This window comes from Flavobacterium sp. ZT3R18, assembly GCF_007097385.1.
Lineage (GTDB): Bacteria > Bacteroidota > Bacteroidia > Flavobacteriales > Flavobacteriaceae > Flavobacterium.
The window spans coordinates 212,507-270,177 of the sequence record NZ_VJZS01000002.1 but is presented as its reverse complement, the minus strand read 5'-3'; the positions used below and the strand labels follow the sequence as shown (position 1 = coordinate 270,177).

Here is a 57,671-nt window from a genome sequence, read left to right as displayed (position 1 = left end):
CTCCAATAAGGCAGTATTGTTGATGGCAAAAAGGGGATGTATTTTTCCCAATTATATACAATTTCACCAACACTTTCTTTGGGCAATAAAGCAGCATAGCCATTTGCCCAACCATACAAAATAAAAAATAAGGGTGCTAATACTAGCAACCAAAGAAACCCGTTACGCCATTGTATTTTGTTCTGTTGTGTCATATACTTAAGGTCTAATTTATGGTATCTAAAAATTGTTTGGATTGTCTTTTTTTTGAATGTCATATTATTATAACATTTCAAAAGTCTGTAATCATGTGATAAATCATAAATAGTTTTTCATTGTTTTAAATATTAAGGAAATTCTGCTCCTGAAGCAAATGCAAGAGCCAATAAAATCAAAACAAAAAGCAAAAACAAAATTGGCACGGCTAAAGCAAAAGTTATGACTGAATACTTTTTGTCGTATTTCGATTTAAAAATTCTCTTTATTAAATTGTCAATTCCATACCATACAAGCACGAAAAGAGGAATTGATAAGATTGGAAAAAACATTAACATAGATTTTTTATGAATTGGAGAAAAAAAATAATTATAATTATTGGAGGGATAAGAATTGCAGTCAGCAGTTTTATCCACAGTTTTTGGCTTGACATGAGAACTAAAATGATTCCAATTAGTGCCATAAGGAAAATTAGAGAATCTAAAACAATTCCACCTAAACAACCGAAAATGATTAGCAAAAATCCAAAAACGTAAAAATACTTTTTCATTTTAAATATAGTTTTATATGACATTTCATAAAGCTTATTCTGACGTTTTGGAACGAGGTAAAAGAAAATATTACTGGGATTATAGAACATTTGCCAAAAACATTGAAAATAATATAAAATGATGCGGTTAGTTATGAATGTCAACAGGCAAATTCAAGACATATAATCGAAAATCATTAAATTTTAGGAAAATAAGTATATTCGATCTTAACATTAGAATTTTCTTTGTTTTCTATTAATTCATAGGAACTTAATAAATTCTGATCATTCAAATGAAAAACACTAAACAATTTAAAATCGTCTTTTACATTTTCTTGTTCTGTAGTAGAGTAATATTTTTCAAATAACTTATCTCCTTTTTTTACCAATTTAGTTTTTCTGTAATCCATCACTTCACCATTTTGAAAAGAGGTGTTTTTGGTTACAAAAGGAAAGATGTCTTTATTACTACTGCATTCTGTAGACCAAATACTATTGTTAAGATATTTGGTAATACAATTGTTTTCAATTTTTTCTTCTCCGAAAAGATTTAAAAAGGGATAAGTATCTTCTGTTCTTAAAAGATATTGCTTTTTAAGAAGTGAATTGTTTTCAAGCCAAAATATTATTACTTCAGTAGCATTTTCTAGATTTCTGAAAAAAATCATTTTATTATCATCATAATTAACATCTCTACATAAATCTCCATTTATAGTTTTTATAAGAATTCCGTTTTTATAAATATAATTAGTACCTTCCCGTTCAATCCCTTCACTATCGTAATTTTTACTTAAAATGGGTTGTTGGTTTTTGTTGAAAACAGTATTTTTTAAAAATATTTTTTTTCCACTTTTTTCTATGAAATAAACTTCAATACTTTTCAAATTTTCAACACTTTTCAAATTTTTAATACATTGTTTGGATAGAGATGAATCTTTATCTTCACTGTATGGCATAGGCACTATTAAATCATTTAGAAAGGCATACATTATTTCTTTTGACTTTTCAGTAATGTTATCTGCCTTAATCAAAGAAGCAATTTCCTTTTTATATTTAGGAGTATTTACAACGTAAGATGATTCTTTATCTACACCCATTTGTTTCGCTACAAATTCAGTAGCATAATAAGCTGTCTCCTTAGATTGCACTTTGTGTTTTAGATTTCCACTCCAATAAACAAATCCCTGATAGGAATTTCCAGAACCACTCACATCTAATGTTTGCTTATTTCCAAAAATGATATAACTTAATCTATTTAATTTTACTATTCGCATGGCATCTTTTCCAAAGTTTTGGATTATTTCTTTCTCTTCATTAAAACAATAACTTTCATCTGAAGCAGATTGGCTAGCATCAATTATAATTAAGCAGGGTTTTCCTGCCGGTATATATATGGTATCAATCTCAACTTGATTCACTGGTTGAACAATATATACATCTTCGTCATCTGTAGTTCCCTTAATAGTTTCTTGTTCGACTTTTTTTATTGTTCTTTTGTATTTTTGGGTTTTTGCTTTTTGTGAAAATCCTGAAAAAGTAATTATCAGGATAAACATAAAGCTTAATAATTGTTTCATTTAATGTGTTTATTGTTAATCAATTCTGATTGCTTTCTAGTAAATGCTCTAGCACAGTATTTGTTTCCCATTACGTGTAAATTGTATCAGTCAAATTCTCCATATTCACCTTTGTTTTTTATGGCACAAGCCTGTAAACTAATACCAAAGTAGATAAGTCATTTATTCAATCTGCATATATGGGTTTGTATATTCATCCTCGGGCTTATAGTTAATTCCTTTATAAACAACAGTTTCATTTTTTAGTGTTTTGTCGAGTTTATATAAAACTCCATCCTTACGCAAATAATAATAAAAATCATTGGTAACTTTTATTCCTCCAATGATTTCGTTGGTAAAAAAAAACTTTTTCCTCTTTATAGTTCCATCATTTGAATTATATACCACTATGCATGAAGAGGAGTTTGCGACAACTTCCTCATCTAGTATTTGCAATGATTTTAACACGTGAACATTTTCATTCATTATACTATCGAAATCCTCAATGTTTTTTATATTCTTTTTTACCTCAGCCACATCATCTGGTGAATTCAAATCAAGAGTTGGTATAGTTGTTAACCATTTCATTTCTCCATTTTTTTTATCAATACCAATAATATGTTTCGCATCTCCCGAAACAATCAATTTTTTTCCCGCTGTAAGGTTCGCTAGTATTTGAATATTAGCATCTATTGTCTTATTAACTTTAGCATACTCATCATATTCCGTGTCGCTTATATATTTGTTTACTTCGAATTGCCACTTAATGTTTAATTCTTCATCAAAACAAAATGCATTCCCTTTTTCATCCACAACAAAAATTTCACCATCACTTACAACTGGCTCCTGTGGTAGTGGCTGCACAAACTCTAACCTTGTAATCCATTCTCCATTTTTTGCATTTATGGCACAGAGATTGTAGCCGGCGTTGACAATTATTCTATCTTTAATAATAGCAGGTGAAACAAATACATTGGTTTTTATACCATCATATACCCAGTTTGGTTGCATTGTATTTAAATTAACGGACTTTACTTTTCCATTTAAATTACAAAAGATAAAAGCATTCTCATATACAAGGGGGTATTGAGCAAACATAAAAAGTGATGAATTCTCATTCATAGGCTCATTCTCTTGATATTGTTTTATGATATCACCTGTCTGTTTATTAAATATAATTATTTGTCCATTTTCATACGATTTTATTATTGTGTTGTTATTAATTTTAAAGTATGAATCACTTCTTGTATCTTCTATATTTTTTATGTTTTGCCAATTGCACTTTCCTGTTAATAAATCTATGCTATAAAGGTTTCCGTTATTTGTTGTGAGAAATAATGTAGATTTTTTGGGAATGTCTTTTTTTGGAATGTCTTTTTTATTGCAAGAAAATACAGATATGGAAAGAATTATAATTATTATTTTTAATAATGATTTGTTCATGATGGTTAGAGGATAAAAATGATATTAAGTGTTTATATAAACTTTTTCTATAGCTGACAAAATTTGGACATCAATATTTTGGCATTGGTATTTTTTACCAATGCAAATATTAAAAAGGGCAGTAAAAATTTAGTTTCCATTTTGCATTGATTTTATTTTCATAATAATATTCTAATTAATACCTGACATCCCTTTAAATATTTATTCGTTTTAAGTTTTCATATTCATTATGCAGATTATCCCTCTGATATTAGGATTTAACAAATCCGTACTGTTATTACGAGCGGGCATTGACACTTATTTTAAATATCCTTCGATTCCATCCTTGTCATTGTTGCTCTGCAACAAAATAAATTATAATTGGTCTTTTGTCCTTTCTGTATAATAAACAGTGAGCATTAAAGTTGTTGATTTTACTTTTGGCATTAATTGTAATTTTTTTCTGTTTTCAATTTCAACATTCAATTTTTTTTTTTTGTACAAAAAAAGGCTTTATTCCCGATTTTTCAAAATATCAGTCAGAAGAAAATATTTACAATTTTGTTCAGCAAATATAGATAAATAATCACAAGGAAAGGATTTTCTTATTTTAAAGACCAAAGAAAATGCAGGGACTCCCCGATCAAATGTGTTTTTCTAGTTTAGAAGACGCCATAAGCCCAATCTTATCAAACATCTATATACAGGTTTAATAATCGAGAATTTCGTAGTATTGTATCAATTGTAGTGCTCTGGATTTTACTATTTCAGTTTTTTGATTTTCGGCAATAGAATACCACATTGTTCCTTCCTTTACTTCATAATAAAACTTTGAAATAAATGAAAATTCTTTGTCCCGATAAGTAATCCATTGTTTTTGAGACTCTCTGAGTATTTCAAATTTCTCTTTAGCAAGTTTGGCTTTTAAAAGATTGTAATATTTATTCAATTCTTTATCCCAAGCTTCGCACGCTTTAATTGAACAATTACACATTTCGGCATTTGAAATATTTTCTTTTTTAAGACACTTTGATTCCTGCACATCAATTGAATGTTCTTTTTTATTTTTTGTTTGTGAAAAAACAGCAAATGACAAACAGCTGAAAATTATTAAAAAAGTTTTTTTCATATGTAGATAATATTTGTTTTTAAAGGAATATGGTATCGCCAGATCTTCATTGGTGTTTGCGACAGCTTCTGTCATGGCGATTTCATATGTAGATAATATTGTTTTTGTTGGAATATGGTATCACCAGATCTTCATTGGTCTTTGCGACAGCTTTTGTCATGGCAATTTCATAGTTTCGAATTTAAGGTTGGAATAAACAATAAGCCTCGGTTAAGCACTAACTTTTCAAGCTTAAAACCATCTTTAAATGATGCCTGAATCCCCAATCTTGCCAAACTGTGGCTATAGGCGGTAGTTATTTCATAACATATTATTCTTCTGAAACATCAAGCTCGTCAAAATCTTTAATTTCAGATAATTTGGTTAGTTTACTTGCGTTAATTCTTGCCACGGTTTCCTTAAAAACTTCATCGCCTCCTTCTTCTATATTTTCGTTAGTGTTTTCTTTAAATATCTTCTTTTTGGTCAAATAATTAATGCTTGTTTCACTATTAACTATTGGGCCGGTAGTACTGCTGTCATCATAACCTATAAGTTCAAAATCTGCATTTTTAAATCTAAATGTATAACACCAATAGCCATATCTACCGTGAGAATAACGTACGTATAAATTCCCCTTGCTGACTTCAATATCTAGTTCTGGAGCATAATAAGCACCACCATCCTCATTTTCAGACGAAAAACAATCATAATTTTTGATTGCCAATTCATAATTTCCATTTATTCTAAACAAAACAATAATACCTCTTCGATTACGGTCTAACTCACCACGATATTCGTCATTAATGATGTTGTTTCTATCTGTGCCTTTAATAACTAGAATGCAATCTTCTATACCGTCTTTATTCAGATCTCCATAAATTTTATCAAATATGATGTAGCCTTTAGGCAAAAATGAGGTTATATTTTTGTGTCTTTCTCTTATAGCAGTAACTTTTTCAGGTTCTTTCTTTTCGCCTTCTGAAATTTCTTTCGTTGAACTTGCTACTTTATTGTTTTTTGGGCCATTACAACTATAATTCCCTGATAATATCATAATTACTCCTATAAAAAACAGATATTTATTCATGATTTTTTTTTATTTAATGTTCTGGTGCGATTGGCAAAAATTATTTTAATTCCTTGTATTTTGTTTCTTCGTCAAATCTATTTTGATTTGCTATAATTGAATTTTCTAAGTTGTCTTTGAAGCTTGATTTTAAATTATACGAACCATAACCTTCCTGATAGCTTACTTTTATTCCCAATATGAGAGAATCATTGATTACTTTCACATTATAGATTTTCTCGAACGAACCGTCATCGTGTACAAGATTTGCAAACTTTATTGTTGAATTGTTTTCCTGATTTTTAGGGGCTGTTATAGTTGAATATTTTTCATTCTTTTTGTCTAATAGGATTAAATAGCTAAAATCATCACAACCTGTTAAGCCATTATCATCGGAGGCACCCATCTCAAAATTAGTAATTGGAAAGATTGAAAACGCTTTATTTTTTTCATTTTGAAAATCTATTTTTTCTGCTTTATTTATTTCGTACACATCTTGGCCAAAAAGTATATATTCCTTTTGCTTATAACCAATCTTTAAGAAATTAGACTTTAAACAATAATCTTTACTTTTATCGATATTAAAAAGCGTAATACTTTTTTCTGAAATTTGAACTTTTGAAATTTCGTCAATTTCAAGTTTTCCGATTTCTTTAAAATTTTCATCAAAAAATTTTATGCTTCCAATCAATAATATTCCCTCTTTTGAGTATTTTTCAAAATTAGTTTTAGCAACTTCTTTTTTCTCTTGGAGATTGTTTGATGTGTCTGTTTTAATTTGAGAAATTTTATCTGAATTTGATTCTGTTTTACTTCCGCAACTCATTATAAATAAGGCTGGTAAAAGGAGTAATGTTTTTTTCATTTTATCGATTTAGTTTTTGTGGTGACACGAATATAAATGCGGAAACTTATCATCGTCCCACCTGATGCGAAACCCTAGCTGTTTGCTGCTGTTCTTATTCTAACTTTGTTTTGAAGTATTTATACATCTTTATCAATTTCCCTTCTTCATGTATTTCTTCAGACCCTTTCAGATATATTATATAGTCTCCAACCCATTTGATTTCTTCAATCGCAAAATCATTAGAATGATAACTTGCAAATTCTCTTAAAAAATGTTGTGGATCCGATTTTGTACTAACTTTCAAAATTCCAATATCACAATTTTTGTTTTCATAGGGAGAGTTATAATAATAAATTAAGAATTCCGTGTTTTTTGAAGGTATAGGTAATTCAACACTTCCATCGCCAAATGAATTAATATTATACTTGAAATCGGTTTGATTGTTTAATAACATTAATTCTCCAAATCCTGAATACTCAGAAGTAGAATTGTTGGTTATTGCATAACAATCTAAATTTGAACAAAATCCTAAGAACTCACTCCCATTCCAACTTTCCACTCCGCCATAATCTTTATATATCTTTAATTTATGATTTTGTTTCTGTGTTTTCAAATAAAAGTAATTGCCGATTTTTTTGACCTTTGTCTTCTTCCAAACTTCTATAGTTGAGTATTTTAAATATTCATTTTCAGAAATTGTATCAAACTTTAATTTTGGAAGGTTGTCGAAAGAACCAATATTAATTATTTTGTTATCATTTCTTATTGTGTCTGCGGACTGAGCTATGTTACTTTCAGAAGTATCATTTTTCATTAAAACTGATTCCCTTTGATTCTTTGCTTTTGGCTTATTTGATTTTTCTTTGCAAGAAAGCATAGAAAACGTAATTAATATGCATAATACTTTTTTCATAATTGATAGTTTATCAGTATAGTAACCAACTGATCTGTTGGCTGTTGTTGTATTGTTTGTCTAAAAGTCCCTGTTGACAAATTGACTCACAACAATATTGTTCTTAATTGTCCAAACTACATTATAAGCACCTGCCGCATCTCCATTTGACATTACTAGAAACATTGTGTTGTAATCACTAAGCGCAACAAGCATGTTGTTTGACGAAGGACTAAACAGACCTACTAATGAGTTTACAGGAAACTGGTATTCTTTATCTTTGTACGCTATTATTATTGATTTTATTTCTTCTAAATCTTCGGGAAGGATTCCATCAATTCCAAATGGTTCTTCATTATTTATTTTTGAAATAAAACCACCTTTGTCTTTACTAATCTTATTTTCTTTTGGTATAAATTTCCCTGTTTTAATTAAAATATTGATTGTATCATTTTTAAATTCAATCCTATTTTTTACTACTGTTTTTTTTAATTGAGCTAATTTATCCAAATACAGGATCCTACTTTGATGAATATATCCTGTCGCTTCATCTATCATTTTGTTTGTCAATCCCTTTTTATGTTTTCGATCTCCATACGATACATAAATCCACTCTTTTGCATCAGTAACTCCAAATTGATTTTCATCTTCAAAAACCTGATTACTGACCAGTTTATCAATTACTTTTCCTTTTGGGGTACCATTGTCTCTCACATTTACAAATCCATCTTTGTCTTTAATAATTGCAAATGGAGCAATATATTGCGCATTGGAAACAGACCAAATAAATGAAAAAACAAGCCCGAGACTTAATTGTAAATTTAATTTCATGATACTGTTGTGCTAAACCGTTGTTTTATTTTTCTTTTATTTTCCAAATTATACTTTCCAGTGTGAATCTTTTCAATTCAGGAATAAGTTTATAGTTTAATGTGCATCCTTTGAAGCAATTTTCATTTAATTCATTTCTGTCTCCAACAATATCATCAGTAATTACGATATAGTTGTTCAGCGAAATTTTATAAATAGACATCACCAAAAACCATAAATAACTCCCCACTCTCCGAAATCTTCTAGAAGATAAAATAGTATTAGAAGTACACGCTGTGCGAAGTCTCCCGAATTGGCACCAGTTCTACTATGCTTTTTATTACTTTTAAACCTTTTACTTTTATGTCTGTTTTACCTATAGTTTCACTACGAGGTCGGGAAACTTAGCAAAGCGGGGAGTTTTTTTATCCTCCCACATACTGCATAAAATATCCTCCGAAAACTATCACGAGTAACAAAATTGAAAAAATAAATACAAAACTTCTATTTCGTTCTTTTATTTTACTTTGCTTGTTGAACTTGTATAATTCATAAGAAAAAACACCTATACTGGCAATTGCCAATAACAATATCAATCTGAAAAAACAAACATCACCTTCATTACAGAATCCTCTGCCTTCTGCTCTTGCTTTTTCCAGTGAGTAAACGCTGATATAATAAATTATAACTACACCTAAAATAAGTATTGTTATTCTTGTAAATATATATTTCATAGTTTGAATTTTAATTTTCTTGAATAAAGAATTCCTCTAAACTTTGCTCGCCTGACGCAAAACCTGCGTTTTAATATCCATCGTCATTTTCAAGTTTATGGTAAATGATTTTTTTCATGCTGTGCGAAATCTCCCGACTTCGTGCCTGTTCTACAATGTTTTTACAACTTTAAACGCTTTTATTTTATACCTGATTTGGTTTTTGCCGCGAAGTCTCCCGACTTCGCAAAGCAAGGCTATATTTGTTCCCAAATTATAGGAAGACAAAAAAAATTATTTATTACAATTGTATATAAAAATTGCATCCTCTTCAATGTTGAATTTTTTATCAAATTTAATCAATGAATCAATCCTTTTGTATTGATTTAAAATACTGGTATTATTATACTCATAATCAGGGCTTTTTTCTTCATTTTCAGTGTAATTAAATTTATCTATAAAAGAATTTTTGCTTTCTATAAAAGAATATTGCTCATTAAATAATTCTTTATCTTCAATTACATAATTCTTATATAGAGGTGTAAGTAGTATTTCTTCGGGGTTAAAAATCGTTTGTGAAATAGCCGAAAAATTAGACTCTTTTAAATGTTCTTTCAAATCTTCTTTTTTCCCACCATGATCACCATAATACAAGATATTATCTTTAAAAAGATATGAGAAAGGTTCATATTTATAATCTTGTTTATAATGAATTATAACAAAGTCATTGTAATGATTAGTGTTGTAAAAAGTATATATAGTTGGTGTGAGTTTTTCCTCCTGATAGCCATAAGGAATTGAAGATACAGAAATTGTATCTGTTTTTTGTTTTGTACTATATACTTCGGGGTATTTAAAACAATGATTGCCCTTTTGAAAAATTCGCTTTAATTGAGGTGTTTTGCCATCTAAAGTTCCCATTTTTATAAAAGTTTCTTCTTCACCTAGACCATTTGAAAGCATAAATTTTGATTCATTTTTCAGGTTTTTGTCATGTCTCCCATAAATATAAAATGATTTGTCGGGGTGATCTGGGGTAAATATAACTTCGCCTCCCTCTTTTATAAGCCATTTACCCGTTATTAAAGTTGCATATCCAATAATTACAAAAGTACTATCTGCCTTTAAATAATGGGAACCGCCACGCAATTGATAAAATCCAACTATGTCTTGTTGTGCTTGTGCAAATGCTTGATGCATACTTATCGAAAATAGTATAAATAAAAAAGTTAGTTTTAAAACAAATGAATTCAATTGATTTGTTGCCATATTTGATTTTAGTTTCGGGTTATAATTAAAATATTGATTGTATCATTCTTAAATTCAATTCTGTTTTTTGTTATTGTTTTTTAATTGAGCTAGTTTATCCAAATACTGGATTCTGTTGTGATGAATTGCGCATGGAAAACAGGCTAGATAAATAAAAAAAAGCCCTAGAATTAATTGTAAATTTAATTTCATGATACTGTTGTGCTAAACCGGTTTTTTATTTTTCTTTTATTTTCCAAATTATACTTTCCAATGTGAATTTTTTCAATTCAGGAATGAATTTGTAATTTAATGTGTTTCCTTTGAAGCAATTTTTATAGTGTCCGCAGATTGAACTTTTTGATTTGATCCCTGACTCTTTACTTCAATTTTAAGAGAGTCATTTTTTCTTTTTAAAGCATTAGTTTCTTCTTTTTTATTGTTGCAAGAAATTAAAAGTATTAGGAATAATATGTTGAATTTACTCATTGGCTTTTTTGCTTTTTTGATAGAGTGGTACATTTATGCTAAGTATTGTTTAGTAATTATCTCTTCTGGTTTTTCAGATTCTAAAGGTTCATTAAAATGCAAATCAAATTTGATACGTATTGATTTTAGAACGCTTCTATTTTCCTATTAAAGAAAAATCTTTGTGGTCGTAATTTCTAGACTTTCGAAGCCTACAAATTATCGAATAGGTCATCACTTTAAAAAACTCATGCATTTGTCGAGACGATTATTTCGTTAAAATTTCTGTAGAAGCTAATTTCTTTATTGAAATTCCGCCAATTAGCACATCTTTTAATACCGCATCGCCATCTTTAATACTTACCAATGCGTATGTTACGCGAACAGTGTCTCTTTGTGATTCTCTGTATGCTAATTCGGCATCGTATGCTTTTGATTCTTCCATATAAAATCTATCAAAAGGATAATTAATTATAAGCATATTGCCATCTATATAGGATACTTCAGCCTTCACAAAGGTTTTGTTGTCGATTGGTTCTTCTTTTGAAACCGATTTTATTTTGACAAATCCAGTGCTGTCTGTAGAGAGCGAAACATAAATTTTTTCACGTTCTCTCCAAATCTGATTCTTCGGAATTTTAATACTGTTTTCTGTATAATCAAGTGTAATGTATTTCCCTCTAAATGGGTCATTTGGATCTACAGGAGCTGTCCTGAATTTGTATTCTGTCCCGGTTTGTATCACATTCTCTCTGTCCAAAATCATTTTGGCGGGCAAATACATTTGCACCAATGCAATAAGAGCAAAAGCGATGAGTATTATTTTCTTGTTATTCATTTTTTTTTCTTTTTTTAAGTAACCAATAATTTGACGCAAAAAATCCGATCCCCAAGCTCATAAATAAAAGGCCTCTTATTACAAAACTCAGATCACCATCAAAGAATCGATATGCAACCTGTGCCGTAATGATCAATAATCCAAAATTCAAGATGCTTAAATTATTTTGCTTTGCACCGTCACTAATTGTTAGGATACCAATTGCCAAAACAAAAATATTGATAAGTATAACGGCAATTGGTGAAAACAGTCCGATGATAAATGTTATGATAAACAAAATGAAGACAACAGATAATGGTTTTATATCTGTAAGATTTTTGTTTTTATGTTGGATGTAAAAAAGTCCTCCAGCTAATAATGAAGTAATTACTGAGGCATAAAATTCTGATGCTGCAATTACCTCATTGAAGGATAATTTTTCTATTTTCAAATCTTCCCAAAACCAATCAAAGCTTAAAAAAAGCAATAATGAAATTGTACCAAGAGAACCCAAAATTGTATATCCGTTATTTCTCAATTTTTTTCTGGCAAAAAAATCTAAATTTCCCACCAAATAAAAAAATCCGAAAAGGCTCATGTATGCAATAAACATTAGCTCTTCCGTTTCTTTTATAACTGTTATCAAAACAATTGATACAGAAATAGGAATTAGCCAATTATGAAAAATCATGAAATTGCTTTCAGGTCTTTTTTTGTACAAATTATAATAATGTGGAAAAACACCTGATATTAACACCCAATATTGATATGGAATTATTGAATATAATCCCCAACCTGTATAAAATGCATAATAGGTGATTCCGACTATATAAAGTAAGGAAGTGATAGAGGAATTCATTAGATAAACCAACGGTAAACAAAGTAACATCCAAGTGAGTAGAAAAGTTGATATGTCTCCAGGGATATTATAAATTTGACCAATAAGTGCCATAATTGCTCCAACAGCAAAAAACAAAAAAGAAGAACTGCTTTCTCTCCAAGCAACGCTGTCTTGTTTCTTGAGTAGTGTGTAACCACAAAATACTTGTCCTGAGAGAAGAGGTAAAAAAGCAATTATTGTTTTTGTTTCTTTTGAAAGTTCGTCCCAGTTGTGAGCCAAAATTAAGATAATGCCAAGCCCAAGCAATAGTGAACCCAATATTCCAAAAACAATAAAAAGCCTATTGGTAAATGAACCAGCTTTGCTCTTGTAATAATCTTGTATTCTATCCGCAGTTTCTTGGGTTATTACACCAGCCGTTATAAGATCGGGTATATCTTTAAGTATGTTCATTATCTTGGTTTGGTATTTATTAATGTTCTCATCTTTTGCGTTTGTATATTTATATCGCATATTGTTTATTAATTCTCTCTTCTGGTTTTTTACAAAACAGGTATAAACAAATTAGAAATATCCATTCTAAAGGTTTCATCAAAATATAAGTCAAATTAGACATTTGTTCGGTGTTGATTTTCCTCGATAAATTATAACCATATTTATCATAATTACTACGTATTAATCGATGTGATTTAGGAGAAAGGTTCTCTATCATTTCCTCAAATGCGTTTGCAATAAGCAATTGACGGTTAACTATTATTGTTTTCCCATGTCTTTTTCCTAATCGAATAGGTTTAACAATTTTGGGATTTCCTGATACTGCAACCGTACATAGATAATGTCCTTTATGGTCTAAAAAAGAAGGATGTATTTGTTGGGATAATCTCCAGGTTGCAGTATCTGTAAATACTTTTACCAGTGAATTTGAATCTTGGCCAAATAAAATTAGAATTATGGTGATAACCAGCAATAGAGGAATTAGAAGGATAATGCTCCATAATGGTAAATTGTTTCTTTGAGCTAAAAACAGATTTATTTTATTGAGAAATTTATTTGAATAAGTCTTCTCATTAGCCATCATCATTTTGTTTTTAACAATATGGATAGTAAGAAATATCGAAATCAATATACTCATAATTGGCGCAGGTAAGAAAAAATATAAATCGTCTGATTTCCCATAAGCATCAAAACCATCTAGGTCATCTACGTTATGTTTTGATAATTGTAACAAAACAAAAAAATTGACTATTATTCCAATCAAAAAAACACTGAGCAATAACACTTTGGCTAATGGCGGTAATTTATGACCTCTTGACCAAATCATTAGAATTGAAACATTGAAAGCTATATAATAAAAAATTAAAGTAATAATATGTTTTCCTCCAAATGGAGTGTAACATTCCACATCAATGGGGTCAATAGCGATATAATATTGATTATTATGAATTTGCAATCCGACAAATAGTAAAACGTGTACACTTACATAAATAATTCCTATAATAATTTCTAAAATTGAAGTGCTTTTTTTTATTCTTTTTAAAACGAAAGCAGTAATGATAATTATTCCTAAAAGGCATAATAAAATGTAAATCATAGAGAAGAGGGGTTATTTTTTTAATTTTCAATTAAAATGCAAGCCGATGACACTCAATCGCAAGGTAATTTAACTAGCATCCAACGCTTGTAAACATTCCAATTGGTTTAATAATTTTTCCATGTTCAGCAGGCTTAGATAAATACATTGTTAGTCTAGAAACATTGTAATGATTTGAAGTATCAATAATTAGATCGAGTTTATTATCTCCGTCAATGTCTCCAGCAAAAATTATTTGAATCATTTTATCATCAAAGTTTGATTGGGCAACAATAAGTTCAGTCTGTTCTTTTCCATTTTTATTTGCTGTTAAATATAGTTTGTAATTGGAAACTACAAATGAATCTGAATTTTCATCCTCCCTTTTTTTCTCTCCTGTCGCAAACAGAGTATAGTTAATACCTGAAAAGGAAAAATTTAATTTTTCTCCCAGATGAATAGTTTCAGGAATTTTAATAGTTGCAATTTCTCTTTCCGTTAAGTAAGGAAGTTTTTCGATTAAAATTAAGCAAGTGTCATTTATCGTTGTGTTCACTTCCCAACCTGTTTCATCATTTTCGTTTTCATCAACTACAGGGTCATTTACCCGTTTTGTTATTAATTCGGTTTCATAAAGTTTATACCCGTTTAAGGTTTTAAAAAGACCAAACCATTTTTTTTCATTTGTCTTTTCATTTACTTCATCTTCGTGAAAATTTCCAGTTGCAAGAATTTCAACTTTTAGAATACTATCAACAGGAAACGAATAGTTATCCGTGGAGTCAATTTTAGTATTTGTGGTTGTAACTTTAGAATTGCTAATAATTTCATTTACTGGTTTTTTTTCAACAATTTTTTCTTTATTCGATTTTTTACAGCTAAATAGTTGAAAAATCAGAATTAAAAAAAGTAATGTTTTAAAAGTTATTTTCATATTGTCAATTATTTGGTTAAACTATTTACAATGAATTCATTGCACACGATTATTAAGTCACTTTTTAGAATAGCTTTGCGAAGATTTAAGTTTTGAGCAGAACCATTTATTTTCAAAAAAGAATCAATAAAGTAATTAATGTTTTCATTTTGATTATTTATTTTTTAACGTTTATGCGTTAGTCTTAGTTGTTTATTATGTTGGGAATGAAAAAAAGTTTCGCGCTATCGTCCCCGTCCCAGTGCTTTGAGTCCTCTTAGCCACCTTATTTATTGTAAGTTTTTATTATTTGTCCTTTTTGGTTGAGTAAAAAATGTTTTTTATCTTTTGTCCAAGCTTCTCTTTTGTTATTTTTTAATTCTGTCACCTTTTCAAATTGTTGTCCATATTTATTTAAGTATCCACTTTCTCTGACATCTCCACTCCAAGTCCAATGTTTGTCAACTAATCCTTCATATCCGCTTTCCTGAATTATTTGTTTTTTGGATTTTCCATTTTCATAAATTTCTTCTCCACCAATTGAATATTCGGAAATTCCATCAGAAAAAGGTGTTACAAAATCATATTTAGCTCTTATTATTTTTTGTCCCTCTAAATTTGCAAAACCTATTTTACCGTTTTCTACAAATCTAAATAACCCTTCCTCTAAATAATCTGGTCCGTTGTCATAAGTGTAAGGTTTTAGTATTATACTATCATTTCTGTTTATTCCTACAAACCCAAATTCGGAATTCAATACAATTGCCATTCCGCATAATGTGTCAGAACCATTTAGATATTTTGCTTTAATTATGATTTCACCGTTCAAAGATTTATAACCTGTTAATTCTTTTCCAGAAGTTGTGTCGATATAAGCAATTAAACAGTCTTTGCTAACTTTTTTTTGTCCAAAAGTCAGCATCGAAATAAATACTAATAGTAATGTAAGTATAGTTTTCATAATTATGGTAGTAAACTTTGTTTACGTGCGAGCCGGGGTTTGTTGTTGTTTTATTGTTTGTTTAAAAGTCCCTATTTACAACTTGACTTTCAACTATTGCAATTTGTCTAAATTCGAGACATCGGTGTAGTTTTTTATGTTTTTTTCATTCTGTTATTAACTTCCAATATCGTTGGAGTATAAATTTTTGGGGTTATCATTAGGTCTTTCAAATGTCTGTTGATTATTCGGGAAAATGTTCTTTCCAAAATAAAATTTAATTTTAACTTATTTGATAATCCTTTTAATGAATAATAATAAAATGCTTCACCCTCTTTTCCATGAGGCTCCCTATAAGTATTAGTTATTTTTATTTTATTTATTTTTTCAAAATTTGCTGCAAATTCATCCCGACTTGGTCTATTATCCCATTGTTCATCTCTTGGACAACAGACAGAACCGTAACTTTCACTAAAATAAACTTCCACCTTATTGGTTTCAGGTTTGCTTTTATTCGCAAATTCCATTTTTGGAAAACTCCCCATTAATACTAAACTGTCCTTCTTTACTCTATTATTTTCTCTCTTAAACTCATAAATTATGGAACTAGCCATAGGTTCACACGCCAAACCTTCACCTAATTTTTGATTAGACATCTCTTGATAATATTTCCAATTTGGTGAAACAACAATTATTCTGGAAAATTCAGGATAGATGTGAGGCAACAGATTTAATGGCACTTGAGCTTGAACAAAAACAACAGGTACCTTTATTGTTTTAGAGATTGAAATATCAAATAGATAATCTTTTCCATTTGTTGCAACATTATTATCTGTTATTTCAATAACATCTTTAAAAACAGTATCATTAATATTACTTACGTTAAAGTGCTTTTCAAAAGTAACTTTGTATTTTTCATTTTTCTCTTTGAAATCCTGTAATGTATCTATTTTAATTTCAGGGATTTTATCTGAATTTGATTCAGCTTTATTTCCACAATTCATAATAACGATGGCCAGTGAAAGCAATAATGTTTTTTTCATTTGATACTTTTTTAGCGATAATTCCTGGAAAAGCTTCTCACTAATTTTATCCGCGATTTTTCAACGTATTCCATTTCTTTCAATTTCCACAACATTTCGTTTTCTTCCTTTAATTTGGGCGGTATTCAACAACTTCTGGTTAAGCCATTTCTTCACGCATTATAATACTGTTGACAAAAAACATCTTGAAGCTGGAACGATTTCCTTAATTCAAAACTTACATTAATTTTAACAGAGGCTCTACATTCAAAAAATCCATACACCCCAACCCAAAGAGTTTGTTACCAGAAATGACCTTGAATAGGATTAAGTTTTATTATAGGTATTAATATAGTATTGCTTTTTGGGAATTTTTAATTTAAATGGAATTTCGATATCGTTTGCAGATTTTTTTTCTCTTATAATTATATGAGATGGAGTCATTTTGAATTTGTATACAATTTGATTGCTGTTCGACTCTAGATAAATAGGAATTGTTTTTTTTGAATTTAAATTTTCAAATCCATATATCTCATTCTCATAATAATACATTTCATATTCAATTTCTAAAGTATTATTTTCCTTATTATAAATAAACCCATTAGGTAAATTATTAATTGTAAATTTTTTATCTTCATAAACAGGCCTATTTATTCCAACTTTTCCACTAACATAAGTATATTTAGGATCAACACTTTCTATAGTTATTCCTTTATTATTTGTACTTTCAAAATTTCCTATTCTATTTATAATAGATGTCTTTTCATAATCGGTAATTTTAATTGAATCATTTTTATCTGTTTTTAAATACATATCATCAAATGAAAATCCAAGTGATTCAGAATACTTTAACGGCAATGAAGCATAAAGCAAATGAGAATTTGTTTGGACTAAGGCAGCAATATCTATTTTTAACAGCTTCTTTACAATCGAATCATTTAAATTTGTATAAGTTTTATATTGCGAAAAATCTTGAGTTTCATTATCTTCTTTTTCTTTATTTTTTTGAAGAAAAATTTCTCCAAAATCAATTACCTCAATATGACCTTTGTTGGAACGTAAGAAAAAATCGAGTTTCTTTATTTTCCCCAACCCTCGTACATTTACAACACTAATTCCATTATATCTATGATTAGGATTTTTATCTCCTTCTTTATAACGACGTTGTAAATCTAAATAGGAACTTTTCATTTCAGGATAAGGCATATCATGATTTCGATACCATAAATAATGTCTAAAATCAATAATCCTTCCTTCGGATTGTATGGTTCTCCCATCATGATCAACTAAGCTCATATTTAATCTGCTAAAGTCAAATTGCAAAACATCATTATTATTTTCATTTCTGCGCTTACTTTGTAAATTAGGTTTTTCAATCCACTCTTCACTAAAAAGGCAATTAGAATAAGCTATCGGCGCTCCTTTTGCAATATTGTTATCTTCTTCATTGGCCCTTATTCCATAGGTATAGGAATAATCCATTTTTTCAGCAGTATTTTCAATCAATAATGTAGCAGCATCATTTCTAATATCTAATAAGGTTATATTCATCCCATTTTTTGACAACTTTTCACCAATATCTTCCTTTCCAAGAGAAAAATGCTCATAACCATCAGGTATAAAAATTGATAATTTTACATTGTAAGAATTAGATTTTATCTTTTTAAATGAAAATTTATGGGGATATTGAATGGGTGTACTTGTTTTGGAATAATCAATTATATAACCACCTCCTTCTTTTTCTAGTAATTGCAATGAGTCCTGTAATTCTTTTTTTAGTTTTGAAATGTTAAAAATGCTGTCGTAATAAATAGGTTCTTGGTCATAATTACTATGTAAGTCCAAATTATAATAATATCCACCACCCGAATAAGTATCTTCCGCTTTCGCAAAATCTAAAAAGACTTTTTGATTTTCTGATAAGTTTTTTTTACAAGAAAAAAAAGACAATGTTGTTATTACGATAATGCCAACTAAAGCTAAATATTTATTTTTTTTCATCTGTTTAATTTTTAATAAAATAAGTATTACTTGTTTTTATTGTATAAAGTTGTAAATTCATTATGCTTTATTTGTAATCTAAAACTATCCCTTTCCAAAGCGTTTATCTATATTAAGAAGGTTCTCGCGCTCTTGCGATGGTGGGGAATTATGAAATGAGTTTTTTGCTTTACGTAAAATGTTCTTGATTACGTTAATTCCACTAAATGCCCAAATACTGCAAAACGTGTATTGGCAAACGTTATTTTTAATCGATTGTCAAAAAGTTTGTTTTTTGGTTAATTCAGGAATACTATCATCTATTCGCTTCGCTAATTCAGGTAGTTTAATTGTAGGAACTGCTGGAAATAAATGATGTTCTAAATGGTAAAACATACTAAATGTAATTTTATTTTTCCAACCATCTCTTTGTGTTCGTGCAAATTCAGGGTTATCATCTGTGTCGTGATGAACTGTCCAAACAGCAAAAAATGCCATAAGAAATTCCCCAATAACCATAACAATAATATGATAAATTAGAAAATTTATGTTGAAATAAAAGACTATACAAGTGAAAATAGCAATAGATACTAATTCAAAGATTACATTTTTCACATAGTTTTTATTTCCAAGTTGTAAAGTGACTTTATGTATTAAAAACATATGAATCGGTCCATATAAAATTGCTCCATACCAAGACATTCCTGCTGATTTACCTTCATAATCTTTTTCCGTTAAACAATATTTATGATGCCGAATATGATTAAATTTTACTGCGTGAATTGAAGACACCATTGATAGACTATTCAAATACAAAGTTAGCCAAGTTAAAAACTTATTTGTTCCAAGTGAGTTATGAAAACCATTATGAACTTGTCTTAATGCGGTTATAAAATAAAAACCGGAAAAAGGCAAAGCCAATAAATAAAATTTAAAATATGCCAATGTTAAAGAAATAACCAGCCACGGAATTGTCAAATTATTTTCAATAAGCATTTCTCTAACAGAAAGTTTTTTTAAGTCTTTCCATTCTATTTTTTTTAATATTTCAGCGTGTGTCATTTGTATAAATTTTCTATTAAACGAACTGTTGTTTCAAAATTTCTGCCAACTACTTGTTTTATGCAAGAGGTTTCCCTTAGCACTTGTTTCTTTTATACCTCGATTCAAAAAAAGTCACAATTTAAAGTTGTCACAACTACTTAGGTAAAACAAACGGTTAACTACAAAGAAATAACGAATAGAAATTGTCCCGAAGCTTCAAAGTCACTAAGTTTATTTATAATTTGAGTGTCTCAAGGACAAACCTTTTCCTAGTACTTTGCCTTCGTGGTAAACAACTGTGCAGTAACCTACTTTGTAGTGCTTTTTGACAGCTGAGGAGTGACAATGCTCCTTAATTCTACTTAGTAATTTAGAAATAAATAATCCCGTATTTATTTTCGATGCAGATTTCAGTAAATTCGGAAAAATTGCATTATAAAATACGACATTAAATTATCCGAGTCACTTAACACTTTTTAATATTGAAGTTTTTATTCTTTTTCTTTTATATATTTTTTGTAAAGCCAAAAAGCTAAAAAACATAAAGCTATAAACCACCATATTCTAAAAATAAAATCAATGATATTGGCCAATACATACCAGCCTGATTTTAAAGAATCTGCAATTCGTGTTCCAATACTAGGCTTGTAAGAATTGATGTCCGTTGCATTGGCAATTAATTCTTTTTTCACAAGCTCATCTTGATATATTTGAATGCTAAGTGTACTAAAGTTTACCTGATCTTGCATTGATATGTTTTCTAATCTAGCATTATCTCTTTCTTCTTTTTTCTCCGCCAAACTGTTTTCAGCATTGATAACATCTTTCATCTTTACTCCTTTCGTATCGATGGCTTTTTCAACCCTTTTTTCTGTATTGATGCTCCTTTTTTGAGTAAGCTCGTTTGAACGCATTCTTAAGGAAACATCATCAGCTTTTATATTATAGGAATCTACAAAACCTATTTGCCTAGAAATCGCTTTAATGGTCGCACTAAGATTTTTGCTAGGTACACGAATCTCAATATTACTTTTTATGCTATATTTCGTTATCTCCAGTATGCTGTCTTTGCTTACTTCAGTTTTAGACTGCTCAATTATTTCATTGGACTGATTCGCAGATTCTACAAAGCCTCCAAACTCTTCCGTTATGTCTTCGATTTCATAAGTAGATCGTGTCACGTCTTTCACTTTAATCGTTAGATCCGCAGTGCGTATGATTTTTTTATCACCCGTAACTGGTTCGACAGTCTCCTCACTCTTGTCTGTTTTATACGCTTTACCTGCTGGAATGCGAGCTTTTCCAGAAGTTGAAGATGATGGAGATGGAGTTGATGTAGAGTCAGGGGAAGCAGTATCAACGGAGGCAGTATCAACAACTTCACTAGAGACAGAATCTCCAACTGCAATATTCATTTCTTCTGTGGGCACATCTCCTTTTTTACATCCAATTGCCATTGCAATTACTGCAAATAGAATTATTACTTTCTTTATTGTATTCATAAATTTCATTGTTTTCATTTGTTTATTTTTTAAAATAAAAGAGTTCCTTTTTATTCTAAAAAAGATTCATAACCGACCTTTTTCCTATAATTTCCTAGCCACCGATACCGTGAAAATCCCCCATTGATCCTGCAATTGCTCAATTTTTTCAAAACCTGCATTGGCGACCAATTGATCCATTTCGGCTTGAGTTCTTCTGCGCATAACCCAGCGCCCTTTTCCTTGGTGATTGTTTAGTGTTCTAGCTATTAATTCTACCTGCGGATGCCAAGGTTGGTTCGTATAAATTAAATATCCTCCTTTTACAATGGCTTTATTTAATCCGCTCAAAGACGCTTTTAATAAATTATTATCCGAAAACAATTCATACACTCCAGAGACTACAGCAATACTTGGCTTGGGATTCACACTTGCAATTCCTTCTTCATAAAAGGCATCTGCATTTTTAAATTCGGCAAAAGCGGTTAGTTTTCTTTCTGCAATCATTTCAGAACCAGCTTTTACATTTATATCACTATAATCTCGTAATAGAACAGATGAAACTTTTTCTCTATGAGGAACAATAGCATCTAGAATATACCTACCGTGGCCAGAGGCAATATCCATTATGCGTACTTCTATATTTTCATTATGAAGGACTTCAATATATTTACCGATTAATTTTTCTAAATTTTGCTTTCGAATACGGATTCCTTGCCAACCAATACTATCTAAATAACCTCGATCAATAATTTTTCCTAATCCAATTGCTTTATAAAACCCCAATCCTTGAGCTTTATTTAAGTACACGTAATCTAAAGAACTACCCGAATCAAAACCAGTTTCTACCCCAATTTTCACTCCTTTTGAAGCTCGTTTCCCAATTAATTTCATAGAACCACGAGTCAAAGCAAAATTAATTTCATTGAAAAAAGAAGATGCTTTTGGCTTTAATAATTCCTGATATTCATTAAAAGTATATCCTTTTGTATCAGCATCTAATAAATCAACTTTGGTTGTATTGCTTTCTACTTTTTGGACAAACTTACGAATCAAATCAAATGCTATTTCTCTATCCAATTCTCCCAAAGTATCATGAAAAAATCCATTCAGAACATGTTTTTCCTTTATAGCAGAGCTTAAACTATCAAAGAATTGATGTTGTTGTTTATCTCTCACCACGGCGTCTTTCCCCGATATTAATATTTGAGTAGGGGTAACAATTGCCCCAGCATCTGAAATGATTCGATCTGAAACCGTATACAAATCCAGCAAAACATTTGAAGCTATTGGCAAAGCCACCAAGGGATCCGTATGATATGATTTTACACGCTCAGGATCGTGAGTTAATTGCTTTCCTTTTACGTAGGATTTGACAAAAAACTGACCAAAAAGTTTTTGATACAAAGCAATTCCTTGTTTTGCTCCAGGGAAAATTAAATCTACACTAAAAGCAGGCGAAGCCAAGATCAAAGCCTTTATTTTTGGGGCATAATCGTGTACCCAAGTAGCCGCAATTACGGCTCCAACACTTTGTGCAATGACGACTATATTTTCAATTGGAATTCCATATTGGCGGTTTATATGTTGTACAAAAACATCCAAATCTTGAACCCATGTCATAAAACTTGGCGCGTAACCTCTTGGCCCTTCTGTACGTCCACAGCCACGTACATCCCATGCGAAAAAAGCAGTATCATTCATGTTTAATTCATTGACTATATGCTCAATCCTTCCAGAATGTTCATGCCCACGGTGTAGTAATACTATAACTCTATCCGCAGGTTGTTCGGTAGTTTCTTTCCAATTTCTATAAAATATAACTTGCCCATCATGGCTTGTAAAAGTATGCTCTGTTGCTTGTCTTTTAATGTTCATAGTGTTAATGATTTTATATTAATGCTTTTTTTAATCTTGTAAATGTACTTAGGCCTACCAATGCTATTAAGAAAATGAAAATATAGGATGAAAACTCAAAATGATAGTGCCCAAAGAAGCATAGTAATCCATAGAAGCCAATCATAAAAGCACGATCACTTTTGCCCATTGGTCCATCATAACGGCGCTCTCCAGAAACTACTTTGGCCAGAATACCCGCAAATTCATTGATGATGCTTAGGCAAATAAAAATCAAGATAAAGTATAAGGCATTTGGCTCGTATTTTAGTAGAGGCAAAAACAAAACCACATCCGAAATCACATCACCCAATTCATTCAAAACTTCTCCAAGTTTAGATTGTTGTTTGTAAATTCTTGCCATCATTCCGTCAAGCGCATTCAATGCCATACGAACAAATAAGCCTATGGGAAGTGCCAGAAAAAAATAAGAATTGGAATCTGCGAACCAAAACAAAGTTGCCACTAGAAAAGACCAAAAAACAGAAGCCAAGGTTATTTGATTTGCCGTAACGCCTTTTGAATGTAAAAATTCTAAAACAGGCCTTAAGAGTGATTGAAACTTAGGTTTCAAATTATAGATTGATATCATTTATATTTATAGATTAATTTTATTTAGATTCTCAATTTCTCTTTTCATCTGTTCTAATATCTCGGTTACATTATCACTTGAAATTTTTACGGGAGTTCCATATACAATAGCGCTTTCGTGAGGAACAATAAGATTATCCCCTTTTGGCATTGCTTTCCCCATCGATTTTAAATAAATAGGAACATAAGGTATATGTGGATTTTCTATTAATACCAAGGCCACACCTGCTTTAAATTCTTTGGCTAAATTGGGAGCACCTCGGGTCCCTTCTGGAAAAATAATTAACGAATGTCCTTCTTTTAGTGCTTTATTCATTTTGAAAATGGGATCATTCTCCGGATTCTCTTTGTCCGATTTACGCTGAATCAACAACGTATTTATAAAATAATTACTAAGCCATGCCTGCCATTTAGTTTTACCAAAATGATCTTGTGCCGCTACTGGTTTTACTTTATGGAGCATAGATTTTGGCAACGAAGCCATGATAGACATTGCGTCGAGATGGCTATTGTGGTTTGCAATAAGTATAAATTGCTTTTCTTCTTTTAGAAAACTAGACTTCGAGAATTTTACACCAACAATAATGTTTAAAAAATTCCGAACAACTACGGAATAACACAGAATGAGTACTATCTTTTTCATTAAAATATCCAATAATAAACCAAGTGAAAGAAAATAGGTGCGGTATACGTCAAAGAATCTAATCTATCCAGAATACCTCCATGACCCGGAATACTATTCCCCGTATCTTTTACTCCCAAATCTCTTTTAATAGCCGACATTACAATATCTCCAAAAAAACCTGTACATGCAATTATGAAACTCGCCAATGCAACTTGCCAGCCCAATAGTGGTGTTAAAAAACCAATAGAATAACCTACAATTGTAGTACTAATGACACCTCCTACAAATCCTTCCCACGTTTTATTGGGGCTTACGCTTGGGGTAATTTTATGCTTACCCAGCAATTTCCCCCAAACAAATTGCAAAACATCATTGATTTCTGTGACAAAAACTAGAAAAAGCAAAAGTCCTTGTCCTCCATTTTTAAAATTCGGAACATTTACAGGCAATGATAGAAAATAAGCTAAATGACTTATTCCAAATACGGTAAGCATCAGAGCCCACTGCATCGAGGCCATTGATTTAATGATTCCTTTTGTTTCTCCTATAATGACTAATCGTACAGGAATAAATAAAAACATATACACTGGAATAAAAATAATAAACAACATATACCAACCAATATATGCTAGATAATATTGAATAGGGATAGCCAGAAAGGCACAGAATATTGCTCTTCTATCTGCATCCCTAAAATCAAGTATAGAATATAATTCTCGAAACGCGATAAAAGATAAAAGCCCTATAGCTGGAAAAGTAATTTCTCTGTCTAAAAGAGCCGAAAAAACAAAAAAAACAACCATTACCCACCAAGATTTGGTTCTTGATTTTAATTCACTTAAATTGGCTTTTGGTTTTAATTTTCCCCAAACAAAAAAGAGGGAAGATGCCGTAATCAGGAGTAAAAATATAATCGCTACAACCCGCAAAATATCAGGTTTCGTAAATAAATCCAATTCTAAAACAAACTCTAAAATTCTTTCTTTCATATTCTAAATACTATTTTTAATAAAAATTAAAGCTTCTATACTTCCCTTCCCACTCATTATTAACATTGTGCGTTTTAACGAATGATACTGTAATTTTAGCTTAAATTATTTTGTTCAAATATAAGCGATTATTTAAATATTTTCCTATAATATTTTAAAATAAAACAGAATTAATGCGCCTATACTGAAAATTAAAAACTAAATTGTAAATTAATAATTACTTAAATTCAAAATAAAACTCTATTACAAAATGAGTAGAAAATGCAATTAATACTATTATTCTAAGGTGGGAAATAAAAATAGGATTTAGAAAGCTTCGTGAATACTAAACTGTGACAAATTTTAATTCTTTATTAGTTTAAAATCAAAAGCAAAATTGTCCCATATACCAATAAACATCTCGATATACGAGCGCAAGAGGGATAGGAGCTAGCTACCGAAGTAGCGCGTATAGCCCGACCGCAATAGAAAAAGGGGCGACCAAGCGATATGCTAAGTAGCCCCTTTTTCTATTGTGGTCTTGCCCTAATATTTTTAAAAAGGATTGGATTGAAAACCTTAATTATTTTTATGAAATGCTTTTTTATTGAAAACAATTAAAATTCCAACGCCTGTTGAGATGGCCATATCGGCAATATTGAAAATAGCGTTGAAGAAGGTAAATTCTTTTCCGCCCCAAATTGGCATCCAACTCGGTAGAACTCCATGCCAAAAAGGGAAATAAAACATATCGACAACTTGTCCGTTTAACCAAGTTCCATACGGTTTGTCTGCAAATAAAGTAGCCACTTGTTGGTGGCTATCATCAAAAATCACTCCGTAAAAAACAGAATCGATAATGTTTCCAAATGCACCAGCCAATATCAAAGCAATGGCCACAACAAGATAATTGGAGCTCTTTTTTCTTTCTACAGCATCCCACAACCAGTAGCCAATTCCCGTTACGGCGAAGAGTCTAAAAACTGTTAAGATTAATTTTCCGTACTCACCGGGAATTTTGGTACCCCAAGCCATTCCTTCATTTTCAATAAAATGAATTTGAAACCAATTGAAAACGTGAACTTCTTCGCCTAAAATAAAATTGGTTTTTACATATATTTTAGAGAATTGGTCGACTAGTAGTATAAGAATAACCAGGAAGTATGCTTTAAATAATGACATTTTTTGATAATTTAATGGCGTAAAAGTAACAATTTAATCAAAAAAAACGCTCCAAAAGGAGCGTTAATTATTTTATTGCAGCAAAATTATTTTTGCAAATTTTTGGCCTCAATGCTCATTGTAGCGTGAGGAACAATTTTTAATCTTTCTTTTCCAATTAATTGTCCCGTAACTCTACAAACTCCGTATGTTTTATTCTCAACACGGAAAAGTGCATTCTTTAGATCACGAATAAACTTTTCTTGTCGAATCGCAAGTTGTGAGTTGGCTTCTTTAGACATGATTTCACTTCCTTCTTCAAATGCTTTAAATGTTGGTGATGTATCATCCGTCCCATTATTAAGGTCATTCATGTAAGCGCTTTTTATCAAATCTAAATCTTCTTGAGCTTTAGTGATTTTCTTTTGAATAATTTCCTTGAACTCTGCTAAATCAGCGTCAGAGTATCTTACACTTTCATCTACCATAATACTAATTTTTAGTGATTGTTATTTTTGTTGTTATTCCGTCAAAATCAATTTCCGTGCCGTCTACTATAATCTCTTCAAAAACAAGTACTTCTGTTAATGTTTCTGATTTAATATAGTCCTCATTGGCTTTTACTGCTGTTTCCAAAGTGTCATTTTTTTGCAAATGTACTTTAATTTTATCGGTTACCTCAAACCCAGTATCTTTACGTATATTTTGGATTCTGTTTACTAATTCTCTCGCAATCCCTTCTTCTTTCAGTTCTGGAGAAATTGTAATATCCAACGCAACTGTTATTCCGTTTGAATTGGCAACCAACCATCCTTCTATATCCTGTGACGATATTTCCACATCTTCTAAGGATAAAGTTACACTATTTCCTGCAATAATAATGCTTAAACTACCCTCTTTATCAAATTGTGAGATTTGTTCTGTAGACAGATTTTGTATCTCTTTGGAAATCAATCCCATGTCTTTTCCAAATCTTGGACCTAATGCTTTAAAATTTGGCTTTATTTGTTTGATCAAAATACCTGAAGCATCATCCAAAAGAACGATTTCTTTTACGTTTACTTCTGCTTTTATTAAATCAGAAACAGCTTCAATCTCTAGTCTTTGACTCTCGTCAAGCACCGGAATCATTACCTTTTGCAAGGGCTGACGCACTTTAATCATCTCCTTTTTTCTAAGCGATAAAACAAGCGATGAGATAGTCTGTGCTTTCTGCATTTTACTCTCTAACATTTTATTAACATACTTTTCAACCGAAACTGGAAACTGAGCCAAATGTACTGACTCAAAATTTTCTGATTGTGTAGCCCTTGTTAAGTCTCTGTAAAGTCCGTCCATAAAGAAAGGAGCAATAGGCGCACCCAGTTTACTTATGGTTAACAAACAGGTATAAAGTGTTTGGTAAGCCGCTACTTTATCTTGTGCATATTCGCCTTTCCAGAAACGACGGCGACACAAACGAACATACCAGTTACTTAGGTTTTCTTGAACAAACTCAGAGATGGCACGAGCGGCTTTTGTAGGCTCGTAATCGGCATAAAAACCATCCACATCTGCAATTAAGGTATTCAACTCAGAAATAATCCATTGGTCAATTTCAGGTCTTTCGTTTACCGGAATTTCGGCTTCTGTGTATTTGAATCCGTCTATATTGGCATACAAACTAAAGAACGAATAGGTGTTGTACAAAGTCCCAAAGAACTTACGACGCACCTCCGCAATTCCTTCTAAATCGAATTTTAAATTATCCCAAGGATTGGCATTCGATATCATGTACCAACGTGTGGCATCTGGACCGTATTCTTTTAAAGTTTCAAAAGGATCGGCAGCGTTACCCAAACGTTTAGACATTTTTTGTCCGTTTTTATCTAAAACTAATCCGTTTGACACTACATTTTTGTAAGCCACTTTATCAAAAACCAAAGTTCCGATAGCGTGCAAAGTATAAAACCAACCTCTGGTTTGATCGACTCCTTCGGCAATAAAATCGGCTGGATAATCTTTGTTATCGTCTATTTTTTCTTTGTTTTCAAAAGGATAATGCCATTGTGCATACGGCATTGCTCCTGAGTCAAACCAAACATCTATCAAATCGGCTTCACGCTTCATGGCTTTTCCAGAAGCTGAAACTAACGTAATTTGGTCAACTACATTTTTATGCAAATCAATTAAATCATAATTGGCTTCAGACATGTTTCCTACTTGAAATTCCTTGAAAGGATTCTCAGATTGAACACCAGCCTGAACTGCTTTTTCAATTTCGTTGTATAATTCTTCAACAGATCCTATCAGCACTTCTTCGGTTCCATCTTCGGTTCTCCAAATTGGCAATGGAATTCCCCAAAAACGAGAGCGCGATAAATTCCAATCGTTAGCATTTTTCAACCAATTTCCAAAACGTCCTTCTCCAGTTGCTTTTGGCTTCCAGTTGATGGTTTCGTTAAGGTCGAACATACGATCTCTAACCTCAGTGATTTTTATAAACCATGAATCCAAAGGATAGTACAATATAGGTGTATCGGTTCTCCAACAATGAGGATAACTGTGCACGTATTTCTCTACTTTGAACGCTTTATTTTCTTCTTTTAATCGAATGGCAATCTCTACGTCTATAGAACGTTCTGGAGCATCTGCCTCAGTATAATATTCGTTTTTCACATATTTACCGGCAAATTCTCCCATGTGCGAGGTGAATTTTCCTTGTAAATCTACTAATGGAACTGGGTTTTCATTTTCGTCAAGAACCAACATTGGTGGTACCTCGGGTGTAGCTTCTTTGGCAACCTTGGCATCATCTGCTCCAAAAGTTGGGGCAGTGTGTACAATTCCGGTTCCATCTTCGGTTGTTACGAAATCTCCTGAAATTACTCTAAAAGCATTTTCTGGATTTTGGTATGGTAATGCAAACTGCATTAATTGTTCGTAACGAATCCCAACTAAATCAGCTCCTTTGCATTCGGCAAGGATGTGAAACGGTATTTTTTTATCTCCCTCTTTGAAATTTTCAAAATCAGCTGGATCGGTACTTTCAAAAAATCCTTTTCCGAATTGTTTCCCCACTAGATTTTTGGCCAAAATCACATTCGATGGACGGAAAGTATATTGATTGAATGTTTTTACTAATACATATTCAATTCTAGGACCAACTGTCAAAGCGGTATTACTTGGTAAAGTCCAAGGTGTAGTCGTCCAAGCTAGAAAATGAATTTCATCCAAATCTAATCTTTCGAACTTATAATGTTTTAAATTATTAGAACTGATGTAGTCATAAAAAGTATTGAAAACCAATTCTTTTTGATCTTCCATTACTTTAAATTGAGCTACAACTGTTGTATCGGTTACATCTCTGTAACTTCCTGGTTGGTTTACCTCATGCGAACTCAAACCTGTTCCCGCTTTTGGAGAATACGGCTGAATGGTATACCCTTTGTACATCAAATCCTTGTTGTAGATTTGTTTCAACAACCACCAAACCGATTCCATGTATTTGGATTTATAAGTCACATACGGATCCTCCATATCAACCCAATATCCCATTTTTTCGGTCAGGTCATTCCATACATCGGTATAACGCATTACGGTTTTCTTGCACGCTTCGTTATACTCCTCTACGGTTATTTTTTTTCCAATATCTTCTTTGGTAATTCCAAGTTCTTTCTCTGTACCCAATTCTACAGGTAATCCGTGCGTATCCCAACCAGCTTTACGCTTTACTTGGAAACCTTTTTGAGTTTTATATCTGCAAAAAATATCTTTAATAGCTCGTGCCATTACGTGGTGAATTCCAGGTAATCCGTTGGCAGAAGGCGGCCCTTCAAAAAATACGTAAGGAGTGTTTCCTTCGCGAGTGGTTACACTTTTCTCAAAGATGTTTTCTTTCTTCCAAAAATCCAGTACTTCTGACGCCACTGTAGGCAAGTCAAGTCCTTTGTATTCAGTAAATTTTGTGCTCATTTTATCCTTTTCTTAATCGAGGTGCGAAAGTAAGGAATTTTGAATAAAACAAAGAAAAGAACTGAAAAAATAGCATTAATCGCTTATGAATTTAAATATGAAGTGCATTTAAAATCATTATTTACTGAATTAAGTAAATGTTTTAAAATAAATCATCCAATTTTTCTCGTTCTTTTGTCCTTTTTCTTCGTTAAAAAATCTTTCAATAGCCCAGCTATTTAAAGATTTTTCGCCTTGAAAAAGACCAAAATAACTTCGCCAAATTTTGGACGCTTTATTTCAAAACCTTTACTAAGAGAAAACTTCTTTCAAAACCTCCAATGATTTAGGTCTTTTGAAACCGTCCAAATGAAAACTATAATAATCAATTAAAACTTTCAAAAGTAATTGTCTTTCAATGACATGAAATATTTTTTGATCGTTATCGAACTTCAAATGGATTAGCTTTTTAAACAACATCGTTTCATGTTCCGAGAGAGAACTAATGGCATGAAAGGGGGTGAAAACGCCCTCTGTCATTTCGAAAAAAGGCATGTCCATGTCGGAAGTATCCGGATAAAAACCTAAATATTTTGTAGTTTCCAACATTAGAATCAAATGAAAATTACTTATTTCATCATGTTCATCTAACCAATGCAAAGCGGTTTCGAGAAAGGTAAACAACGATTCGTTTTTTTCTTCCTCATGTATTGAATGGTGCAAAATTTCGGAAAGAAATAGTACCATCGTACTTTTGAAAATATCAGAATGTATCGAATGAAAAGGAGCCGATATCTTTACTTCTTTGAAATTTTCTAAGGTTCCTTTATTTTTATGAACGGCTTCAATCTCGATAATCGTCAAAGGTTGAAAATATACCATTTTTTGACTCGCTTTTCGAGACGAAAAAGCATCCCGAACAAAGTATGATTTCAATCCATTGGATAAAGTAAAACATTTTACAATCAAGCTTTTCTCTTGGAATTTTAGAGACGAAATTACTATGGCTTTGGTTTTGACTAACAATTTTAGATTTTAGATTTTAGATTTTAGATTTTAGATTTCTGAAACTGCTATCTGAAATCTAAAAACTGCTATCTGTTTTTTCAACGGATTATCATCACTTTCTTGACCTTGGTTTCCATACCATCCTGAGCAGACACAAAAATCATGTACACCCCTGATGCTACTTTGTGTTTTCCAAAAGCGGTGGTATCCCATTCTAAGGTTCCTCCCTCGGAGGTGGCTTCGTAAACCAGATTGCCAGCGACATCGGTAATTTTTACATTGGCTTTGTTGAGCAGTCCGTTTATTTTTACCGTTCCTTCGTATTCTGGACGAACAGGATTGGGAAATACATACACATTATTTAAATTTTCACTAGCCGAAGTAGCAATCCCTTTGAACGAAATCAACCCTTTGGATGTAGCTATAAAAACCTCTCCCGTACTGCTGTTGATACTAATGTCGTTTATAACATTACTAGGCAAAGGAGAATTGTCTGTGGTAAAATGATACTTGGTTTCTTGACCGTTTGGAGACACCATAAACACGCCTGCATCGGCAGTTCCTATCCATTTATTATTGGCACCATCTACTTCAATATCGGTTATAAATTGCTCGTATAATAATTCCTGAGCAAGATTATCCTCCATAATAATGATGGAATGTGTTTTCAATTGATTATCGGTTTGAAAACTCCCTACATTAGACAAAATGCGCAACCCTTTTGTTGTACCAATCCAAAGTTCATTTTTATTATCAACCGCTACCGCCCTAACATCTTGTACTGGTAAATTTCCCTGATCTGGTCCAAAAGTGATTTTTTTGAATGCATTACTGCTTTCATTAAAACCAACAACTCCATTTTTGCTGGTAGACATCCATTTTGTTCCATTTTTATCAATGACCATAGTCCCAAAATCGTTACTCGAAGACCCAACTAGAATTTTATCCATGGCATAACTCTTCCATTGCCCACTTGCACTTACTACTTTTAAACCATTTCCAACTCTACTGTTGGTTACCCAAAAATTTCCTAATTTATCAAATGCTGCTCCGTTTATTCTTATGTCAATATATTTAGGATCTGGTGGACTTATAGACAACGACTCCAGACCACTATTGGTTTGATTGTACAAAACTGTTGGCACATCATTTTCTATTTTTAATAAACCGGAGAAAAATGAACTGGCATAGACTTCCTTTTCATTGCTTGGGTTTATGGCAATTCGAGTCATGGATTTTGCCCCTAACACTTTGTCATAAGAGATATTCGACCATCCCGAAGTTGTAAATTTACTTAGACCATAATCATCTAATGGGTAAGGATTGTAATAAATATCATAATCCCCATATACCGCCCAAAGCTGTGTGGGACTGACTTGCATCGAGAAAATAGTATTTCTGGAAGGGCCAATGGGTGTTATATTTTCATAATTTGAAACAGTCGAAAGCGAGGTGTTAATCAATCCGTTTTCGGTGGTTCCTATATAAATAAAATCATTTGTTATCGTAGCACAGCTAAAAGTCGAGTTAATCCCTGAAATTTGACTCTTGTTTATTTGACGCTGCAATACCATTTGTTTATTGTACACATATACAGTATTGGGAGTGGTTATAACAAAATAATTGGTAGCGGTTCGAAAGTCAGTTGTCATCTCTGGCAATGGCAAAAATCCAGTAAACGTATTGGAAGCTGAATCGTATTTATGAACATAGCCCGCTGCATTTACTGCATACAAATCTTTTTCGAAAGCGGTAATTCCTGACCAATTGCCGGCATTTATCACCTGCCATTGCTTGTAATCAATTAAATTAGGGTTTTTTATATCTCCTTTTCTAATTCCGCTTGAAGTCGAAGCGTAAATAAATCCATTGTAAACGGTGGTTTGAGACACTTTGATTTCGGCGCCATTATCTCCTATGAAATACGTATCGCCAAACCGAGAAGTGGTCAAGTTGAATTGCACAATTCCAAAGTCGGTAGCGACATATAGTATTCCGCCATATTCCATGAAATTATTGATTCGTTTTACGTTCGTAGGTATATTTTTATTGATAATATCGACTACTTTCAGCATCGATCCATCGGCTTCGTTGATGACGATTAGCAAGCCGTTTTGATAGCCTACAATGGTTTTATTGGAAGTTGGACTATAATACAATGCTGTGATGGTTTCGCCCGAAAGACCATCGATTGTGGTGGTGGTTTTTATAATGCCCGTGTTTGCATTTTTTGAAAATAAGGCGTTTTCGGAAGCGGCATAAATTGCCGTTGGCGATTGGGAAACAGCTTTGATTTGGGTGTAGGAGAAATAGCCCTGCCACGACAAATTTGTTTGGGCGAAACTGATTTGCAGCACAAATAAAAAAAATAGATATAGGAGCTTTTTTTGCATTGAATGAATATTGGTTCACAAATATAGCACAAAGGAAAAGAGATTTTAGATTGCAGATTTTAGATTTTAGCTTTTTGTAACACTTTCTCATATGCTTTTCTTTGCCCTCCCCTGAAATACACTTCACCACAGAAAGTGTAGCCCAATTTTTCAAAAATTTTCATCATTGCACTATTATCAAAATTCGTGTCTGCTTTTATGCTGTATATGTTGTTATTGCGTGCAAAATCTTCTATATACCCAATCATTTTTAGGGCACAGCCTTTTCCTAAATACTTTTCGGAAACAGCCACTCGGTGAAACACAACAAAATCATCATTGGTTAACCACTTTCCTTCAATTTTTGCATATTGAGGTTCATCATTGATCAATACCGCACTATATCCGACGATCGTTTTTCCCTCGGTCAAAACAAATCCTTCCCCTTTTTCAATGTCTTTTTGCACCACTGCGGGGTTTGGATAACCATCTTGCCATTGATCACTTCCGTCCTCTTTTCTCCTTATTATGGCTAATTGTAAAATATCCCATATTAGAGGGATTTCAGAAATTTTAGCTTTTCTAAAGTGATAATCCATTATTGTGATTTGTCTTTTAATAATTGTATTAACGTTCCCTTGCTACAAGAGGTTTGGGGTTAAATTAAGCCTTATATTCGGATTTGCCTAAACATCCCAAATACAAAACCATTATTCCATTAAGCCAATTGCCCAAATCTCTTGTGAGCAAGTGTTGTGCGTAGCTTTTCTAATTTGAATAACTTATATTTCCGTTCTCGATTTGGCGAGCAAAAAGAACTAAATATTGGAATGCAACATCGGTTTTGGATGTTCCATTTTTCTCAAACACTATTGGACTTGTTGCATTATATTGAATATTTGTAGCTGCTTGCATCATTATTTGACCCTCTTGATTTAATCCCCATTCACCTGAAAATATAACTTGGCTTCCAGTGGCTGTTGGTTCAACAAATGCCATGGCCTTCAAAAGAGTACCGCCTTCTACTGATTTTCCGTTACAATAAATCTGCATAGCATTTTTGTCTGTTTGAACAGGACATCCCTCTCTAGCAAAATTTTTGGATACAATCTTAAACAAGCTGTCTGTGGCATAAGAAACATTCACAATTACTTTTTTTGATCCCTTTGGGATTTGTTGAAAATCATTTTTCCCTACTAAATATAGTGGAGAGCACGCTGTAAGAAGTAAAATAATTGATAGTAATTGAAGTCGAATAGTAAAATTTTTCATATTTGTATTTGTTAATTTAAAAGTTTTAATAATATCAAAGTTGTTGTTAGAGAGTTATATGTGTTAAAGTTACGCACAACTAGTATATACACGCTACAAAGTATCGCAAATCCACCCAAAACTAGATGAATACAGACTACTCCATAACCTTTGTGTATTGTTCCCAAATATATTGAATAATCCTTACAATTTCCTAAGAGTTTTTTTGAATGTGTGATTTTTCTTTTGGTCTTGAAAGAACATAAATCTCTCGCTTCCCTTGAAGTTGTGGTGTTCGCGAAAGGGATAGAAGCTAGCTACCGAAGTAGCGCGTATAGCCCGACCGCATTATAGAAAGTGGGCGAATATGCGGCACCGAAAGTAGCCCACTTACTATAATGGGGTTTCGCCCAAATGATTTTAGATTGCAGATTTTAGATTTTTTGGGATTTGGAATTTGGATTCCGCCCTCTATAAGCATAAAAAAATGCCTTTAATCTTTACAGAAAAAAGGCATTTTTAAAATATTTATGATTTTTACATTCTAAATCTAAGCTTCGACAAGCTCAGCTTCCGAAGATTAAGCTCAGCTTCCGAAGACTGCAATCTAAAATTCTTATACCACTCCTTGAGCAAGCATAGCATCGGCTACTTTTACAAATCCTGCAATGTTGGCTCCTCTTACGTAATCTACATAACCAGTTGCATCAGTACCATATTTCACACATGACGCGTGGATATCTTTCATGATTACTTTTAATCTTTCGTCTACTTCTTCTGAACTCCAGCTTAAACGCAATGAGTTTTGAGACATTTCAAGTCCTGAAGTTGCTACTCCACCAGCATTTGAAGCTTTTCCTGGAGCGAATAAAATTTTAGCTTTTTGGAAAACATGAACCGCTTCTGGAGTAGAAGGCATGTTTGCTCCTTCGGCAACACAGATACATCCGTTGGCAACAAGTGTTTTAGCTTCTTCTTCGTTCAACTCATTTTGAGTTGCACAAGGCAAGGCTACATCACATTTTACTTCCCATGGACGATTACCTGCTACAAATTTTGCATTTGGATATTTAGCAACATATTCGCTAATTCTTCCTCTTTGCTCATTTTTGATTTCCATAACATGTGCTAATTTCTCAGCATCAATTCCGTCTGCATCGTAGATGTATCCAGCAGAATCAGATAAAGTAACTACTTTACCTCCTAATTGAGTTACTTTTTCGGCAGCGTATTGTGCTACGTTTCCTGATCCAGAGATTACTACTGTTTTCCCTGTAAAGCTTTCGCCTTTGGTAGCCAACATACTTTGTGCAAAATATACATCTCCGTATCCTGTAGCTTCTGGACGAATTAATGATCCTCCAAAAGAAATTCCTTTACCGGTTAAAACTCCAGTAAATTCGTTTCTTAATCTTTTGTATTGACCGTACATATACCCTACTTCTCTTCCTCCTACACCAATATCTCCAGCAGGTACATCTGTATCAGCACCAATATGTTTCGACAATTCTGTCATGAAGGCTTGACAAAAACGCATTACTTCATTGTCTGATTTTCCTTTTGGATCAAAATCTGCTCCACCTTTTCCACCACCCATTGGTAATGTAGTCAAACTGTTTTTGAAAGTTTGTTCGAAAGCTAAGAATTTTAAAATACTTAGATTTACAGAAGGATGGAAACGAATTCCTCCTTTATATGGTCCGATGGCCGAGTTCATTTGAATACGGTATCCTCTATTTACTTGCGTGTCCCCTTTATCATCTACCCAAACTACTCGGAACATAATGATACGATCTGACTCGACCATTCTTTCCAAAATCATTTTGTTTTGGTATTTTTTGTTTTCTTCGATGAAAGGAATTACTGTTTCAGCAACTTCCACAACAGCTTGCATAAATTCCGGCTCGTTCGGATTTTTTTTGGCAACCAATTCGATAAAATTTGTAATACTTTGTGACATGATCATTAAATTATCAACGTTTTAAGAAAACGTTTTCGTTAGATCGGACAAAGATACATTTTATGCGACTATTTAAGGCTTATTTTTTTATAATATTAATCGAATTATCTTTTTATTAGTCATTAATTGCGAATTAAGCTCCGAAAATTGCATTTTTAGCAAAATCGTTGCATTTTTTACAATGAATATTCAATTAGGGGTTGTTTTTTATTTCTCCTTTTCGGTATTTCAGTAGTCGTTGTTTTTCCTTATATTTGTATAGCATTGAAAATACCACCTATCATGATCAAACTTAAAACAATTACCTTAGTAGTTTTTATAGGATTGTCTAATAACGTCTTTTCACAGTTTGGGATTTCACATGAGATAGGTGTGATTGCCGGACCACTAGAGTTACGATCGGACTATGGTCAAAAAAATAATGAAAAAACGAATTTAAAAAATTCTGGATATGGTTTTGGTGTCCTTGATTATTTATCTTTTTCTTACCGCAACAACCGAGGCGGCTTTTTTACTGAACATTTTAGAGTAAGAAACCAACTGTCCTATAGCAAAACTGATTTGAAACATTATGGAAAATGGGTTGATAACAGCAGTAATTCTATAGCGACTCAACAACTTAGAGCAATGTATGGCTCAACGCAGCTTTTAAATTTTGGATCACAATTAGAATATTCTCCATTTAATATACACGACTTCGAGAGATCCTATGGTGCTTTTGGCCCTTTTGTAGGTCTTGGCATACAAGTTAGCTATTATACAGCCACGGCATCCTCAACTTTAGGAGAGCTTGGAAATTCTTCGACAACCTTTTTTAAATACTTAACTCCATCAGACGGTCGCCCTCATGGTTTTTCTAACGAAAGTAAAGTCGTTTTCTCTGGAGTTGCAACTATAGGGACACGATATAAATTAACCCCAATATCGGATTTGTTGTTTAATATTCAGGTACAATATTTTAATTCAGATTGGGTTGATGGACTAAATCCAAATAAAGACATCTATAAAGAAAACACTAGCAATGACGCTACAGTATGGATTGCTTTAGGATACATCTATTATCTAGACAATTAAAAAAATAAAATTACAATTTTCAGACAATAGTAAACAAAAGTTTCTACTGTTTTTAGTTTTATAAGTCTTGATTTTGCAGTTGCATTCGATCTTTCCTCCCTCTATATTCTCTTAAAAATCAGAATTCTATTTCATCTCTAGATACAATTCTATTTTTATTCAAAAAAACTTTGACACTCATTAACTTAATAATGCAATTCTCTCCCCTACTGAAACACCGGTTATAAATGCCTGTTTTTCCACGCATTACATCTATTTTATCCGCCTAACCTCTTTCCGGGTTCAAACTATTGGCTACAAATACCCCCATAATCTTCTTGAAATGAGCATCTATAACAGCATTTTAATAAAAAGACATTTCTTTTATTCCGATATACGTTATACTTTTGCCGAGCCTTAAAAATACCACCTACTCCCATGATTAAACTAAGAACGCTTGCATTATTACTACTAATAAACCTCCCTTATAGCTCCTTTTCACAATCAGCAATTGTCCATGAAATTGGCGTTATTATTGGGGGGACTGAATTTCGATCCGACTACGGTCAACGAGGCGATGTAACAACCAACTTAAACAATATGAGCTTTGGAATTGCGATTGTTGATTATATGAACTTTTCATATAATGACAATTCAAATCGCTTTTTCAATGAACACTTCAAGGTACGATCTGAACTTTCATACAGTAAAACCAATTTACAACATTATGGAGTTTGGACCAAAGGAACGTCTGTAGGATCTAAGCAACTTCAAGCAATGCGAGGCTCTACTATGTTAATTAACTTGGGTACACAACTAGAATATTACCCTTTCGACATTCATGACTTTGAGAACACAATAGGAAGTTTTGCCCCTTACATTAGTTTGGGAATGCAAATCACTTCTTATACCACCACTGCTACATCTACTATGGGCGAACTAGGCAATCCTATTACCACTTTTTCCAAATATTTAGCCCCGTCTGAAGGTCGCTCTTATGGATATTCTAACGAAAGTAAAGCTGTAACTTCTCAAGTTTTAAACCTAGGAACTAGATATAAATTAAACAGAATGTCGGATTTAGTATTTGATATAAGAGCCCAATATTTCAATTCGGATTGGGTTGACGGACTTAATCCTAATAAAGATTTGTACAAAGAAAACAAATCCAATGATTGGCTAACTTTTATTGGTGCAGGTTATATTATTTATTTAGATTATTAAAAAAAATCCCAACTCTTAGTTTTTTAAGGTTGGGATTTTTTTTTAATTATGACTTATGCTAATGCTTGCATCAAATCGGCAATCAAGTCTTCGGCATCTTCAATACCCACACTCAAACGTACTAAATCATCAGTGATCCCAATTTCCTTTCTTTTGTTTTCAGGAATTGATGCGTGTGTCATCAAGGCAGGATGATTCGCCAATGACTCTACACCTCCAAGAGATTCTGCAAGAGTGAACACATTTAATCTTTCTAGAAAATCTACAGCTTCTTCTTTTTTACCAGATACAAATGTAAACGAAACCATACCTCCAAAACCGCTCATTTGCTTTTTGGCAATTTCATGATACGGATGACTTGGCAATCCTGGATAATAAACCGTTTTTATTTTGGGGTGATTGCTTAAGAATTCGACTATTTTGGCTCCATTTTCACAATGTCTTTGCACACGTAAATGCAAGGTTTTTATTCCCCTAAGAACTAAAAAGCTATCCATTGGCCCTAGAGTGGCTCCCGTGGCAAATTGCTGAAAATGCAATTGATCTCCCAAGGCTTCATCTTTTACAATTAAAGCTCCCGCAATTACATCCGAGTGTCCTCCCAGATATTTTGTAGCCGAGTGCATCACGATATCGGCACCTAAATCTAAGGGTTTTTGCAAGTAAGGCGTTGCAAAAGTATTATCGACTGCAAAAAGAATCTTTTTTTCCTTAGTTATTTTGGCAATTTCTTGAATGTCGGCCAACTTCATCAATGGGTTAGTTGGTGTTTCTACCCAAACCAATTTGGTATTTTCATTGATTAACGACTTGAATTTCTCCAAATCATTCATATCTACAAAATGAAATTTTATTCCGCTGTCTTTATAAATTCGGGTAAACATGCGATAGGTTCCACCATACAAATCATCCATAGCAATGATTTCGTCCCCGGCTTTAAAAGATCTTAGAATACAATCGGTTGCTGCTAATCCAGATGAAAAAGCCAATCCTCTAGTTCCGTTCTCTATACTAGCCAAAGCATTTTCGAGCGCAGATCGCGTTGGGTTTGCAGCTCTACTGTATTCGTAGTCTGGATTTAATGGTTTACCTGGACTGGTTTGAATAAATGTCGAGGTTTGATATACCGGTGGCATTACTGCTCCAGTGCTAGGATCGTGGTGTTGTCCTCCGTGAATAACTTTAGTATTGAATTTCATTATTTTTATTTTTTTGTTAGTCTCAACGCTAACCAATTTATTTTCTAAATATTACACCAACTTTCTAAGGCTCATCATTATTCCAACATGAAGTCCTTCATGAAAGCTATTGAATGCTATAGCGTCTTCGGCACTTTTTAGGACAAATCCTGTTGAAGTTGGATATTCCTGAAAATTATTAAATTTTTTATTGCTGTAATCCGCCTCAGTTTGATCTAGTGTTTTAAACAGTAATGCTTTGATTTCATCTACCTCGGCTTGCGTCACTATACCTTCTGGCTTGGCTCCTTTCATGTATTTACCAATCATTGCTTCAGATACCATCATCGGCAAACCGGATAATTTATGAACCAATAATTGCTGTGCCACAACTATATGTCCAATATTCCAAATTAAATTATTACTGTATCCTTCTGGAATCTTATTCAATTGTTCCAAGGTATAGTTCTCCAAAAATGGAGCTACCATTTTTCTGCTGACTCTTGTAATGTCTAATGTTTGTTGCATTTTTTCTAATTTTTAATGAAAATAATAAATTCGAAGGTTAAATAAATTTTCTGATGCTCATTATTACTCCGGTATGCAGCGCTTCATGATAGTTATTAAAAGAAATGGCATCTTCAATACTTGTAATAGTCAAACCGATAGAAGTTGTATATTCCTGATAATTTTTAAAAACATCACTGTTAAAATCGGCTTCGGTTTGATCAATGGTTTCAAAAAGCAAGGACTGAATCTCTTCAACTTCAGATTGAGAAACAGCTCCGTTTGGTTTGGTTCCGCCTTTGTATTTTTCGAATATTTCGCCAGAGATTCTCAACGGCAACCCCGAAAATTTATAAACCAATCGTTGTTGCGTTACCACAATATGAGCGATGTTCCAAATCAAATTATTATTAAATCCATCCGGAATTTCATTCAATTGATCTAAAGTAAAATTTTCTATAAACTGGGACAGTACTTTTCTGCTCGTTCTAGTAACATTAAACATTTTGTGCATTTTTCTTGCGATTTGGAAATTTTCGATAAAATTAAACATTTTAAGTGTCAAATGTTTTCCTTTGCATTTAGAAATTAGAAAATATGAACAAAATATACTATCTCGCTTCCTGCGATACTTGCCGAAAAATTATAAAATCTCTTCCGAAAGACCATGATCTGGCTTTTCACGACATCAAACAAAACCCAATTACAGCTGAAGAACTAGAAGAAATGTACTGCCTTTCTGGAAGTTACGAAACTTTGTTTAGCAAAAAAGCAGTACTCTACAAATCGATGGATTTAAAAAACAAATCCCTTACTGAGGATGATTACAAGAAATACATCTTGGAACATTATACCTTCTTGAGTCGCCCCGTTTTTATCATAAACGACAAAATATACATTGGTAATACGCAACAAAATATGTTACAAGTAATGAAAGCTTTGGGTTAATGTCAAAAAGAAATCTAGCCTTAATGGGCGCAACCATCGTTTCCATAATTTACGGAGTTACTTTTACCATTGCCAAGGATGTAATGCCAAAATACATTGATGCCTATGGATTTATTTTATTACGTGCCGGTGGTTCTATGCTTTTATTTTGGTTGGTGTGGTTCCTAATGAGCCTTTTTAATAAAAACGAAAATGAAAAAATTGCCCTCAATGATTTTCCGCGTATCATTGCGTCAGCTTTTTTCGGTGTGGCCTTTAATTTTCTCACTTTTTTCAAGGGTTTGAGTTTGACCTCTCCCATTTCAGGAGCTGTAATTATGGTTTCTACTCCTATGATAGTGTTGGTGCTTTCGGCTATTATTATGAAGGAACACATCAAAAAAAGAATGGTCTTGGGAATCGTACTAGGCTTGATTGGAACTGCTTTTTTGATCCTTTATGGTAAGTCTATAGGCGATACTTCCCAATCAGAACTTGGGAATTTATTGGTTTTGGTTAGTGCCATTTCTTATGGGTTCTATCTGATTATTGTCAAAAAATTAATGAATAAATACAGCGCTTTTACTTTTGTAAAATGGATTTATCTGTTTGGTTTCCTAATGGTTTTGCCTTTTGGCTGGAGCCAATTTGCTATCGTTGATTGGGCTATTGTACCAACGACCATTTACTGGAAAATAGGTTTTGTGGTAGTCATCTCGACTTTCTTAACATATTTATTAAATTTACTTTCGATGAAAGAATTAAAACCAACCACAGTCGCAGTGTTTATGTATTTACAGCCTTTATTTGCATCCATTTTTGCAATAAGCTTAGGAAAAGACACCTTGAGTTTCGTTAAAGTTGGTTCGACTATTCTAATATTTTCTGGAGTATATTTGGTTACACAGAAGAAGAGTTAGTAGCTACGATTTTTAGTCTCTTATCTCAAACTGATAACTGGGACTGAGACTGAAAACTTTTAATTACCTTTACACTCTAAATATCAATGCCATGAGTTTACAAATCATTCAAAACGAAAATGGAAAACCTGCGGGAGTTTTTATTCCAATAAAAGAATGGAAACAAATGAAAGCAATGTATGAAAATCTGAAAATCTGGGAAGAACCAGAACAAACAGAAGAAGAAATCTTAAACAACATTCGACAAGCTGTTGAAGAAATGAAGCTGATAAAAGCTGGAAAACTAAAAGGAAGACCCGCAAGAGAATTATTAGATGAGTTATAAAATCATCTCTATCCCAACATTTGATAAAGAACTAAAATCATTGTCAAAAAAACATCGTTCTATTCCAAAAGACTATGAAAAACTTTTGGATAACTTAGAAATTAACCCAAAAATGGGCGATGAAATCATTCAAAATTGCTATAAAATTAGAATGGCAATTACTTCCAAAGGGAAAGGTAAAAGTGGTGGTGCCAGAGTTATTACCTATATTTACATTCAAGAAGAAACCGTTTATTTACTTTCTATTTACGATAAATCAGATCACACTACAATTTCTGATGCTACCATTCGAGAACTGATAAAAAGTATAGATTTAGAATAAAAGCCTCTCCCTCTAAACCTACAATATGAGGAAAGAAAAAATTTAAACCAAAACCCCAAATTTTAATGTCAAAAAGAAATCTAGCCTTAATCGGCGCAACCATCGTTTCCATAATTTACGGAGTAACTTTTACCATTGCCAAGGATGTAATGCCAAAATACATTGATGCCTACGGATTTATTTTATTACGCGCCGGAGGTTCTATGCTTTTATTTTGGTTGGTGTGGTTCCTAATGAGCCTTTTTAATAAAAACGAAAATGAAAAAATTGCCCTCAATGATTTTCCGCGTATCATTGCGTCAGCTTTTTTTGGTGTGGCTTTTAATATGTTGACTTTTTTCAAGGGACTGAGTTTGACATCTCCTATTTCTGCCGCCGTTATTATGGTAACAACGCCAATGATTGTTTTGGTGCTATCGGCAATAATCATGAAAGAACGCATGCAGAAACGCAAAGTGTTTGGGATTATTCTGGGATTAATAGGAACTGCTTTTCTGATCCTTTACGGAAAATCTATCGGGAGCGCCACGAATGCTAGCTTGGGTAATTTCCTGGTTTTGGTCAATGCCATTTCCTATGGTTTTTACTTAATCATCGTCAAAAAATTGATGCATAAATACAATGCTTTTACCTTTGTAAAATGGATTTATTTATTTGGATTCCTAATGGTTTTGCCTTTTGGCTGGAGCCAATTTGCTACAGTTGATTGGGCTATTGTACCAACGGATATTTACTGGAAAATAGGTTTTGTAGTTGTCATTTCAACCTTCTTAACCTATTTGCTAAATCTCCTTTCGATGAAAGAATTAAAACCAACCACTGTTGCTGTTTTCATTTATTTACAGCCTTTGTTCGCTACTGTTTTTGCTATTAGCTTAGGCAAAGATGAGCTGAGTTTGGTCAAAATTGGTTCGGCTATTTTGGTGTTTTCCGGAGTTTATTTGGTAACAATGAAAAAGAGTTAGCAGTCTCAGTTTTCAGTCTCAGAGTCAAACTGGCTACTGAGACTAAAAACTGGGACTGAGACTGAAAAACTTTTTCCTTATCTTTGACCTCTTTTAGAAAACAATATGATACAATCGATGACGGGTTTTGGTAAAGCCACTTTGCAATTACCATCCAAAAAAATTACAATAGAAGTAAAATCCTTAAACAGCAAAGGTTTAGATTTAAACGTTCGAATGCCTTCGCTTTACCGCGAAATGGAATTGGGTCTTCGCAACCAAATCGCCCTGAAACTGGAAAGAGGTAAAGTAGATTTTTCTATTTTTATCGAAAGTACCGCAGAACAAACCACCACCAAAGTGAATGTGCCAATCGTGAAAGCCTACATCAGCCAATTGAGAGAAGTTTATGCCGATGCCGATGAAACCGAATTGATGAAAATGGCGGTTCGTATGCCTGACACAATGAAAATAGAACGTGACGAGATCGACGAAAATGATTGGATTCAAATTCAGACCGTTATCGAAGAAGCGTTGCAAAATATCCTGACTTTCAGAAAAGACGAAGGGCAATCACTAGAAAACGAATTTCAGTTGCGAATCGGAAACATTCGTCAATACATGACTGAAGCTTTGGCACTAGACCCAGAGCGCGTTCAAGCGATAAAAGACCGTTTGCAAACTGCCATTTCAGAATTAAAAGTAAACGTAGATGAAAACCGTTTTGAGCAAGAGTTAATTTATTACCTAGAAAAACTAGACATTACCGAAGAGAAAGTACGTCTAACCAATCATCTTGATTATTTCCTAGAAACCATTAACGGAACCGAAGCCAACGGTAGAAAACTAGGATTCATTACCCAAGAAATGGGTCGTGAGATCAACACTATGGGATCCAAATCGAATCACGCACAAATGCAAAAATTGGTCGTGCAGATGAAAGACGAATTGGAAAAAATTAAGGAACAGGTATTGAATGTACTGTAGAGACGCGATTTATCGCGTCTGACATCAGATTTTGAATTAGAATATTACAAAATGAAACAAGGGAAATTAATCGTATTCTCAGCACCATCTGGATCTGGGAAAACCACTATAGTTAGGCATTTATTAGGAAAAGAAGATTTGAATCTGGAATTCTCCATTTCTGCTGCATCACGCGCGCCACGTGGCGAAGAAATCAACGGAACAGATTATTATTTTATCTCTACCGAAGATTTCAAAAAACACATCAAAGCCGAAGATTTTCTGGAATGGGAAGAAGTGTACAGAGATAATTTCTACGGCACCCTAAAAAGCGAAATCGAACGTATTTGGGCTTTAGGAAAAAACGTGATTTTTGACATCGATGTTTCGGGCGGATTGCGTATCAAGCATAAATTTCCAGAGGAAACCTTAGCTGTTTTTGTAAAACCGCCAAGCGTAGATGAACTCAAAAGAAGATTGAAGGAACGCTCTACCGAAAGCGATGACAAAATCAATATGCGAATCGCCAAAGCATCTGTAGAACTAGCTACTGCACCGCAATTTGATGTGATTATCAAAAACTACGATTTGCCTACCGCCCTTGAAGAAGCCTATCAGTTGGTAAAGGATTTTGTGAAGGATTAAAGGAAAAAAATCTGTAATTAAAAACTATTTTGGTTGTTTTAGGTTAGAAATTTTGATTCTAACCTAAAGACTAATTACTAACTGGTTACAGTTTTATTTTGTGTTTTAAAAAATGAAGGATTCTATAATTTTGTACATTTGTACTATAAAACAACAAAACGATGACTTCATTTACTGTAAATTTAGACGAAAGCAGCAAAGCTGGAAAAGCCTTTTTGGCAATGGCTGAGACTTTTTTTAAAGATGTGAAAGGATTAGAAATAATTAAAAATCCTGTTGCATCAGATAAAACTACGGCTAAAGAAAAAAAACATCCCGCAACTAACAACATTCCTAATGCTGAAACTGTAAAGGCTATAAACGACATAAAAAACGGTGTAGGTCTTACTAAAACAAAGAATTCTAAAGACTTATTCAAATCACTTGGGATTTAATGTACGAGTTAATTTACGCATCAAAATTCAAAAAGGATGTTAAACTTTGTCAGAAAAGGAATTATGATTTCTCCGAATTTAAAAAAATAATATCCGAATTAGAAAGTACAGGAGAAGCATCTGCAAAATACAGACCTCATACTTTGAGTGGGGATTATGCTGGTTGTTGGGAGTGTCACATAAAACCCGATTGGTTACTAATTTGGTATTATGTTGATGGAAACACGATCTATTTGGCCAGAACAGGAACCCATAGTGATTTATTTAAGTGATAAAACTAGTACCCACGGATTTAGTTTCTTTATTTGCATTTAAAAAACTCTTTGGTTTAATTTACTTCTAAAGTAAAAAAATAAGCACAGTAGCCAAAAATCTTAACAACTTACAGTTACATTTTTTACGCTATTTTTCAGAAGTTGAATTTTCACAAAAAATATCAAAAATTAAGGTAGCAAAATACTATTATAAGAAAACAATCGAAGACAATAATATTGATGTCAATTAGTAAAGGATTAAATCTAAACTGTCAAAAAAAGTGATTGTTTAGATTTTTCTCTTTTAAAACAAAAAACTATGTCAAATTTTGAACCGTTAAAACGGCAGGTTTCCATTTTGAGAGAAATTCAAAGAGTAGAATGCCCTTCAGTGGCTGAGTTACAAAAAAAATTCGATATAAAACCAGCAACTTTTAAGCGTGATATTGAAGCTATAAAACAATTTTTCACTCCCAATTTAAGATACGATTCTAAAGCAAAAGGATATAAAATTGATGGCGAAATCGAGGGAGAAGCTCTTTTAATCCTAGAAACTTTTGAGTTACTTGCTTTTGTTCACAGTACTGATGGGGTAAATGAATTTATCATTCCCGAGAAAAGAAAAGCCACAGGTACGGAACATTTTTTTATACTTAAAAAGTGTATAGAAGACCAAAAAGCAGTTACATTTTTACATCACAATTACGTCAATAACGAATCGGGGGAATTAAAAGAATGCTTTTTATAGCCTCTTGCTCTAAAAGAAAGTCGTGGACGTTGGTATGTTTTAGGAACTAAAGAAGATGGAACGTTTCGGTCTTATGGACTTGATAGGATAACATTATTAGAAGAAAACGGAAACAAATTCGAAAGAAAACTAAACAAGTTGGAGTTGATAAAAAAATACGAAGATTGTTTTGCCATGTATACTTCTGAAAGCCCTGCCGAAAAGGTAATTCTGTCTTACAGCAAGGAAGAAGCTAATTACATCAAATCGTACCCAATCCTTCCCGAACAAGAAATAAAAGAAAAGAATGGACGTGTGGAGGTCACTCTCAATATTAAAATTATTGACGATTTATTTACAGAACTATTGTCTCATGCTCGTTCAATTGAAATCATTGAGCCTTTGCACTTGCGTGAAAGATTTTTCAACTATTTCAAGGAAGCAATGGAGCGGAATCAATAATTCCTTTATATGCAAAAAGCCGTCAGTGATTGACGGCTTTTCTATTTACACTCACATTACAGAGTGTCATCTTGAATTGTCGGAGAATCTGTTTGAATATCTCGTTGATAGTTCCAAATCAAATTATCAAGTTTTTTAGCTGTGATATTAAAACCATTATTTTTTAATTGCTCTGTCACACCAGTAAGAATAACTTGACAATCATTTAAACTTACTTTTTCTTCTAAAATATTCTCTAAAAAACGAAGAATCATTCTGTCTGGTTTTATTAAATCATCTGAACCAGCAAGCATAAAGAAATATTGTAAAGAAATCCCACTTTTTTGTCCAGATATTTTTTTTATTTCAATTTCAAATTGGTCGTTAGTGATGATTTTATCAATGTCGTTTAAGCTTTCTACTTTGTACTTCTGTAACACTTTTAGGAATAACACAACTGCTTCTGATTTCAGAATTCCACTGACCGTGGAGGTTCTTTGGCGGTTTTTATATATGTTTTCAGCTAGTTCCTGAACAGTTTGCTGCTCCATTAGTTCCAAAAAGTGTGAGGTTGTCAGCTCTTCAGTGTTTGAGGATTTGTCGATTTTGTAATGGTCGCAAAAACGGTTGACTACATTTTTAACGGCCTCGTATTTCACCCCAATTGAAAATATGGAGTCGATTACACATAGTGGCAAATGTCCGTAATTATACTCATCTGGGAGTTTATAGTTCTTTTGGTCTGCAAAAATTTCATTACAAGACTTTGTTACTTTTTCTATTATTTCTTTATTCATGCTGTTTTGATCAATTATTTTTTTTAAAGATACTTATAAGTTATCTACGTTTTATCAGTTTTATATTTCCGTTGGAAATCCATTAGCGTCATATACATCTCTAATGGCATATGTCAAATTACCAATTTGATGCTTGTGATTTTGCTTCACCTCTTAAATAAATATCCATCGATTTTACTAAGCCATTGTAATATTCAACATTTGTTTGAATATCTCGATAGTTATTTCTAAATGTACCATCCTCTTTGAAAATTAAATCAGATGTTCTTTCATCTAACGGCATTGAATAATAATGTCTCTTTGACCAACCACCAGAAGCATACTTTGTAGCTTCAGTATAGGTGTTAACACTCGTAATATCAAACTTAACTTTACCATCTTTAAAGTAAAATTCAATTTCGTATTTAGTTGAGTAATATGTTGTCATACCCATAACCTTCATCCAAGAAATATTAGAATCCATACCTTCAATTCTAATGTAAGAGTTGTCGTTTTTGGCTAATATTACCTTTTCGGGGTTCTTGTAAGTTTCATTAATCCAACCTAATGCTTTTTGGTATAATTCCTTATCTGTTTGACCGATTTTGTCTATTACAACATATTCCGTAAAACCTTTTTCTTTAGTGAAAGAAAATTCCTTTTCTTGACCAAAACTCACTACACTTAACATAAACACTAACCCTAAAATAATCTTCTCCATAATCTATTTTTGTTTTTTTTACTGCCGCAAGTTCATAACGGCATAATCCTTCTCTGTCATAATGGTGCAAAGATATTTCTTGCCGGTATCAAAACATGATGCTGGAAATAAATTAAAAAAATATCAAATAAAGAAACCACTGCATAACAAGGTGGACTCAAATTTCTACAATTTCAATCCCATAATCCGTCAATTAATTAGCGACAATCTTTAGAATTAGATTTCTTTGTTTTATTTCTCTAAATTTACTCTCTAAAAACAGCGTTAGGAACTCAGTTGCTAGAAATTTAAATTACTTCTAGTTGCACTTCTTATTATTATTTATCAGAAGTAGAACTATCTAAACAAGAAACTACCGATGTCTAGAATTTGGTTGCTAACTATTTTTGAAAGAGAAAAATCATAGAAGATCTAAAACAATGAAGATTTTATTAGAAAAATGAACTCCGAAGACTTGTTTAAATCGTTTTTGTTTTACAACTGTAATAATAAAACCCCATAATAATACCACTAAATACGCATGAAAACAGGACTTTATTTCGGAACGTTTAACCCCATACATGTTGGGCATCTTATCATTGCCAATCACATGGCGGAACATTCCGATTTGGATCAAGTTTGGATGGTCGTTACGCCACACAACCCACTCAAAAAGAAAAACACCTTACTCGACGATTACCACCGTTTGCAAATGGTGTATCTGGCCACCGAAGATTTTCCTAAAATAAAACCTTCGGATATTGAGTTTAAGTTAGCGCAACCTAATTACACTGTGAATACTTTGGTTCATTTACAGGAAAAATATCCTGATCACGAGTTCTCCTTAATTATGGGAGAAGACAACTTAAAGTCTTTCCACAAATGGAAAAACTACGAAGCTATTTTGGAACATCATGACATTTATGTTTATCCGAGAATCTCTACAGAAATTGAAAATTTAGATTTAAAAAACCATCCAAAAATTCACTTGATAGACGCTCCAGTTGTTGAAATATCCTCGACTTTTATTCGGGAAAATGTTAAAAACGGAAAGAATGTTCAACCTTTATTGCCCCTAAAAGTTTGGGAATATATTGATCATAATAATTTTTATAAGAAGTAGTTAACCCAAAACTCCCTTCAATTCCAATTCTATATCCTGAAAAATAGCAGTCAAATTATCGTTTTTGCCCGATAGTAAAAACACATCCGTACTCGGCATTTCTTTGCTGTTCCAAATCATTTGCAATTTCTTTTCTTGAATCAAATTTTTAGCATTGATATTCCAAGTAACCGCTACTCCTGTGTTTTTAGAAAGAATTTCCAGCATTTCATATTCGGATGGAATGATGTAATTGGCAATCATCGATGGTCTTTTCTTGGCAAAAACATGCAACCAAAATAATTTAATGTGAGGAATCCCCGCATCATGACTGTACCATTTTTGTTCATTCAACCAGTTTTCTATTGTTTCCAACTCTTTGATTTTAATTTTCGCTTTTATTACGGAAAGATCAATATTTGTTGACCCTACAATAACTTGCTTGATCTCCCCCACTTTTTTCTGAATGGTATCAAAGGTGTCAAATTTTTTGGAAACAATTGCAAAATCGAGTTTTTTGGAATTTACCAAATCAAACAGTGCATCATTATTATGGAAGGTAAAATCGATAAAATCAAATTTGGCGAGCAAGGCACTCCCGATGCTACTCATCAAATGTCTGGAAATCCCAACCGAAAGTAAACGATTGGCATTAAAAGCTTTGGCTCGAAAACCGTTCTCTACATTTTCCAATCGGTCTAAGGCATCAATGATTAGATTATTGAGTAACTTAGCGTATTCAGTAGGTTCAACCCCTTTGGACTTTCGATTAAAAAGCTTGTAGCCCACATGCGCCTCCAACATTACTATTTGCTGACTTACAGCGGGTTGGCTTATAAATAATTCTTTGGCGGCTAAAGAAAAATTTCCGTTTTTATAAACCGATTTAAACGTTCTGTACCATTCGAGATTAACCATGATATAAATATATTTATCACAAACATAATTTAAATTATTTTTACAAATACCATATTCGCTCTAAATTTGTCCTATCAAAAAATAAGCAATGAAGAAAATCACCGTATTAACTATTCTAGCATTAACCGTGGGTTGCTTTATGGCAACAGCACAAAAACAAAATAACAAAAAGATGAAAAAAGTATTATTCGTAGTTACCAGTCACGATCAATTGGGTAACACAGGGGAGAAAACAGGATTTTGGACGGAAGAATTAGCAGCGCCGTATTATGCATTGCTAGATCAAGGCGTGAGTATAGACATTGCTACACCAAAGGGAGGGCAACCCCCAATTGACCCAAAAAGCGCCGATCCATCATCGGCAACCGAAGATACCAAACGATTTGATGCCGACACTGTTTTATTGGAAAAACTAAAAAATACCAAAAAATTAGCCAATGTTAATCAAGCGGATTATGACGCGGTTTTTTACCCCGGAGGTCACGGCCCACTTTGGGATCTTGTAGAAGATAAAAATTCCATTGCTTTGATTGAGTCGTTTTATGCACATAAAAAACCAATTGCCTTTGTATGTCATGCGCCTGCCGTTTTGAAAAATGTAAAAGTTAATGGTGTATTTTTAGTGAATGGCAAAAAAGTAACTGGATTCTCTAATACCGAAGAAGAGGCAGTAGGATTAACCAAAATTGTACCTTTTTTATTGGAAGATGCTCTTCAAGCCAATGGAGCAACCTATAGCAAAGCCGCCGATTGGCATCCTTATGCGGTGGAAGATGGTTTATTAATTACAGGTCAAAATCCGGCTTCATCCAAACTGGTGGCCGAGCAATTATTAGCTCAATTGAATTCTAAAAAATAAAACTGTTGTACCAAATATATGTAAAATGTAGAAAACATAAACATTGGGCAAACAAATGGTTTTATAGTCGAACGCTTTTAAAAAAGAGGTTGGAAAGCGTTGGGAGAAAAACAAAATATAGAAATAAAAAAAGGCGTTCAATTAACCATTAGGAACGCCTTTTCAAAGTACTAAAACAAAACTAACTAATTCAATATTCATATTTAACTTCTAAATTGTTTAATTATAGAGAGTTACAACGCAGCTAATCAATATATATTGCATGATAATCAAAAAATAATTTATTTTTTGATTATTTTTTTTATTCTCCTCCTAAAGTCCCACAAAATCTAAGGATCGTATTAAAATTAATTTGTATTATTGCCACTTTTATAAGTACTTTTGATTAAATTTAATAAAAAAATGGCCGAAAATTTAAAATTTGCAGTAATTGGTGGCGGAAGTTGGGCAACTGCTATAGCAAAAATGTTATGTGTTAATCTTCCTGAGATTTCATGGTATATGCGAAATGAAGCTGCCATTGAACACATTAAAGCCTACAAACACAATCCTAATTATTTAAGTTCTGTAGAGTTTGACAACAACAAACTCAAACTTACCAATGATATCAACGAGGCTGTTGCTTATGCAGATTACATTATATTTGCTATTCCTTCTGCTTTTTTGAATGATGAATTAGAAAAATTAACGGTTTCTCTCAAAGACAAAGTGATTTTTTCTGCCATAAAAGGAATTGTTCCTGAAACTAGTTTAATTGTGGGGGAGCATTTTCATTACAAATACGACATTCCTTATTACAACATTGGTGTAATTACTGGACCTTGTCACGCTGAAGAAGTGGCCTTAGAAAGACTTTCTTACTTAACTATTGCCTGTGGTGATCCTGACAAAGCCTCTATCGTAGCCAAAAATTTATCTGGAAATTACATTAAAGCAAAAATCACAGACGATATAATTGGTACTGAATATGCCGCTATGCTTAAAAATATTTATGCTATTGCTGCAGGTATCGCACATGGATTGGGTTATGGAGATAATTTTCAATCGGTTATCATGAGTAATGCGATTCGTGAGATGAAAAAGTTCATCAAGAAAGTGCATAAAATGAAGCGTAACATTAATGATTCCGCCTATTTGGGAGATTTATTAGTTACGGGTTATTCTGTGTTTTCGAGAAATAGAATGTTTGGAAACATGATTGGAAAAGGATATACCGTACAAGCCGCACAAATGGAAATGAGTATGGTTGCCGAAGGATATTATGCCGTAAAAAGTGCGTATAAACTCAACCAAGGTTACGGCGCCAAAACTCCTATTATTGATGCTGTTTATGCAGTATTGTACGAAGGAAAAGAAGCCAAAGCCGTATTTAAAAAGTTGACTGAGGAATTGGATTAAAAACAAATGAGTTCTTAAAAAGGGCACTATCTTTTCAAAGATTAGTGCCCTTTTGTTTTATAAAATTGTTAGATTAAAGTGTAAAAAATGATAACTAAGCTTTTTACGTTTTAGAAATTAGCATTAATAAAAGCCGTTAATTGCGGATCTTTTTGAGTCACAGTTGCTCTGTTGTAAGGATCTCGACTGGTTCCCGCAAAATAAGCTTCTGCACTGGTTCCTAAATATTCGACATTATTGGATAATACATAAGCCGATGATGGATATATCCTTCTAGATTTAGCGCTGTTATAAGATGCTATTACTGTAGAATTATTAAATCCACCCGATACATGTCTGTCGTGATAATAATGAGTAAGTTCATGAACAACAACTCCGCTTACAGACTGCTTTACACTTCTATAAGTAGCATAATCATTTATAACTACTCTGCTATTACTGTAATACAATCCTCGTGAGGCCGAAGAGGCCAAATATATTGAAGTAACATCGTCCATTTTTGCCAATGTAGTAGTTTTTAATCCCGATGTGTACATTTGATCAATTTCCTTTTTGATCAATGCAATGACATCAGCAGGTGTTTGGGAATCGGTCTCTAATCTAAAATTACGATACACTTGAGCAGCTGCGAGTTTTCCTGTTTTTCTTTTTAATTCAATTTCTGCATTTATGGATGCTATAATTGTAGGATTTGTAGTTTCCCAATTATCTATAGGGGCTACTGCTTGATCGTTTGTTTTTTCTGTCGAATCTGATTCATCATTACAGCTTACTGCAAAAATTCCAGCTACAAATAACACGGCAACTAATTTAATGGTTTTTTTCATTTTTTCTAGGTTTGGTTAATTAATAATCATCAAACATAGTCATATTGTTCTGCTATTTAGATTCTTATCTCATTCATAAACGAAACACAAATCAATCTTAACTTTCCTGTTAAAATTTTATTTTGAATGACAATGAACTTGAAAACTAAAAAATGGATTGAACGCTAAGCAGTCTACAGTCTTTCTTTGGCATTATTTGAGCATCGTTATAAATCAAAAAAGCACTACCTTTTGACAAAAGATAGTGCTTTTATAATAAAAACAAAAAGTCAGTCTATCTGACAATCACTCCGTCAACAAACAAAATCGGCACTTCTTCTACCGCAGTTTCATTGATGGTGTTGGCTTTGAAAATAAATTTTTTGTCGTATAATGTGTTTCCGATGAAATAAGTAACCATAAACTCATTGTTGAGGGACAATACACTTTTTTCTATCATTTCGATTTTAACCACCGAAACGGGCGGAACTTCCATGAAAGCGTGACGCAAAAGAGATGTTTTTTTCATTTCGCCGTCTAGGGTTCCAAAAGCTTTGGAAACTACCATAACACTATCTATTTGGAAATCACTATCGTTTATTAAGTAGGCATACCACACTTTTTCCATAAAATCGTCGCTCCATTCTTGAACGGCAGCAAGGAATACGTTTTCTACTTCGGGGATGGTAATATCAGATTTCATTCGATTTTTGATTGCAGATTAACGATTTTTGATTTCAGATTTAAACTTCTAATATCAAAAATCGTTAATCTTAAATTTTTATTTATTGTTGTACTAAACTAAACATCTTGAATACGGAATGCCCTAGCCCAGATGGAAACGGCATCCTTTTTCTTTTTTCTTTAAAAAGAAAAAGATATAGTGGACAGCTGGAAATAGCTCCTCCCCTCGATTATGATTAATAATTTTAAAATCTTAAATCAGAAATCGTTAATCAAAAATCTTAAATCTTTATATGCTAGATTTGAATTGCTCTAAGAAACGTACGTCATTTTCATAAAACATACGGATGTCTCCGATTTGGTACAATAACATCGCAATACGCTCGATTCCCATTCCGAAAGCAAAACCATTGTATTCGTCTGGATTGATGCCACAGTTTTTAAGTACATTAGGATCTACCATTCCGCAACCCATAATTTCTAACCAACCGGTTCCTTTGGTGATACGATAATCGGTTTCGGTTTTTAGACCCCAATAAATATCAACCTCGGCACTTGGTTCCGTAAATGGAAAATAGGAAGGACGCAAACGGATTTTTGATTTCCCGAACATCTCTTTGGTGAAATACAAAAGGGTTTGTTTCAAGTCGGCAAAGGAAACGTCTTTGTCAATATACAATCCTTCTACCTGATGAAAGATACAGTGTGAGCGTGACGAAACGGCTTCATTACGAAAAACTCTACCCGGAGAAATGGTTCTAATAGGCGGTTTGTTGTTCTCCATGTAGCGCACTTGCACGGATGATGTGTGTGTACGCAACAAAATATCAGGATTGGTTTGTATGAAAAAAGTATCCTGCATATCACGCGCCGGATGGTATTCTGGCAGGTTTAATGCTGTGAAATTATGCCAATCGTCTTCAATTTCCGGACCTTCGGAAACGTTGAAACCAACATTCGAGAAGATATCTATAATTTGATTTTTCACTAAAGAAATTGGGTGGCGTGAACCAATAATTGCTGGTTCAGCCGTACGGGTTAAATCCCCATAAAATCCTTTGGTTTCTTCTTTGCTTTCTAGGGCTTCTTGGATTAGTTTTACTTTGTCTTCGGCAGAAGTTTTAAGCAAATTGATCACTTGTCCAAATTCCTTTTTTTGGTCGTTGGGTACATTTTTGAATTCAGCAAAAAGGTCTTTCAACAACCCTTTACTTCCAAGGAATTTTATTCTAAAAGTCTCTAGTTCTGCTGTGTCTTGTGTGGAAAAAGCCTGTGCTTCGCCAATATATTCTTTTATCTTGTCTATCATTTTCATTCTATAATTGAGAGTGCAAATTTAGGAAAAAGTTAGAAGTTAGAAGTTAGAAGTTGGAAGTTTTTCTAAACATCCGCTTCAAAATCTTAAATCGTTGGTTTCGACTAAGCTCAACCACCAGATTCATTAATCTTAATTAGTTAATCAATCACTTCTCTTTCCAGAAAATAATTAACGATTGCTTCTTTCATCAAAACTGATTGTTCTCCTGCTTTTAAAGGGGGTAATTCTTCTTTTACTTTGTAATGTGGCCAGCCGTCTTCATCAAAAAACTCGAATTCGTAGAATCCGTAAGGCTCCAATAATCGGCATATTGCTATGTGCATCAAATTGAGCTTCTCGTCTTTTTTGTATTCACGGTGTACTTTTCCCAATTCCTGTACGCCAATTAAATAAATTATGGCGTCCAGATCTAGATCTTCTCCTTGTGAAAATTGATTAGAAAGTATATTGACAAGCTTTTCCCAGCGTTCTTTTAATTGTGTGTCTCTTGACATTTTAGATTTTAGATTTTAGATTTTAGATTTTTAGAATACAGTTGTGACGATTGCATCAATCTACAATCTGAGCTCTACAATCTAAAATTATTTTACGCAAAGATAAGAACTTGAAATTTGACAATGGTAAGGAACAATTCTTTTATCTTTGTCGTTTCAATTTTAAAATTAAAAAATGAGCTTTCTTGATATTGTTTTAGGTGGATTACTGTGTTATTCGTTGTATAAAGGAATTAGTAATGGGCTTTTTGTAGAATTGGCTTCATTGCTTTCCCTTATTTTGGGAATTTATATTGCCATAAAATTTTCTGCTGTGATAAAAACTATCTTATCCGGTTGGGTGCATTGGAATCCCTACACCATTCAGGTTATTGCTTTTATTCTCACTTTTATCGTTGTGGTTGTTGGGATTTATTGGCTGGGTAAATTCCTAACCAATATAGCTGATTTTGCTTTTTTGGGGTGGATAAACAGTCTTGGCGGTGGTTTTTTTAGGGTATTAAAAACCATTTTGATCAT

The 57,671-nt window shown here is 32.7% G+C and carries 58 protein-coding genes and 1 pseudogene (2 of these 59 running past the window's edge); 17 read left to right on the top strand and 42 right to left on the bottom strand.

All coding sequences use genetic code 11. The annotated features are described in order from the left end of the window. The 32 genes from FNW52_RS03765 to gdhA form a co-directional block, all read right to left on the bottom strand. On the bottom strand, positions 1-194 hold the start of the coding sequence (locus FNW52_RS03765; RefSeq protein ID WP_221933379.1) for a phosphatase PAP2 family protein. Its footprint begins 1,114 nt before the window's first position; the window shows 194 of its 1,308 coding nt (coding positions 1-194); its start codon is at positions 192-194; its stop codon lies off the left edge, out of view. A 132-nt stretch (positions 195-326) separates the two neighbouring features. After that, positions 327-527: a hypothetical protein gene (locus FNW52_RS03760; protein ID WP_143376126.1), complete on the bottom strand. Its 201-nt coding sequence runs from the start codon at positions 525-527 to the stop codon at positions 327-329. A gap of 394 nt (positions 528-921) precedes the next feature. Continuing rightward, positions 922-2,301, bottom strand: coding sequence for a hypothetical protein (locus FNW52_RS03750; protein WP_143376124.1), 1,380 nt, complete (start codon positions 2,299-2,301; stop codon positions 922-924). A gap of 162 nt (positions 2,302-2,463) precedes the next feature. Continuing rightward, positions 2,464-3,723: a PQQ-binding-like beta-propeller repeat protein gene (locus FNW52_RS03745; RefSeq protein ID WP_143376123.1), complete on the bottom strand. Its 1,260-nt coding sequence runs from the start codon at positions 3,721-3,723 to the stop codon at positions 2,464-2,466. 688 nt (positions 3,724-4,411) lie between these two features. Beyond that, complete coding sequence (locus FNW52_RS03740; RefSeq protein ID WP_185965914.1) at positions 4,412-4,831, bottom strand: lysozyme inhibitor LprI family protein; 420 nt, start codon at positions 4,829-4,831, stop codon at positions 4,412-4,414. A gap of 310 nt (positions 4,832-5,141) precedes the next feature. Beyond that, positions 5,142-5,900, bottom strand: coding sequence for a hypothetical protein (locus tag FNW52_RS03735; RefSeq protein WP_143376121.1), 759 nt, complete (start codon positions 5,898-5,900; stop codon positions 5,142-5,144). A 40-nt stretch (positions 5,901-5,940) separates the two neighbouring features. Then, positions 5,941-6,744 carry a hypothetical protein gene (locus FNW52_RS03730; protein WP_143376120.1) on the bottom strand — a complete coding sequence of 268 codons (804 nt, stop codon included), beginning with the start codon at positions 6,742-6,744 and terminating at the stop codon, positions 5,941-5,943. Between the two features lie 94 nt (positions 6,745-6,838). After that, on the bottom strand, positions 6,839-7,639 hold the full coding sequence (locus FNW52_RS03725; RefSeq protein WP_143376119.1) for a hypothetical protein: 801 nt from the start codon (positions 7,637-7,639) through the stop codon (positions 6,839-6,841). 60 nt (positions 7,640-7,699) lie between these two features. Continuing rightward, positions 7,700-8,449 carry a hypothetical protein gene (locus FNW52_RS03720; RefSeq protein WP_143376118.1) on the bottom strand — a complete coding sequence of 250 codons (750 nt, stop codon included), beginning with the start codon at positions 8,447-8,449 and terminating at the stop codon, positions 7,700-7,702. Positions 8,450-8,853: 404 nt separating this feature from the next. Then, positions 8,854-9,162, bottom strand: coding sequence for a hypothetical protein (locus FNW52_RS03715; RefSeq protein WP_143376117.1), 309 nt, complete (start codon positions 9,160-9,162; stop codon positions 8,854-8,856). Between the two features lie 273 nt (positions 9,163-9,435). Further along, a complete protein-coding gene (locus FNW52_RS03710) occupies positions 9,436-10,410 on the bottom strand; it encodes a hypothetical protein (RefSeq protein WP_143376116.1) in 975 nt (324 codons plus the stop codon). A 715-nt stretch (positions 10,411-11,125) separates the two neighbouring features. Beyond that, positions 11,126-11,695, bottom strand: coding sequence for a GDYXXLXY domain-containing protein (locus FNW52_RS03700; RefSeq protein WP_143376113.1), 570 nt, complete (start codon positions 11,693-11,695; stop codon positions 11,126-11,128). Further along, positions 11,688-12,968, bottom strand: coding sequence for a DUF2157 domain-containing protein (locus FNW52_RS03695; protein WP_185965913.1), 1,281 nt, complete (start codon positions 12,966-12,968; stop codon positions 11,688-11,690). Before FNW52_RS03695 ends, FNW52_RS03700 begins: the two co-directional genes overlap by 8 nt. Before the next feature lie 49 nt (positions 12,969-13,017). Beyond that, positions 13,018-14,106 carry a DUF6688 family protein gene (locus tag FNW52_RS03690; protein ID WP_143376109.1) on the bottom strand — a complete coding sequence of 363 codons (1,089 nt, stop codon included), beginning with the start codon at positions 14,104-14,106 and terminating at the stop codon, positions 13,018-13,020. A gap of 73 nt (positions 14,107-14,179) precedes the next feature. Beyond that, positions 14,180-15,019: a VCBS repeat-containing protein gene (locus tag FNW52_RS03685; RefSeq protein ID WP_143376107.1), complete on the bottom strand. Its 840-nt coding sequence runs from the start codon at positions 15,017-15,019 to the stop codon at positions 14,180-14,182. A 265-nt stretch (positions 15,020-15,284) separates the two neighbouring features. Further along, positions 15,285-15,959: a WG repeat-containing protein gene (locus FNW52_RS03680; protein WP_143376105.1), complete on the bottom strand. Its 675-nt coding sequence runs from the start codon at positions 15,957-15,959 to the stop codon at positions 15,285-15,287. 134 nt (positions 15,960-16,093) lie between these two features. Continuing rightward, positions 16,094-16,981: a hypothetical protein gene (locus tag FNW52_RS20665; protein ID WP_185965912.1), complete on the bottom strand. Its 888-nt coding sequence runs from the start codon at positions 16,979-16,981 to the stop codon at positions 16,094-16,096. Between the two features lie 306 nt (positions 16,982-17,287). Next, positions 17,288-18,961, bottom strand: a complete 1,674-nt coding sequence (locus FNW52_RS03675) for a hypothetical protein (protein ID WP_143376103.1) — start codon at positions 18,959-18,961, stop codon at positions 17,288-17,290. A gap of 258 nt (positions 18,962-19,219) precedes the next feature. After that, positions 19,220-20,002, bottom strand: a complete 783-nt coding sequence (locus tag FNW52_RS03670) for a fatty acid desaturase (protein ID WP_143376101.1) — start codon at positions 20,000-20,002, stop codon at positions 19,220-19,222. Positions 20,003-20,475: 473 nt separating this feature from the next. Continuing rightward, the gene (locus tag FNW52_RS03665) at positions 20,476-21,504 is read right to left on the bottom strand and encodes a DUF4349 domain-containing protein (RefSeq protein WP_143376099.1); all 1,029 of its coding nucleotides are present in this window, start codon (positions 21,502-21,504) and stop codon (positions 20,476-20,478) included. Between the two features lie 66 nt (positions 21,505-21,570). Next, positions 21,571-23,343, bottom strand: coding sequence for a bifunctional alpha/beta hydrolase/class I SAM-dependent methyltransferase (locus FNW52_RS03660; RefSeq protein WP_143376097.1), 1,773 nt, complete (start codon positions 23,341-23,343; stop codon positions 21,571-21,573). A 13-nt stretch (positions 23,344-23,356) separates the two neighbouring features. Then, positions 23,357-23,953, bottom strand: a complete 597-nt coding sequence (locus FNW52_RS03655) for a CDP-alcohol phosphatidyltransferase family protein (RefSeq protein ID WP_143376096.1) — start codon at positions 23,951-23,953, stop codon at positions 23,357-23,359. A gap of 6 nt (positions 23,954-23,959) precedes the next feature. Further along, entirely contained in the window at positions 23,960-24,595 is a 636-nt protein-coding gene (locus FNW52_RS03650; RefSeq protein WP_143376094.1) for a 1-acyl-sn-glycerol-3-phosphate acyltransferase, read from the bottom strand. Continuing rightward, a complete protein-coding gene (locus tag FNW52_RS03645; protein WP_143376092.1) occupies positions 24,595-25,566 on the bottom strand; it encodes a phosphatidate cytidylyltransferase in 972 nt (323 codons plus the stop codon). The genes FNW52_RS03650 and FNW52_RS03645 overlap by 1 nt, the downstream gene beginning before the upstream one ends. A gap of 558 nt (positions 25,567-26,124) precedes the next feature. Beyond that, positions 26,125-26,727, bottom strand: a complete 603-nt coding sequence (locus FNW52_RS03640) for a lipoprotein signal peptidase (protein ID WP_143376090.1) — start codon at positions 26,725-26,727, stop codon at positions 26,125-26,127. A gap of 86 nt (positions 26,728-26,813) precedes the next feature. Then, complete coding sequence (locus tag FNW52_RS03635) at positions 26,814-27,194, bottom strand: TraR/DksA C4-type zinc finger protein (RefSeq protein WP_116759708.1); 381 nt, start codon at positions 27,192-27,194, stop codon at positions 26,814-26,816. Between the two features lie 4 nt (positions 27,195-27,198). Further along, positions 27,199-30,660 carry an isoleucine--tRNA ligase gene (gene ileS / locus FNW52_RS03630; protein WP_143376089.1) on the bottom strand — a complete coding sequence of 1,154 codons (3,462 nt, stop codon included), beginning with the start codon at positions 30,658-30,660 and terminating at the stop codon, positions 27,199-27,201. 291 nt (positions 30,661-30,951) lie between these two features. Further along, the gene (gene recO, locus FNW52_RS03625; RefSeq protein WP_143376087.1) at positions 30,952-31,665 is read right to left on the bottom strand and encodes a DNA repair protein RecO; all 714 of its coding nucleotides are present in this window, start codon (positions 31,663-31,665) and stop codon (positions 30,952-30,954) included. Positions 31,666-31,745: 80 nt separating this feature from the next. After that, the gene (locus tag FNW52_RS03620) at positions 31,746-34,040 is read right to left on the bottom strand and encodes a T9SS type A sorting domain-containing protein (RefSeq protein ID WP_143376086.1); all 2,295 of its coding nucleotides are present in this window, start codon (positions 34,038-34,040) and stop codon (positions 31,746-31,748) included. 59 nt (positions 34,041-34,099) lie between these two features. Next, the gene (locus FNW52_RS03615; RefSeq protein ID WP_143376084.1) at positions 34,100-34,618 is read right to left on the bottom strand and encodes a GNAT family N-acetyltransferase; all 519 of its coding nucleotides are present in this window, start codon (positions 34,616-34,618) and stop codon (positions 34,100-34,102) included. A gap of 169 nt (positions 34,619-34,787) precedes the next feature. Then, positions 34,788-35,291, bottom strand: a complete 504-nt coding sequence (locus FNW52_RS03610) for a hypothetical protein (RefSeq protein WP_143376082.1) — start codon at positions 35,289-35,291, stop codon at positions 34,788-34,790. Positions 35,292-35,886: 595 nt separating this feature from the next. Then, positions 35,887-37,230, bottom strand: coding sequence for an NADP-specific glutamate dehydrogenase (gdhA, locus tag FNW52_RS03605; protein WP_143376080.1), 1,344 nt, complete (start codon positions 37,228-37,230; stop codon positions 35,887-35,889). Between the two features lie 282 nt (positions 37,231-37,512). Between gdhA and FNW52_RS03600 the strand changes: the two genes are divergently transcribed. Next, positions 37,513-38,304, top strand: a complete 792-nt coding sequence (locus FNW52_RS03600) for a glutamate dehydrogenase (RefSeq protein ID WP_143376078.1) — start codon at positions 37,513-37,515, stop codon at positions 38,302-38,304. Between the two features lie 417 nt (positions 38,305-38,721). After that, entirely contained in the window at positions 38,722-39,507 is a 786-nt protein-coding gene (locus FNW52_RS03595; protein ID WP_143376077.1) for a glutamate dehydrogenase, read from the top strand. A gap of 53 nt (positions 39,508-39,560) precedes the next feature. On the opposite strand, the gene FNW52_RS03590 is transcribed toward FNW52_RS03595, so the two are convergent. Genes FNW52_RS03590 through FNW52_RS03580 form a run of 3 tightly spaced genes read right to left on the bottom strand, consistent with a single transcriptional unit; the run spans position 39,561 to position 41,706 of the window. Then, on the bottom strand, positions 39,561-40,715 hold the full coding sequence (locus tag FNW52_RS03590; RefSeq protein WP_255515483.1) for a cystathionine gamma-synthase: 1,155 nt from the start codon (positions 40,713-40,715) through the stop codon (positions 39,561-39,563). Between the two features lie 42 nt (positions 40,716-40,757). Continuing rightward, complete coding sequence (locus tag FNW52_RS03585) at positions 40,758-41,213, bottom strand: DinB family protein (RefSeq protein WP_143376074.1); 456 nt, start codon at positions 41,211-41,213, stop codon at positions 40,758-40,760. Between the two features lie 37 nt (positions 41,214-41,250). Further along, positions 41,251-41,706, bottom strand: coding sequence for a DinB family protein (locus tag FNW52_RS03580; protein WP_143376073.1), 456 nt, complete (start codon positions 41,704-41,706; stop codon positions 41,251-41,253). Between the two features lie 83 nt (positions 41,707-41,789). Between FNW52_RS03580 and FNW52_RS03575 the strand changes: the two genes are divergently transcribed. From FNW52_RS03575 to FNW52_RS03525, 11 genes and pseudogenes are all read left to right on the top strand, one after another. Next, positions 41,790-42,140: an arsenate reductase family protein gene (locus tag FNW52_RS03575; protein WP_143376071.1), complete on the top strand. Its 351-nt coding sequence runs from the start codon at positions 41,790-41,792 to the stop codon at positions 42,138-42,140. Further along, positions 42,140-43,039, top strand: a complete 900-nt coding sequence (locus FNW52_RS03570) for a DMT family transporter (RefSeq protein ID WP_143376069.1) — start codon at positions 42,140-42,142, stop codon at positions 43,037-43,039. Before FNW52_RS03575 ends, FNW52_RS03570 begins: the two co-directional genes overlap by 1 nt. Positions 43,040-43,130: 91 nt before the next feature. Next, on the top strand, positions 43,131-43,364 hold the full coding sequence (locus FNW52_RS03565; protein WP_143376068.1) for a hypothetical protein: 234 nt from the start codon (positions 43,131-43,133) through the stop codon (positions 43,362-43,364). Continuing rightward, positions 43,354-43,686: a type II toxin-antitoxin system RelE/ParE family toxin gene (locus tag FNW52_RS03560; RefSeq protein WP_143376067.1), complete on the top strand. Its 333-nt coding sequence runs from the start codon at positions 43,354-43,356 to the stop codon at positions 43,684-43,686. The genes FNW52_RS03565 and FNW52_RS03560 overlap by 11 nt, the downstream gene beginning before the upstream one ends. A 65-nt stretch (positions 43,687-43,751) precedes the next feature. Beyond that, on the top strand, positions 43,752-44,651 hold the full coding sequence (locus FNW52_RS03555; protein ID WP_143376065.1) for a DMT family transporter: 900 nt from the start codon (positions 43,752-43,754) through the stop codon (positions 44,649-44,651). A 105-nt stretch (positions 44,652-44,756) separates the two neighbouring features. Next, a complete protein-coding gene (locus FNW52_RS03550) occupies positions 44,757-45,617 on the top strand; it encodes a YicC/YloC family endoribonuclease (protein ID WP_143376064.1) in 861 nt (286 codons plus the stop codon). A gap of 51 nt (positions 45,618-45,668) precedes the next feature. After that, on the top strand, positions 45,669-46,241 hold the full coding sequence (gmk, locus tag FNW52_RS03545) for a guanylate kinase (RefSeq protein WP_143376063.1): 573 nt from the start codon (positions 45,669-45,671) through the stop codon (positions 46,239-46,241). Positions 46,242-46,402: 161 nt separating this feature from the next. Further along, positions 46,403-46,675 (top strand): hypothetical protein, encoded by a 273-nt coding sequence (locus FNW52_RS03540; protein ID WP_143376061.1) that lies wholly within the window; start codon positions 46,403-46,405, stop codon positions 46,673-46,675. Continuing rightward, complete coding sequence (locus tag FNW52_RS03535; RefSeq protein ID WP_143376060.1) at positions 46,675-46,947, top strand: type II toxin-antitoxin system YafQ family toxin; 273 nt, start codon at positions 46,675-46,677, stop codon at positions 46,945-46,947. The genes FNW52_RS03540 and FNW52_RS03535 overlap by 1 nt, the downstream gene beginning before the upstream one ends. Before the next feature lie 301 nt (positions 46,948-47,248). Then, a complete protein-coding gene (locus tag FNW52_RS03530; RefSeq protein WP_143376058.1) occupies positions 47,249-47,677 on the top strand; it encodes a hypothetical protein in 429 nt (142 codons plus the stop codon). 12 nt (positions 47,678-47,689) lie between these two features. Continuing rightward, positions 47,690-48,118: pseudogene (locus FNW52_RS03525) on the top strand (WYL domain-containing protein); the annotation flags it as partial. A 56-nt stretch (positions 48,119-48,174) separates the two neighbouring features. On the opposite strand, the gene FNW52_RS03520 reads toward FNW52_RS03525, so the two are convergent. Together FNW52_RS03520 and FNW52_RS03515 are read right to left on the bottom strand one after the other, a co-directional pair. Further along, positions 48,175-48,894, bottom strand: a complete 720-nt coding sequence (locus FNW52_RS03520) for a hypothetical protein (protein ID WP_143376055.1) — start codon at positions 48,892-48,894, stop codon at positions 48,175-48,177. Between the two features lie 118 nt (positions 48,895-49,012). After that, positions 49,013-49,594, bottom strand: a complete 582-nt coding sequence (locus FNW52_RS03515; RefSeq protein WP_143376053.1) for a DUF4468 domain-containing protein — start codon at positions 49,592-49,594, stop codon at positions 49,013-49,015. Between the two features lie 520 nt (positions 49,595-50,114). Here FNW52_RS03515 and nadD point away from each other — a divergent pair. Beyond that, a complete protein-coding gene (gene nadD / locus FNW52_RS03510) occupies positions 50,115-50,696 on the top strand; it encodes a nicotinate (nicotinamide) nucleotide adenylyltransferase (protein WP_143376051.1) in 582 nt (193 codons plus the stop codon). On the opposite strand, the gene FNW52_RS03505 is transcribed toward nadD, so the two are convergent. Beyond that, entirely contained in the window at positions 50,697-51,593 is an 897-nt protein-coding gene (locus FNW52_RS03505; protein WP_143376050.1) for a LysR family transcriptional regulator, read from the bottom strand. An 88-nt stretch (positions 51,594-51,681) separates the two neighbouring features. Here FNW52_RS03505 and FNW52_RS03500 point away from each other — a divergent pair, with 88 nt between their 5' ends. Both FNW52_RS03500 and FNW52_RS03495 read left to right on the top strand, forming a co-directional pair. After that, the gene (locus FNW52_RS03500; protein ID WP_185965911.1) at positions 51,682-52,452 is read left to right on the top strand and encodes a type 1 glutamine amidotransferase domain-containing protein; all 771 of its coding nucleotides are present in this window, start codon (positions 51,682-51,684) and stop codon (positions 52,450-52,452) included. Positions 52,453-52,854: 402 nt separating this feature from the next. After that, positions 52,855-53,850, top strand: coding sequence for an NAD(P)H-dependent glycerol-3-phosphate dehydrogenase (locus tag FNW52_RS03495; protein WP_143376049.1), 996 nt, complete (start codon positions 52,855-52,857; stop codon positions 53,848-53,850). 110 nt (positions 53,851-53,960) lie between these two features. On the opposite strand, the gene FNW52_RS03490 is transcribed toward FNW52_RS03495, so the two are convergent. The 4 genes from FNW52_RS03490 to FNW52_RS03475 all read right to left on the bottom strand — a co-directional run bounded on the left by FNW52_RS03490 (position 53,961) and on the right by FNW52_RS03475 (position 57,152). Continuing rightward, the gene (locus FNW52_RS03490; protein WP_143376048.1) at positions 53,961-54,677 is read right to left on the bottom strand and encodes a hypothetical protein; all 717 of its coding nucleotides are present in this window, start codon (positions 54,675-54,677) and stop codon (positions 53,961-53,963) included. Positions 54,678-54,951: 274 nt separating this feature from the next. Further along, positions 54,952-55,359 carry a hypothetical protein gene (locus tag FNW52_RS03485; protein WP_143376046.1) on the bottom strand — a complete coding sequence of 136 codons (408 nt, stop codon included), beginning with the start codon at positions 55,357-55,359 and terminating at the stop codon, positions 54,952-54,954. Positions 55,360-55,629: 270 nt separating this feature from the next. Further along, positions 55,630-56,649, bottom strand: coding sequence for a phenylalanine--tRNA ligase subunit alpha (gene pheS, locus FNW52_RS03480; protein ID WP_143376045.1), 1,020 nt, complete (start codon positions 56,647-56,649; stop codon positions 55,630-55,632). A 146-nt stretch (positions 56,650-56,795) separates the two neighbouring features. Next, positions 56,796-57,152, bottom strand: a complete 357-nt coding sequence (locus FNW52_RS03475; protein WP_143376044.1) for a hypothetical protein — start codon at positions 57,150-57,152, stop codon at positions 56,796-56,798. Positions 57,153-57,327: 175 nt separating this feature from the next. Here FNW52_RS03475 and FNW52_RS03470 point away from each other — a divergent pair, with 175 nt between their 5' ends. Further along, positions 57,328-57,671, top strand: the 5' portion of a protein-coding gene (locus FNW52_RS03470; protein WP_143376043.1) for a CvpA family protein. It continues 157 nt past the right edge of the window; 344 of the gene's 501 nt are visible here — the first part of the coding sequence; the start codon lies at positions 57,328-57,330; its stop codon lies off the right edge, out of view.

Bases quoted from the DNA above. Each gene is read 5' to 3' on its own strand.
- FNW52_RS03695 (WP_185965913.1), bottom strand. From the start codon at position 12,968: ATGAACATACTTAAAGATATACCCGATCTTATAACGGCTGGTGTAATA.
- FNW52_RS03740 (WP_185965914.1), bottom strand. From the start codon at position 4,831: ATGAAAAAAACTTTTTTAATAATTTTCAGCTGTTTGTCATTTGCTGTT.
- FNW52_RS03670 (WP_143376101.1), bottom strand. From the start codon at position 20,002: ATGACACACGCTGAAATATTAAAAAAAATAGAATGGAAAGACTTAAAA.
- FNW52_RS03575 (WP_143376071.1), top strand. From the start codon at position 41,790: ATGAACAAAATATACTATCTCGCTTCCTGCGATACTTGCCGAAAAATT.
- FNW52_RS03680 (WP_143376105.1), bottom strand. From the start codon at position 15,959: ATGAAAACTATACTTACATTACTATTAGTATTTATTTCGATGCTGACT.
- FNW52_RS03520 (WP_143376055.1), bottom strand. From the start codon at position 48,894: ATGAATAAAGAAATAATAGAAAAAGTAACAAAGTCTTGTAATGAAATT.
- FNW52_RS03515 (WP_143376053.1), bottom strand. From the start codon at position 49,594: ATGGAGAAGATTATTTTAGGGTTAGTGTTTATGTTAAGTGTAGTGAGT.
- FNW52_RS03745 (WP_143376123.1), bottom strand. From the start codon at position 3,723: ATGAACAAATCATTATTAAAAATAATAATTATAATTCTTTCCATATCT.
- FNW52_RS03585 (WP_143376074.1), bottom strand. From the start codon at position 41,213: ATGCAACAAACATTAGACATTACAAGAGTCAGCAGAAAAATGGTAGCT.
- FNW52_RS03485 (WP_143376046.1), bottom strand. From the start codon at position 55,359: ATGAAATCTGATATTACCATCCCCGAAGTAGAAAACGTATTCCTTGCT.
- FNW52_RS03675 (WP_143376103.1), bottom strand. From the start codon at position 18,961: ATGAAAAAAAATAAATATTTAGCTTTAGTTGGCATTATCGTAATAACA.
- FNW52_RS03495 (WP_143376049.1), top strand. From the start codon at position 52,855: ATGGCCGAAAATTTAAAATTTGCAGTAATTGGTGGCGGAAGTTGGGCA.
- FNW52_RS03475 (WP_143376044.1), bottom strand. From the start codon at position 57,152: ATGTCAAGAGACACACAATTAAAAGAACGCTGGGAAAAGCTTGTCAAT.
- gdhA (WP_143376080.1), bottom strand. From the start codon at position 37,230: ATGTCACAAAGTATTACAAATTTTATCGAATTGGTTGCCAAAAAAAAT.
- FNW52_RS03600 (WP_143376078.1), top strand. From the start codon at position 37,513: ATGATCAAACTTAAAACAATTACCTTAGTAGTTTTTATAGGATTGTCT.
- FNW52_RS03660 (WP_143376097.1), bottom strand. From the start codon at position 23,343: ATGAACATTAAAAGACAAGCAACAGAGCATACTTTTACAAGCCATGAT.
- FNW52_RS03655 (WP_143376096.1), bottom strand. From the start codon at position 23,953: ATGATATCAATCTATAATTTGAAACCTAAGTTTCAATCACTCTTAAGG.
- FNW52_RS03690 (WP_143376109.1), bottom strand. From the start codon at position 14,106: ATGATTTACATTTTATTATGCCTTTTAGGAATAATTATCATTACTGCT.
- nadD (WP_143376051.1), top strand. From the start codon at position 50,115: ATGAAAACAGGACTTTATTTCGGAACGTTTAACCCCATACATGTTGGG.
- FNW52_RS03735 (WP_143376121.1), bottom strand. From the start codon at position 5,900: ATGAATAAATATCTGTTTTTTATAGGAGTAATTATGATATTATCAGGG.
- FNW52_RS03560 (WP_143376067.1), top strand. From the start codon at position 43,354: ATGAGTTATAAAATCATCTCTATCCCAACATTTGATAAAGAACTAAAA.
- FNW52_RS03610 (WP_143376082.1), bottom strand. From the start codon at position 35,291: ATGAAAAATTTTACTATTCGACTTCAATTACTATCAATTATTTTACTT.
- FNW52_RS03645 (WP_143376092.1), bottom strand. From the start codon at position 25,566: ATGAAAGAAAGAATTTTAGAGTTTGTTTTAGAATTGGATTTATTTACG.
- FNW52_RS03725 (WP_143376119.1), bottom strand. From the start codon at position 7,639: ATGAAAAAAGTATTATGCATATTAATTACGTTTTCTATGCTTTCTTGC.
- FNW52_RS03715 (WP_143376117.1), bottom strand. From the start codon at position 9,162: ATGAAATATATATTTACAAGAATAACAATACTTATTTTAGGTGTAGTT.
- FNW52_RS03530 (WP_143376058.1), top strand. From the start codon at position 47,249: ATGTCAAATTTTGAACCGTTAAAACGGCAGGTTTCCATTTTGAGAGAA.
- pheS (WP_143376045.1), bottom strand. From the start codon at position 56,649: ATGATAGACAAGATAAAAGAATATATTGGCGAAGCACAGGCTTTTTCC.
- FNW52_RS03580 (WP_143376073.1), bottom strand. From the start codon at position 41,706: ATGCACAAAATGTTTAATGTTACTAGAACGAGCAGAAAAGTACTGTCC.
- FNW52_RS03570 (WP_143376069.1), top strand. From the start codon at position 42,140: ATGTCAAAAAGAAATCTAGCCTTAATGGGCGCAACCATCGTTTCCATA.
- FNW52_RS03615 (WP_143376084.1), bottom strand. From the start codon at position 34,618: ATGGATTATCACTTTAGAAAAGCTAAAATTTCTGAAATCCCTCTAATA.
- FNW52_RS03490 (WP_143376048.1), bottom strand. From the start codon at position 54,677: ATGAAAAAAACCATTAAATTAGTTGCCGTGTTATTTGTAGCTGGAATT.
- FNW52_RS03760 (WP_143376126.1), bottom strand. From the start codon at position 527: ATGTTTTTTCCAATCTTATCAATTCCTCTTTTCGTGCTTGTATGGTAT.
- FNW52_RS03540 (WP_143376061.1), top strand. From the start codon at position 46,403: ATGACTTCATTTACTGTAAATTTAGACGAAAGCAGCAAAGCTGGAAAA.
- FNW52_RS03555 (WP_143376065.1), top strand. From the start codon at position 43,752: ATGTCAAAAAGAAATCTAGCCTTAATCGGCGCAACCATCGTTTCCATA.
- FNW52_RS03750 (WP_143376124.1), bottom strand. From the start codon at position 2,301: ATGAAACAATTATTAAGCTTTATGTTTATCCTGATAATTACTTTTTCA.
- FNW52_RS03685 (WP_143376107.1), bottom strand. From the start codon at position 15,019: ATGAAAATAACTTTTAAAACATTACTTTTTTTAATTCTGATTTTTCAA.
- FNW52_RS03730 (WP_143376120.1), bottom strand. From the start codon at position 6,744: ATGAAAAAAACATTACTCCTTTTACCAGCCTTATTTATAATGAGTTGC.
- gmk (WP_143376063.1), top strand. From the start codon at position 45,669: ATGAAACAAGGGAAATTAATCGTATTCTCAGCACCATCTGGATCTGGG.
- FNW52_RS03505 (WP_143376050.1), bottom strand. From the start codon at position 51,593: ATGGTTAATCTCGAATGGTACAGAACGTTTAAATCGGTTTATAAAAAC.
- ileS (WP_143376089.1), bottom strand. From the start codon at position 30,660: ATGAGCACAAAATTTACTGAATACAAAGGACTTGACTTGCCTACAGTG.
- FNW52_RS03665 (WP_143376099.1), bottom strand. From the start codon at position 21,504: ATGAAAACAATGAAATTTATGAATACAATAAAGAAAGTAATAATTCTA.
- FNW52_RS03710 (WP_143376116.1), bottom strand. From the start codon at position 10,410: ATGGCAACAAATCAATTGAATTCATTTGTTTTAAAACTAACTTTTTTA.
- FNW52_RS03700 (WP_143376113.1), bottom strand. From the start codon at position 11,695: ATGAATAACAAGAAAATAATACTCATCGCTTTTGCTCTTATTGCATTG.
- FNW52_RS03640 (WP_143376090.1), bottom strand. From the start codon at position 26,727: ATGTCATTATTTAAAGCATACTTCCTGGTTATTCTTATACTACTAGTC.
- FNW52_RS03620 (WP_143376086.1), bottom strand. From the start codon at position 34,040: ATGCAAAAAAAGCTCCTATATCTATTTTTTTTATTTGTGCTGCAAATC.
- FNW52_RS03720 (WP_143376118.1), bottom strand. From the start codon at position 8,449: ATGAAATTAAATTTACAATTAAGTCTCGGGCTTGTTTTTTCATTTATT.
- FNW52_RS03535 (WP_143376060.1), top strand. From the start codon at position 46,675: ATGTACGAGTTAATTTACGCATCAAAATTCAAAAAGGATGTTAAACTT.
- FNW52_RS03650 (WP_143376094.1), bottom strand. From the start codon at position 24,595: ATGAAAAAGATAGTACTCATTCTGTGTTATTCCGTAGTTGTTCGGAAT.
- FNW52_RS03635 (WP_116759708.1), bottom strand. From the start codon at position 27,194: ATGGTAGATGAAAGTGTAAGATACTCTGACGCTGATTTAGCAGAGTTC.
- FNW52_RS03550 (WP_143376064.1), top strand. From the start codon at position 44,757: ATGATACAATCGATGACGGGTTTTGGTAAAGCCACTTTGCAATTACCA.
- FNW52_RS03595 (WP_143376077.1), top strand. From the start codon at position 38,722: ATGATTAAACTAAGAACGCTTGCATTATTACTACTAATAAACCTCCCT.
- FNW52_RS03565 (WP_143376068.1), top strand. From the start codon at position 43,131: ATGAGTTTACAAATCATTCAAAACGAAAATGGAAAACCTGCGGGAGTT.
- FNW52_RS20665 (WP_185965912.1), bottom strand. From the start codon at position 16,981: ATGAAAAAAACATTATTGCTTTCACTGGCCATCGTTATTATGAATTGT.
- FNW52_RS03500 (WP_185965911.1), top strand. From the start codon at position 51,682: ATGAAGAAAATCACCGTATTAACTATTCTAGCATTAACCGTGGGTTGC.